This is a genomic window from Coleofasciculus sp. LEGE 07092 (assembly GCF_015207375.1).
Lineage (GTDB): Bacteria > Cyanobacteriota > Cyanobacteriia > Cyanobacteriales > Coleofasciculaceae > LEGE-07092.
The window spans coordinates 1-51006 of record NZ_JADEWY010000031.1 but is presented as its reverse complement, the minus strand read 5'-3'; the positions used below and the strand labels follow the sequence as shown (position 1 = coordinate 51006).

Below are 51006 nucleotides of genomic sequence, written 5' to 3'. Positions count from 1 at the left end.
GGGGGAGACTTCGGCGTGAGCGCTCAGTCGAACGCTGAGGAGCGGGGGAGCGGGGGGGATAGATTATCGAGGATTCACCTTGTTTTAGGATTGCCTGATCGTTGTCACCGCCGCCGTCCGGACTGGGTGCGGGTGGCGACAAATGGACGCTTAGTGCGATCGCCCGAATTGGAGCAAACTGTTTTGGCGGCGATGGCGCGAACGTTGCCCCGCGATCGCTATCCTATCTGTTTCCTGCACCTGCAACTATGCCCGAGTCAAATTGATTGGAACCGCCATCCTGCCAAAGCTGAGATTTACTTACAATCCCTGTCTTACTGGCAGGAGCAGGTAACGCAGGTGATCGAAAAAGCGTTGCGGATTGGTGCTGCCAATTTTTCAGAAGCGTCTCAATCTCAGCGCGTGGGAAAACTACTTAAGGTATCAGAAGAAAAGGGCGGTTACTCCCTCAGTCGCTCACTGCAAGCGACTGAGGGTAATGAACGGAAAACTCCAGACATTGGGTTAATTGAATTGCAAGCAGTGGCTCAGGTTCACAAAATGTACATCCTGGCAGAACACCCAACGGGGATGTGGTTAGTTGAGCAGCATATTGCCCACGAGCGGGTATTGTACGAGCAATTGTGCGATCGCTGGCAGCTCATTCCCTTAGAACCCCCAGCAATTCTCAATCATTTATCCCCTACCCAAATTGAGCAGCTTCAACGGTTAGATTTGGAAGTAGAATCGTTTGGAGAACAGCTTTGGGCAGTCCGTAATGCCCCCGCCCTCCTGCAACAACGAGAAGATTGTGCTGATGCTCTTTTAGAGCTGAGTTTAGGTGGGGATTTGCAAGGGGCTCAAGTGGCAACAGCCTGCCGCAGTGCGATTCGCAATGGTACACCTCTGAGTTTGCCACAAATGCAGACCTTGTTAGACCAATGGAAAGTCACGCGCAATCCCCGCACTTGTCCCCATGGGCGTCCTATTTATTTATCGCTGGAAGAGTCAGCTCTTTCTCGTTTCTTTCGCCGTCACTGGGTTATTGGCAAGAGTCATGGAATTTGATCGACTCTATCGTGGGTTTTCAGCTCAGGTGCATTTAATGGATAACACATAAAAATGAGCGATCGCGATAAATCAAAAGAACAGCTAATTCAGGAATTAGCTTTACTGCGCCGAGAAGTTACGAAACTTAAAACCGCCAAAATTGCATTCGAGGCGCAACATCATCTCCTGAGAACCTTCATCACCACCCTGCAAACAGCGAGGGGAACGCTGATGGTTAGAGCTATGTTGCAACAGATTGTCAATGTAGCTCAAAAGCTGACTGGCGCAGAAGGCACTAGTTTGTTTTTACTAGATATCAACGGCATTGTTACGGAAAGTATTCTAGCTCGCGGTGCGACCCTGCGCGGACAAAAGCAGAGACTCATCGGTCAGGTTCTCGACAAAGGTCTAGCCGGCTGGGTGTTTCGCCACCACCAAGTCGGACTTGTCACCGATACCCAGGACGATCCTCGCTGGTTAACCCTACCCAATCAACCTTACACCGTTCGTTCTGCCCTTGGCATCCCTATTTTGATGGGTAAAGAGATACTGGCAATTCTGACCTTAATGCACTCGCAACCTGACTATTTTAGACCGGATTCTGCCCGTTTAATGCAGATGATGGCTGAACCCATCGCTTTAGTTTTAGACAATGCTCGACTCTATAACGAACTCCAGCAAAAAGAACTAGAGTTACACCCAATCCCAACAGACGGTAAAGTTCCCAACATAGACCCACAACCGTCTGACAACAAAGAACTCTCCCTAATGGGAATGTATATCTTGTTTGGAGAGGGAAATTTTCTCTACGTCAGCCCCAGGTTAGCAGAAATTTTTGGCTATACCTTTGGGGAACTCGTTTCCTTAGAATCCGTACTCGAACTGGTATTTCCCAACAACCGCAAATTCGTCGCCCAGCAACTTAAATCCTGCATTCAGGGTCATAACAAAAACCTTTGCTGTAAGTTTCAAGGGCAGCGGAAAGACCGCAGTCCAATCGGTGTAGAAGTTTATGGTACGAGAACTAAACTTTACGGTAAGTTTGTCATTATCGGGGGATTGAGAGCGATTTAAAGATGGATGAGAACCCTTAAACCCTTATTACCTGAATTTTTCAGAAAAACGCAACGGGTTTAGTCCTAACTCCTCAACCAACCTGATATTTACCCAAAGAGTGATGGCATGGGTGGACTTAGGAATGGACACTGGCTTTTATACAGCCAACAGGACAACACGAGAATGTCGTACAATTGCTCTCTAATCACCCAGTCACAGAGATCGATTCATGGGGATAAAGATTGTCAATCCACATACCTCACTTGTCTCAACCGTTCAACTCCATTAGGACATAGTCCTCAAGGGGCACACAGAAGTTGTGCAAGCTTTCGCTTGAATGGCGCGAGCTGTTACCCTGTTGGCTCTATCACTACATCCAGGGAGTAAACGTGTGCTATGAAACCCGACTTATCCCTGAAACTTACCCAAAAGCGGCGCATCTGGATTCCCTACTTTGTCCTGGGAATCACATTGGTGATCACCTCCCTCGCTACATACTATGCAGCAAAGACCTCTGAAGATAAAGACCAATTGCGCTTCGAGAATGCAGTTCAGCGGACTCAAGATGATATTCAAAATCGTTTAGACACTTACATCGCCATGCTGCGTGCAACCAGTGGGTTATGGGTGGTTAACGAAAGTGTCAGCCGCGAACAGTTCCGTACCTATGTTAACCACCTCGAACTTCCACGCCGCTATCCAGGAATTCGAGGCATCGGTTTCTCAAAACGGGTGATGCCAGAGGAAAAAGAGGCGCTAGTATCGGAAATGCGCCGACAGGGAGTTGAAAACTTTACCCTGCAACCAGAATTTGAGCGCTCCGAGTATCACACAATCATTTACATGGAACCATTAGATAGGCGCAACCAAGCTGCCTTTGGTTTCGATATGTTCACCGAACCCGTGCGCCGTGTAGCAATGGAATCTGCTCGTGACATGGGCGCACCTGCGGCATCCGGTCGAGTTACCTTGGTTCAGGAAATTGATCCCCACAAGCAAGCCGGATTCGTCATCTATGTTCCCGTCTACCGCAATGGCTTAACACCCGATACGGTGTCTGAGCGTCAAGCTACCTTGGAAGGCTTTATCTACAGCCCTTTTCGGGGTGATGATTTGATGAGAGGAATATTTGGTACAGAAAAATATCCCTTTGTCAACTTTGCCATTTATGACGGCACGACTCTCACCCCAGAGAATCTGCTGCATCGTTCTAAGGGTGATAACTCATCTTACCAGCCTCGCTTTCAAGCGATCGCAAAAATTGATGTAGCAGGACGCTCTTGGAGCATCTTATTCAAATCACGACCCGAACTGGATCTGACTTCGGGAAGAAGTCTGGTGCCTTACATTGCCGTAGGTGGGTTACTGGTGAGTTTTGTACTATTTGGCGTGACGCGATCGCAAGCGTGTGCTCGGAATGCCGCAGAACAAGCAGCCGCTGACTTGCGCTCCTCCGAAAAAGCCCTGCGCAAAAGTGAAGAGCGCTTTCAGGCATTCATGAACCACAATCCTGCGGCTGCCTGGATTACCGATAAAAACGGACGTATTCTCTACGTGAATGAAACCTATTTTCACTTATTCAAGCAACTGACTGCTGATGCGATCGGGAAAACCATCTTCGATATTTACCCAACTGAGTTTGCTAGTGTCTTGCTTGAGAGTATCAGAACGGTAGCTAACACCCATCAGGTCAGTGAGGCGATTGAGTCAATACTCCGTTCCGATGGTACGATTGGCGATTTTCTCGTCTATAAGTTCCCGCTTTCCGATACATCAAGACAATCCCTAGTCGCAGGAGTCGCCATTGACATCACCGAGCGCAAGCAAGCTGAACGAGAACGTGAACAACTCCTTATCCGTGAGCAAACCGCACGCGCCCAAGCCGAAGCCGCGAATCGGATCAAGGATGAATTCCTTGCCATCCTTTCCCATGAATTGAGAACTCCCCTCAATCCAATTTTAGGCTGGGTTAAACTGCTGCGAACCCGAAAGTTTGACGAAGGGACAAAAGCAAAAGCCTTAGAAACCATCGAACGCAATGCTAAACTACAAACTCAACTGATTGAAGACCTGCTGGATGTCTCCCGTATCCTCCGAGGTAAACTCAGCCTGAATATCTCGTCGGTGGACTTAGTTTTGGCAATTGAAGCGGCAATTGAAACCGTAAGTTTAGCCGCTCAAGCCAAATCGATTAAGATTCAAACGGCATTTGACCCCACAGTAGGACAAGTGAAGGGAGATTTCAATCGCTTACAACAAGTCGTCTGGAATTTGCTCTCAAATGCGGTTAAATTTACTCCAGCAGGAGGTCGGGTAGAAGTCCGGCTCGAACCCATAGAACCGAGAAATCTTATCAAAACAAGGGGAGTCGTCTCGGAAGCAGGGGAGCTTGACAATTCACATTTATCCTGTGTCCCTGTGCCCCTGTGCCCCTGTGTTCAAATTACCGTCAGCGATACCGGTAAAGGGATTAATCCCGAATTTCTTCCCCATGTATTTGATTACTTCCGTCAAGAGAATAGCTCCACTACCCGAGTCTTTGGCGGGTTAGGACTGGGTTTGGCAATTGTCCACCATCTGGTAGAACTCCATGGTGGAACCGTCGAAGCCGCTAGTGCTGGAGAAGAACAGGGAGCAACGTTTACAGTTACGCTACCCCTGTTTGAAGAAAGCAAGGGTGCGGCGCCGCTGGGGAGTGGCGACAGTGGGGAGAGCGACAGAACCTTGCCTTCTCACAGAAGCCCCCTCACCGGTTTGCGGATATTGGTTGTGGATGATGAGGTAGACACCCGTGAGTTAACGGTTTTTACCCTGGAACAGCACGGAGCAGTCGTAACGGCAGTGGGTTCAGCGATTGAGGCACTAAAAGCATTAGCCTTAGAAAAGCCAGATTTGCTGTTGAGCGATATTGGGATGCCCCAGATGGATGGCTATATGCTGATGCGCCAAATTAGAAGCTTGCCACCCGAACAGGGAGGGCAAATTCCTGCTATTGCATTGACTGCCTATGCCGGAGAGGTTGACTATAAATTAGCAATCAAGGCGGGTTTTCAAAAGCATATTACCAAGCCAGTGGAACCCGTTGAGTTAGTTACAGTAATTATTAACCTCATTAAACCCCAAACCCCGTAGAAAATTTTTGAAGAATGACCCAACCTGAAGTTTTACAGTCCCTGCTAGAAGCCGTTGCTACGGGTCAAATCAGCCCCGATACTGCCCTAGAAAAATTAAAACATTTTGCCTTTGAGCCAGTGGGCGACTTTGCCAAAATCGATCATCACCGCACGTTAAGAACTGGTTTTCCCGAAGTGATTTGGGGACTGGGAAAAACGCCCGACCAAATTATTCAGATTATGGAGGTGATGCGGCAGCGCAATCGTGTCGTCATGGCAACTCGCATCGAACCCGATATCTTTGCTCAGTTAAAAGCCAAGGTTCCAGACGTTCGCTACTATCCTACCGCCCGAATTTGTGCGATCGCTCCCGAAATCATCGAACCCCAGCATACAGGAACCATCAGTCTAATCTGTGCCGGAACCTCAGACTTGCCAGTGGCAGAAGAAGCAGCGGTGACGGCTCAACTGTTTGGCTTTCAGGTACAGCGCCTCTGGGATGTTGGCGTAGCCGGAATCCACCGCTTACTGAGTCATCGACAGATCATTGCTGAGGCAGATGTTTTAGTCGTGGTTGCGGGTATGGAAGGGGCATTGCCAAGTGTCGTTGCGGGTATGGCAGATTGTCCTGTTATTGCTGTCCCCACCAGTATTGGTTACGGTGCCAGTTTTAATGGACTTGCCCCTCTATTGACAATGCTCAATTCTTGTGCTGTAGGAGTGGGGGTGGTGAATATTGATAATGGGTTTGGAGCAGCGATTTTGGCTGGGCAAATTCTCAGGACGGCTGATAAGTTAACGTCAAAATTGTCGAAATCGTAGACGGAGACAATAATAAACCAATTCCCCCTCAATGATTAGACGCTACGCCCACAGATTCCCCATTCCCTACTCCCCAAATTTTGACAATATGTATCACTGACACCTAACCTAAGCGGATGGATACCATCACGTTACTGTTATTTATCACTGGAGTTTTCCTATTGGTAGCCGGAGCGGAGATTCTGGTACGGGGTGCATCCCGATTGGCTGTAACTGCTGGTTTATCACCGCTAGTGGTAGGATTGACCGTGGTTGCCTACGGCACGAGTGCCCCTGAATTAGCCGTATCCGTGCAGTCTAGCTATGCGGGGCAAGCTGATATTGCCACTGGCAATGTCGTTGGTAGCAACATTGCGAATATTTTGCTAATTCTGGGTTCTTCGGCAGCCGTCGCTCCGCTGATTGTCTCGCGGCAGTTGGTGCGGCTAGACGTTCCTTTAATGGCTGGACTATCCTTTCTAGTGTTGTTGATGGGCTTGGATGGTAGGCTGGGTAAATTCGATGGGATCGTCCTGTGTATCGGAGCGATCGCCTACACGTTCTTTACTGTTTACCAAGGTCGCAGAGAAAGCCAGAATAGTACAGAGGAATTGACTCAAGCACAAAGGAATCGTAGATCTCGCCAAGGAATCAAGCAGATAGCACCCCAGTTGGGACTCATTATTATCGGTTTAGGAATGCTGGTACTGGGAGCAAACTGGCTAATCAGTGGGGCGGTTGTTTTAGCGAGAACTTTTGGAGTCAGTGAGTTAATTATCGGGTTAACGATTGTTGCCGTCGGAACGTCGTTGCCAGAAATTGCAACTTCAATCATCGCTGGTATCCGTGGCGAAAGGGATATTGCTGTCGGTAATGCTATTGGCAGCAATATCTTTAACATTCTGTTGGTACTCGGGCTGTCTAGTTTAGTGGCACCTAACGGCGTACCAATTGCAAAACCTGCTTTGAACTTCGACCTCCCGGTAATGATCGCAGTAGCAGTGGCTTGCCTGCCAATTTTTTTTACAGGCTACAGGATCGCTCGCTGGGAAGGATTTCTCTTCTTAGCATATTACGCCGCCTACACGATGTATCTGTTTCTGAACGCGACTGAACACCAAGCTTTAGCTGAGTTTAGCATCATCATGATAGTCTTTGTAATGCCGCTGACTGTAGTCACACTAGCGATTCTGGCAATTCGTGCTGTGCGCAAAACCTAACTAAATATTTCGGTTGCAGGAAAACTTAACCGCGCCAATCTGGAAATTTACCCTGGAGACAGGCGACAACTTCGGAAGCCCATCGCTCTTCTAGAGTCATCAACCACGTCTCAAATTTATCTTCTGTTACCAAACCTAACGTTCGGTACTGGGATTTGAGCAGTACTTTCTGGGATAAAGGCAATCTGGAAACTCGGGATTGAATAAAGTTTGATGACATAACGTGAACCCTTATCTGCTATGCAACCGTTATGTCAATTGTCATCCGCCAAATGGCGGATTGAAAACAGCGTTTTCACTGATTTTAGCAAGAATAGTATTACAATAATTTAAGGATTGGGTTAGGATCACGATAGTTAAGGAATTAAAGGGATCTGTGAGGAAACCCGTTGAACTCAACGTTTACCTTCAAGGAAAAGGTTTTCCCATTCTCTGCTTGCACGGTCATCCAGGATCAGGTCGTTCCTTGTCTGTATTTACCCAGCACCTATCTCAGCGGTTCCAGACTCTAGCTCCGGATTTGCGAGGCTACGGGCGCAGTCGCTCCATTGGGGATTTTCAGATGAGCGAGCATTTGAGCGATCTCGAGGGTGTTCTCAACCGCTTCCAAATTGATCGCTGTTTAGTCCTCGGATGGTCGCTGGGAGGAATTCTGGCAATGGAATTGGCACTGCGGTTCCCGGAACGGGTCAGTGGTTTGATTCTAGTTGCCACAGCCGCTAGACCCAGAGGCAGTCATCCCCCTATAAGCTGGGAGGATAATCTTTACACCGGGATCGCATCGATCTTGAATCGGGTACAACCTGGATGGCAGTGGAATATTGAAACCTTTGGCAAGCGATCGCTTTATCGCTACCTGATCCAACAACATAGCCCCACGGCTTACCATTATCTTGCCCAGGAAGCAATGCCAGCTTACCTGCAAACCTCTAACGCTGCCACCCGCGCCCTCAATACTGCCCTCAGAACTGGATATAATCGACTAGCAGACATAAAGCAGATAAAGTGTCCCTGCCTGGTGCTAGCTGGAGAAGCGGATCGACATATAACAGCCGAATCGAGTCGAGAAACGGCTCAATATCTCCAAGATTGCCAGTGGCACTGCTATCCAAACACTGCTCATCTATTTCCTTGGGAAATTCCCGAACAGGTAATCAGCGACATTGATCGATGGGTTGAACTTAATCCTCAAGTTGTCAATAAACGCTGAAACATAAAGGTTGAGTCTTAATCCCCCGCGCTAAAGGACGGGGGAAGGTTAGTTACTCAGGTGTTTTACCAATTTTTATTGATATTGCCGCTAGGATAGTTGCCCACTAAACGTTGGGATCTGTCGGCTCTCAATCATTTCCCCCACTTCTTCATCGAAAATGGTGAGGTTAGTTGGTTTGCAGCGTTTGACGGTTACGGCAATGCTTTGAGCGCCTTCGTTTTCTAAATCTTCAACATACCCACCCTGGGCAGCTTCAGCATCCTTCTTGCTCAAGAAAGGACCGAAGTAATAGGTGCATTGGGGGGTTTTGGTGGTGATTTCTACCCAAAAAGCCAATCCTAAAAACTGGAGAATCTGGATTAACACTTCTTTCATCCTCTTTACCTAGTAGACGGGATACTATGTGGTCTTGTTAATACCCTACCTTTACAGTTTGTTATACTACTTTACGTTTCTTTTTTTCAAGAATCTTTTCCCCGCTCGTCAAGATACACTAAACTTGACCAACGCTGACGATAGGTTTCGTACAAAGCCATTGCCGCTGCGACTGAGGCATTGAGGCTGGGAGTCTTGCCGTGTAAGGGAATCGAAACTAAAGCGTCACAGCAACGTTGTGTCCGTAGGCTCAGACCATTACCCTCTGAGCCAATAACTAATACTACCGAACCTGAAAAGTCAACAGTGTGTAGTAGTTTACCAGTATCAGAACTCGTGCCGTAAATCCAAAAGCCAGCGGCTTTCAATTCTTCTAGGGCGCGGCTGAGATTGACAACCCTGGCAATCGAAAATGTTTCTAACGCTCCCGCTGCCACTTTCATCACGGTAGAGGTAACGCCTGCCGCGCGGCGCTGGGGAATGACTAAACCCTGAGCACCTATGGCTTCTGCCGTGCGAATAATTGCGCCCAAGTTGTGAGGATCGGTAATGCCGTCGCAAGCGATGATGACTGGCTGATCAGTTGCCAATTTTGCCTTTTCTATCAAATCGCCCAACTCTTTGTAGGAATAAGGAGCAATTTGAGCGGCAACACCTTGATGGTTAGCTCCGTCTGTAATTTGGCTAAGGCGTCGGGGTTCAACTTCATCTACTACCGTGCCGTTGGCTTTTGCCTGTTGCAATAAGGAGTGAAAGCGGGGATCGTAACGAAGCTGGGGAATGATCCAAACTCGGTTGAGCTGGCGCTGATTTTCTAAAGCGGCAAGGACGGGATGACGACCATAAATCAAGTCAACATCTTCTGACTCCGATATGTCAGAAGATGTTGACTCAGTGGGCTTTCGATGAAGAGACAGACGCTGTTGAGGTTTACCGGATGCGGTAATCTCTTTCTCTGACTTCGAGAGGAAAGACTTGCGGAATTTTGGCTTCCCGTTCTGAGGTTTGCTTGCGCGAATGGGCTTCCCTCGCTTTGGTTTGCCGGGAGCATGAGGGCGGCGGTCTTGATTAGCCATATTGTTAAGAGTTGATGACTTTTTCAGTGGGTTCGAGTTCTAAATGCGCCAGTAGTTGGATCAGGCGTTGGGGATCACTCAAGTAGAGATATCCAAGCAATGTTTCTAAGCTAGTTGCCTGTTGATAAAGGGTTCGATCAATACGTCGCGTAGTCCCTGTAGCCGCATTGCGTCCGCGTCGGAGTATTTCGAGTTCGGGATCGGTGAGGTGGGGTTCGAGCGATCGCAGGGTACTGGCTTGACTTTCAGCTCGGACTTCACCCACTACCCGATTGTGATAGTCCGAAAGGCGTCTAGACGGCAGCAAATAGTGAGTGCGAATATAAAGTTCATAAACAGCGTCTCCCAAATATGCCAAAGAAGCCGGTGGAATTTGCTGCATTTGAGATGGAGAATTGGCAACGGTACTAAGTTGTTTAAATCGGACTTCCGCCCAAGAGAGCGCCGACTTGGTTTCCAAGACGCTTGAAATCTCTTCCTCTTGTGATGTCACAACCTTTGTCCGACCTCTACCTCTCAATGATAATGACTTAAGTTACAGTTTCTTCCCCTCCTACCCTAACAGATCGAAGGCGGGTTGAATACCCGCCCCTCAATCTTACCCAAGGGTTTTTTCCGCTATGGTTTCTTGACCTTCTCTAAGGCAACTTCAACTGAGGGTTGAAGCGAGAGAAATTGTTCTAGGCGTACCAGCTTTACCGTCTGAGTCACGCGGGGATTCGTCACAATTTGCAGGCTCCCTTCAGCACTTTGAGCTTTTTTAACTAGCTGCACCAAAGCGCCCAATCCAGAGCTATCGACAAAATCGATTTTAGAAAGATCCAAAACAATGTTTTTGGGTCCGTCATCAACACACTTACTCAGCACTTTCCGAAACGTTGGTTCTGAAAATGCATCTAATAAACCCGTGAGGCGGAAAAGCTGGTAATTTTCCTTGACTTCGCGAGTGCCCCTTAAGCTGACTGTCAGGGTTAGTGGCTCAGGAATAACACCCTCCTAGCTGTACTCAAACGATATCAGAACATTTTTGATTCCCACCGTCAAGGGGTACGACTCCCTAATTAGAGTCTGGGATCAATGGGATAGAATTGGGCAGATACTTAGCCTTCCTATTGGGAAGACAATTGAGTCTGTTACTATTCTATCCGAGCGACTTCCAAGTATATCTTGCGGTGTACTTTGCTGCAAGAGCGCAGTTTTAGTCACACAGCAATAGAATTAAACGTTCCACAGCCGTTATTGGCTTTGGAGTGAATACGGTAGTACACCATCTCGAATAGTATAGCGAGAAGTTTGCCGCTCATCCAAACCTTCACCAATATCTTTGGCGATGGGATTGGTTTTACCGATTCGCTTTGCGCGATCGCATCGACTCAACGAATTGCTCAAACAGGTAATCAGCATCGTGAGGACCGGGACTCGCTTCTGGGTGATACTGCACCGAGAAGAAGGGCAACGACTTGTGACGCAACCCAGCTATAGTGCGGTCATTAAGGTTCAGGTGGGTAATTTCTACATCAGCCCCCAAGGAATCAGCATTGATTGCAAAACCATGGTTCTGACTGGTAATTTCCACCTGCTGCTGTAACCCGGCTGGGTGATTTAAGCCCCGATGACCGAATTTAAGCTTGAAGGTTTCAGCCCCCATCGAAAGACCGAGAATCTGGTGTCCCATACAAATTCCGAATATGGGTTGTTCACCTTTTAACAAGGCTTTAGTGGTTTCGATCCCTTCGCTGACAGCAGCAGGGTCTCCTGGACCGTTTGATAGAAAAATTCCATCGGGGTTATGCTTAAGAATGTCCTCTGGGGGTGTATTGGCAGGAACGACAATAACCCGACAGCCATAGCTAGCCAGACGTCTTAAGATGTTGCGCTTGATGCCAAAATCGATCGCTACAACGGTTAGGGCTTCTCCCTTAAATTTTTCGAGGGCTGGACAGAATTCCCAATTGATATCGGTGGGATCAGACCATTCGTAAACATCTTTAGTGGTAACTTCTCGCACCAGATTTAATCCCGCCATACTGGGGGAGGCTTGCACTCGTTCGAGTAACGTGCCCGGGTCGAGGATTTCCGTGGAAATACCGCCGTTCATGGCTCCAACTGAACGCAGCTTGCGAGTGAGTGCTCTCGTATCGATCCCGTAAATTCCGGGAATGTTGTGTTCTTTGAGATAATCCGGCAAGGACTGGGTTGCTCGCCAGTTGCTCGGACGCCAGCAGATGTTACGAGCGATCGCACCCCGAATTTGAGGATGGGCAGATTCTTCATCCTCCGGATTAATCCCAGTGTTTCCGAGTTCGGGATAAGTGAAGGTGACAATCTGACCGCAGTAGCTGGGATCGGTTGCTACCTCCTGATAACCTGTCATGGCGGTGTTAAACACCACTTCTCCAATCGCAGTACCAGAAGCACCGAAAGACAAGCCTTGGTAAGATGTCCCATCTGCCAGTACGAGCAGAGCAGGTGTAGCCGAAGAAGTAGGCATAAGCAATTATTTGGGGTTTGTTGTTAGTGGAAAAGAACAACTCATAGCTGACAGGATATTATCGCATGGCACAAAAAAGTCTGGGAGATTGGGTTTTGGGAATTGCCAGAAATATTTTGCTTCAGTTATTTCTAGGTAATTTGATAGGATTCTCTTTGCGCTTTAGCTGCGAAGCTGCACCGAAAGCACCCATTGCTAACAATCCCAAGGCTGAAATCGGTTCGGGAACGGTAGCAGCAACAACTTGACCCCGAATTAGGCAGAGATAATCGAAAAGCAGCCCTAGCTGGCGTGCTTGTTATTGATTGAAGCAATCCGAAAGCTGTACCCACCGTGGCAACTGCAAAGAAATGTTTCATAAAGTTCTCCTTTAATCGCAGGCGCTACCTTCAGCAACCCTAATTACTACTATCTATCAAGCGATCGTTTTTTGCACAAGTTGTCTGAACACGGCTAACGTCGTATAACTGAAAAACCGCTGTAACTCTTGAGATTTTGGCTATAACAGCAGACAAACAAAAACCCCCGACTTAAAAAGCCTGGGGGGAGTGGAGCTATGAGGAAAGCCGAATATAATAGCCGTGTTTTTTTGTGGAGAAGCTGATAATCGAGCCTCTGAAGCTAAACTGGAAAAGATATCACTAACTTAGAATCGCTGATTGGGCTGCCCGAAACAAGATCAGTTTTAGCGTAGACAGTGTAGAAAGGATTGATCTTGACAATTCCTATTCGATGTGTACAAACTTCAACTAGGGCGACCCAAGGGGAACACTTACCAGTACCAAAATCGGGGGAGTCTGAAAGATAGGTCATCCGCCATTCATGCTCATGCCTTCTTGCGATCGCACATTCATCTTATTACTTTTAGGTGTTCTCGCTGTAATGAATGGGGCTTGCAGCCGCATCAACGCTGTATGGCGTTCCCACGAACCCTCACAACCCATTGCCACGTCTCCAGATCCAAGCCCTGTCTCAATATCACCCGCTAATCCCGAACCAGCCGCAACACCAACCGGCCAACCCAAACTGAGCGACAAGGAAGCCTATCAGCAGGCTCTTGATGCGGCATACAGTGCCGCTACTATTGGTCAATCTGCCCAGTCTGCCGATGATTGGCAGCTTGCAATTAGTCGCTGGCAAGAAGCGATCAAGCTGTTAAAAGCAGTACCCTCCTCCAGTCCGTATCACGCGATCGCTCAACCGAAAATTACCGAATACCAGCGCAGTCTCACTATTGCCCAACAACAAGCCTCCCGTCCTCCTTCCCCCGATCCGGCACCTATAACTGTAGCAACTCAAACGGTTAAAACATCTCCCACTCCCTCCCCCACTGATACCAAAAATCCAACTTTACCCGAAAAAACCTTAAAGCCGAATAGGGATAAGCCCACGATTTTTAAAGCCCCCATCAAGCGTCGTGTTGGTCGGACACCTGTGATTGAGGTGACGTTTAATGGGGAGCAGACTTTTGAGATGGTGGTTGATACGGGTGCAAGTGGGACAGTCGTCACCCAGGCAATGGCTCAAAGCCTCGGTATTGTCCCAGAGGGTGAAGTTGTAGCCGATACTGCCAGTGCCAAGGGAGTCAAGTTTCCTATTGGTAAGGTAAAATCCATTGGAGTTGAGGGAGCCGTACAAAACGATTTTCCAGTAGCGATCGCGGGTTCTGATCTAGAACTGGGGCTTCTCGGTCAAGATTTTTACAGTCATTATGATGTTGTAATTCGGCAAGATGTGGTTGAATTTCAGACACCCTGAATTTTAAGGTAGAAATCTTAAACCGTAACTTATTTTTTCTTTAAGTTCTTAGTTATTCTTTTCCTCTTCTGCCTGCTGCTCTTGAGCATCAACTAGGGTATCTTTTGAGTGGTCTACGATTCCTTTGCGCGAATAGGTTCGTTTTCCAAGAACGGTTTCTAGTCCTGCTTTTCCAGATTCTTCCTCAAAATGAATTTGGATTTTTGGACCCGAACTCGCCAAACGAATGATCATTCCATCTATAACTGGCATTTGGGTAATGCGTTTCCCATCAATATAGGTTCCATTTGCACCCAAACTAACAATTTGCCAACCCGAACCATTGCGCCGCAGCTCAACATGGTGGCGGGAGACTACGGCACTATAGAGAATAACATCATTATCTGTAGACCGTCCGATCCGAATTACAGATTCAGATTCAAAGGGCCAACTTTGAACAGGTACAGACTGGAGCGGATGCAGCAGGGTTAGAGTAATCACCGGTGTTACATCGTTCAAAAACTTTTGCCGTCTAGCCCGAGATTCCGGAAACGTCCTATGCCGAACAACCTGAGATTTCTGTTTCAAGTAGCTAGAACCTTGGCAAGAATCAAGCACTGCTCGGACAGCCCTTGCTCCCGTTTCAGGAACTCGCTCAATCGGCAAGTGGTTTAGGGAATGAGGACTGCACCAACACCCAGCATCTCCACTCTTGTCTCGACAGAGCTATAGAATGGAAACCTAAGTATTAATCTGGCAGTCTTCATATAAATAAATTATCCAATCCGTCAGAGGGCACTGTTAGGTAAATATTGGCTTGAGTTGCCGATATTCCATCACTAACAGTCGTTACTTTTGGCTCTGTCGTGACCGCAGGCTTCGTAGTAGGTAAATACTAGACCAGCAAAAATTGACAATTTAATTTATAGAAGTGCCATCCTACTGGCTATTCAATATTAAGGCTACCATTAATAAACCGGGTCGGCAATTTGTTTGAGTCCCTCATTCCCCATGGCTTTACCTATAACGGTTGTAATGATTGTAAAGCCGCTCAGGAACTGTGGAATATAAATGTTACCAGATCACCTTTACCCAAACCAATGCGATCACCCGTGCGTAAGCGATGGCGGTTGCCTGGAGGTAAGGGCGTGTGATTGATATAAGTTCCATTAGCACTGCTGACATCTTCGATGTAGAAAGCATCTCCCTCAACGCGGATATCGGCATGAATTCGAGAAACGATGTCTGAGTTTGGAAAACCCGAAACATCAATGTCTGGCGGAATCCGGTCATTGGGCTTGCCCATATGAATCACCGACAGGTGCGACGACAACTCAATTTTCCTATCCATTTGCAGGTGCAGCAGGTAAGCCGACTGAACTTGTAACTGAGTTTTGGCACTGCCCGTAGTGGCGGCTGGTGGCGGCGCTGATGGGCTACTTGTCGCTTCCGGGACGGCTGTTACTGGAGTGGGATCGGGAGGAGTTGGGTTTTCAGCCTCCGGCGGGTCCCCCGGTTGATTCACGACGGTAGCCGGAAGCGAAGACGCTGGGTCAGGAGTTGGTAATTCGGTTGAATTGGTTTCGGGTTCAGGCATTGAAGATTGAGAACTATAAGAGATGGGTTCAGCTTCGATGAGTGGGTCAGGGTTCACCAAGTCTGGCACATCCGGCAATGGGTTGGGAGAGGGCATTGCCTCGGCTGCCGTTGCTGTAGTGACTTTTAAGTTAAAACCGCACTGACCGCAGAAGCTTGCATCTGTCTGAACACTTGTCCCACAGTTAGGGCAACTGGTGGTTGAGGGTAGTGGAGTGTAGCAGGCTTCGCATTGGGTAGCACCATCCGGATTTTGGTGATTGCAGTTAGGGCAGACAATCATAAAACCTCCTTGTAGCTATTAGCTTTCCTCCTCGATCAAAGCACAGCAGACCGTCAGTTTTTAATAAATCGTTACATTGGCAGGAATTCACAATATTTCACTTTAAGTATGGCACACACAGACTGTCGCTTGTAGTAGAGGGAGTCTAGCAGAAAATAACAAAACCCTAACTATTAACTAGAATGTAAGTGCTGCATGAATTTAGTGAAAAAAGTTCCTAGTCCCTAGCCACTTTCCTAGAAAGTGAGATTAAGACTTCATATCCTGCCCTGCTTCCCCATCCAAGAGCCACCACAGTTCTCCCTGAGGCTGGATAAACCGAGCTGGATAAACCAGCGGGTCGGCTTCGGATGCAAATATCTGAGCCAAAGCCGAGCGCTTACTGGCACCTGCGACGAGAAAGAGGACGCAGCCAGCTTGGTTGATGAGGGGAACGGTCAAGGTAATTCGGGGCTGACCGTCCTTGTTTCCGACTGTCACCAGACGGTCTCGGACGGAGAGAGCCTCTGTTTGAGGAAACAACGAGGCGGTATGGGCGTCATCGCCGATGCCCAGTAAAATTACATCAAACTGAGGGAACTCTCCCGCATCGGTTCCGAAAAACTCCCGCAACTGAGCTTCATGCTTGACAGCATCAGCCTCTGGACTGGAACCGTCTGTGGGCATCGGATGAATATTAGCAGGCGGAATAGCAACCTTATCCAACCAAGCGCGACGAGCCATTCTTTGATTGCTATCGGGGTCATCAGGGGGGACGTATCGCTCATCTCCCCAAAAAATATGAATTTTTTCCCACGGGAGATCGTGAGTGGCGATCGCTTCATATAATGGCTTTGGTGTACCGCCACCCGCTAGGGCAATCGTGCAGCGATCACTTTCCTGGATGGCTGCTTGCATCTTAGAGAGAACAATATCGAGCGATCGCTCAATAAGTGCTGATTTATCGGGTAAAATTTCAACCATTTTGTTCATAACGCCTTTAACCTCATTTGGAGTTTGATACTATCTAAATTGATGAATTTTAGGATGAAAATTTAACTTGAAGACCTAGATTTAGATTTTAAGTCTCACAGGCACATCTTACTCAGTGAGTTAATATGGGCAAGTCCCATTAAACGAGCTATCTTTTTGCAAAACTTTACCGGGTAGGCGCACTTCTATGGCACCAATAGTTGTTAAATTTGGATTAGCTTTCTCTTATCTCCTAGTAAGGTTCAGTAACGTTAAAAGTAGCTCATTACAGTTTTTTCTCAAGAAAAAGCGATGAAAAGTAGTTCTATCTATTCCTCCTTCACCGGTCTAGCGCTCAAGATTGTCGGGCTGATCATGATTTTGTCAGCCCTGATAGATTACATCATTCTGGTCATTCCTTCACCGGGAGTAAACCCCCTCCAAAGCGAATGGCAACTCAACTTGACCACCCAACTGGTTGACCGGGGCGTTATCCCCATGGTCGGAATCGCATTTTTGATTGCTGGGTACTGGATTAGCAATGCTGGCAGTGCCGCGCCCAGTGAGCCAAAGTCTTCTGTGAGTGACTTGCGATTTTGGGTATTTTTGATCTCAAGCCTGTTGGGATTAATTTTTCTGTTGCTAGTGCCACTGCACTTCAATAATGTTCGCCTGCAAAGCAATCAGGCTCTCGAACAAATTACTCAAAGAGCGGAGCAAGCCGAAACTCAACTAGAAGCCCAAACTCAGCAAATTGATGTCCTGCTCAAAGACCCGCAGAGGTTACAGGAGCTAGAACAAGCGATTGAGAGTGGTCAAGTGCAAGGAGAGCAGCTAGCGCGGCTGCAAGCACTCCGAGAGCAATTGCAGACGCTCAAGCAAGACCCTGAAGCTCTCACTCAAAGGGTCGAGCAAGCTCAAACTCAAATTCGCAGCGGCAAACAAGAAGCGGAGGAGAGAGCCAGAGCCCAAGCTTGGAAAACTGGCATTAGAACAGGAATCAGTAGCTTGCTCTTAGCCATTGGCTACAGTGTCATTGGTTGGATGGGCTTGCGCAGCTTGGCAGGTTAGCTAGCCAATTCTGAAAGGATTGTAAAGTTTGGTAAAATTTCTGCCAAACTGCCAGGCTGTCGGTTGTCATTACCTCAGAATTACCTGCATCAGTTCTGCTGATGGAGGTTTCTTTATTTCGATACCTCATTGGCTACCTGTCACAGAAGTTAAGAGACTTCTCACACCTGACCGCTGACCGCTCCCCAACGCTGTAATTCCTCTCTGATAAAATGTAAGGTGTGATACCAGTTTTTTCGGGAACGTACAGACTTGTTGGGGTGTCGGGCTAGCAGTAGCGAGCAAGATCCCAAGGGCTTGGTGTCTTAAAACAGAACAAACTTTAGAGGAAGCTAACCTTAAATATATATGTCGCTACTTGCAACAATTCTTTACAAGCTTTACAAATAAAGTATAGAACCCTCTACCACCAGTACTGCTTCTTCAAGAGCAGCTCAGTGTAATTGGACGGAAACTTGCTCTGACCGCTTGCTAGTTTCCCGACTCCTATCACTAGTTTCATCTGGTCAAGGATTTTGCTCCTGTAGTTTGTTCTTTTCTCATCCAAGTGATTGAGAATAGCAACGACAGAAGTTAAAGAGCTATTGTAAGGAGATTCAGCGCTCTGTGATCCAACGCTTTAAACAAGATTTAAAAAATGACCTAATTGCCGGACTCCTGGTAGTGATTCCCCTTGCTACCACCATTTGGCTAACAATTACGATCGCCACTTGGGTCATCAATTTTCTCACCCGCATCCCCAAGCAACTAAACCCCTATAATAACCTTCATCCCATTCTGGTCAATTTCCTAAATTTACTAGTAGGGCTGACTGTGCCGTTGCTTTGTATCCTGCTAATCGGCTTAATGGCACGCAATATAGTCGGGCGGTGGTTGCTGGATCTGGGGGAGCGAGTTTTGCAAGCGATTCCGCTGGCTGGCTCGGTTTACAAAACCCTTAAGCAGCTATTGGAAACTCTGCTAAGGGACTCTAGCAATAAGTTTCGCCGAGTAATCTTGGTAGAATATCCTCGGCGAGGGATGTGGTCGTTGGCGTTTGTCACAGGCACCGCCAGCCAAGAGATTAAATCTCATCTGACTGGCTCAATGTTGAGCATTTTCATTCCGACAACTCCCAACCCGACAACAGGCTGGTACGCGATCGTTCCCGAAGACGATGTTATCAATCTCTCAATGTCTATAGAGGATGCCTTCAAAGTGGTAATATCGGGCGGAATTGTTATTCCCACTGAATCTGCCCTTTCATTACCCCTTCAGAAGCCCTACGGTAAGACACCATTGGAACAACCTCTGCCGGAAATGCGACAGCAGATGTTACCGACAGAAGAAAGCACGTAGTTATTCGTTATTAGTCATTGGTTGATAACAGGACTACTCACACAGGACAAAACAATACATGCAACCCCGTCGAATTGCCCGCGAATTGGCTCTGTTGAGTCTCTCTCAAATGCCTCACGCATCCGAAAAGCTTGATGCCCAGCACCTTAGCAATTTGATATTGGCATCAGTCCGCACTCTGATCGGTGAAACTCAAGAAACATTAGAAACAGCAGCCGCCGAACTCAAACGGGGAAGCGATCGCCTCCTCGGTAGCGAAATCCGCACCACCGACGTGCGCAGTGCTAGAGCTATGGTGTTTGAAGCGATTGAACTTACACAAAAAGCAATCAACCGTATTGGCGGATCTGTAGAAATCCCTGAACTGATTCAGCTCTCTAACCAGCAAGAAGTCCGCGCTTACGCCATAGAAATTCTCAAAACGATTAAACACAGACAAGAGGACATCGATAAAAGTTTGACTCAATCCCTCCAGGATTGGCAGCTCAATCGCTTACCGCGAATTGACCGAGATATTTTGCGGATTGCCGTGGCAGAAATGACCTTTTTAGGCATTCCCGATCGAGTTGCCATTAACGAAGCCGTAGAACTTGCCAAACGCTACAGCGATGACGAAGGACATCGCTTTATTAATGGTGTTTTGCGCCGCGTCACTAACCTCATGAAAGCTGAAACTCCGCCTACAGTAGAAAATTTATTATGACCCTCTAGACACTCCTTATAATGAACTACCTAGGAAAACACTTGCGCAGCACTATCTGACCGACTAAGCCGTTTTCCTTCGGTGATGCGAAATGTACCACCTCAATGACACTAAAGCAGGGTCCAATACTGTGTAGCTTGCCCTCTGCGAAGGAGATCAATTCTCCGCAACAGGGGAGTCGGGATAGTTCCACTCGCTCTCCATTTAAGTCTTCTAGTTCTGGCGAGTAATCTTTGTGCGATGTTCTAGGGGCATTCTCGAACATCATTTGTACTTTAACGAGTTGCATGGATAGCGCTCTCCTGATTCAATAGCATCGGTCAACCCCATCCATCAGATTACCATCGTTCCCGGCTCAGACGAGAATTAGAGGGGTGGGGAGGAGTGGGCAAGCTGCATAAAAAAGCCAGAGACAAGGGGAAGGTGAGGAAGATGGGGGGTATTTTAATAACATTCAGTCTGAAAATTTTCTCCCCTATCTCCCCTATTTCCCCTATCTCTGCAACTAGGCAACGACTTACAAATCCCCCACGTAGGTGCCGAGAGCCTTTGCAGTTTCCACCAACGGATGATGGATATCGACTAATACCGGACTCTTGCTGGTGACTTCATCAATTGGAACGCTCACTACCCGTCCGTTTTGCCACGCGACCATTTTTTGATACTCTCCATTAGCAACCAAATCCACGGCATTTTTGCCGAAGTTGGTTGCTAAGAGTCGGTCTTGGGCAGATGGAGCACCACCTCGCTGGACGTGACCGAGAATTGTGACTCGTGCCTCTATGATTTTGCCACTACAACAAGAAACTTGGTCAGCGACGTACTCGCCAATACCCCGCAGCCGTACTTCACCGAGGGCAAGAGCATCAACAATGGTGTTAACGGCGGTATCGAATCCTACCGCTAGATTTGTGCAGGCAACGTCATTATCAATAGTTTTGGGTACGCCAACCAAATTTATGCTGCCTTTTTTGGCGAGTTGGTTCATAATTGCCAGACTGCCATCGCCGCCAATTACAATTAGCGCATCCAGACCTAAATTTCGATACCCTGCAATCACTTCATCGGCTCTGGCTTCGGTATCCCCCTTGTTAATCGACCCCAGGATAGTGCCGCCAGTACTGAGCACGGGATCGATACCCCGAAGATCGAGTCCGTGAACATTAAGTACTACAGATTTGCGTTCTAACAACCCTTCCGTGCCCTAGGGAATTCCCAGAACTTCCCAACCATAAGTCAGGGTGGCGTGTCTGACAACAGCACGAATGACGGCGTTGAGTCCGGGACAGTCACCACCGCTGGTAAGCAAGCCAATCCGTTTGTAAGTTTCCATAGTCGAACTCTGTTGTGTATTTGCGTTTTACAAATGGTGCTTTCTTTAGTCGTGTTCGTGCTATTCCTCCCAATCCCAACCTGCCGCTGAGTAACGATTGCTTTGGGCAACAATTGATGGCTGCAACATTTCTCAAATCGGGTAGTAGGATTTCCATCATGCTCTGGAGATCGGCTTCAGTAAAGAAAGCTTAATTATTCAGGCAGCAAGACATTAAGAATTATCAGAATTATTTGGAATTTACCATCCTAATTCAGACAAACTCTCAAAAACAACTTTGATACTGATGGGTGAACTTATAATCCAAGATCGTCAATTTATTCCTAACTTAGCGTATCAATTACTACTGCGGTGTCAAGGATTTTCTTTTTATAGGAAGTAGGGACGTGCGAGAATCGTTTTAACTGGAACTCTGTAGTGCTCCCCTCTTTTTAATTATCCTATGAATTCCCTCGAATTCAACCCTATAATGTATTATTTATTTCTATGAACGAAAACCAGGATTTATTACAAAATATGTAACATTTACTGAGATTTGATAAACCCAGAGGCAACAAAGGTTTTTTTCATGAATGAGCTTCGCGACAAACAGGCATTTATCTGTGACATGGACGGCGTGATTTACCATGGCAATCGACTGCTGCCGGGAGTGGGGGAATTCCTCGACTGGCTTAAGCAGTCGGGTAAGAAATTTCTGTTCCTGACGAACAGTAGTGAGCGATCGCCGAGGGAACTGCGAGAAAAGCTGCGTCGGTTGGGAGTGGAAGTAGCGGAGGAGCATTTCTACACCAGTGCGCTGGCAACGGCTGAGTTTCTAGCCCAGCAATGCCCGGAGGGTAGCGCCTTTGTGATCGGTGAAGCGGGTTTGATTAACGCTCTTTACGATGCAGGCTTTTCGATGAACGATAGTAACCCTGATTATGTGGTGGTAGGGGATACGCGAGGCTACAATTACGAGAAATTGGAACACGCGGCTCAGTTGATTCTCAAAGGGGCAAAATTAATTGGTACGAACCCAGATGTGACGGGACCGAGTGAGAAGGGTATTATTCCGGCTACAGGGGCGCTGATTGCACCCCTAGAACTGACAACGGGTGCAAAAGCTTATTTTGTGGGTAAGCCTAACCCGTTGATGATGCGCCACGCGCTCAAAAAATTGGGGTGTCGTCGGGAGGAGACGGCGATTGTTGGCGATCGCATGGATACGGATATTATTGCGGGGATTGAGTCGGAAATTGAGACGGTGCTGGTGCTGTCTGGAGTGACGCGCCGGGAAGATTTGGTGAGTTTTGCTTACCGCCCTCACTATATTTTGGATGGGGTTGAGGATTTGGTGCCATGAGGGTGGCAAAGAGCGATCGCTTTCACTCTGCTTCCCAATCCTTAATCTACAACCCCTCAACCTTGGGGAGAGGGAACAACAAGATGGATCAGCTCCCCTAGCCCTCTAGTTGAGCATTTGATGGTTGAGCAGAGTCGAAACCAGCATTTTCATAATGTGAATCATTCTGGCACTCCGCCAAAATATGAAGCTGATCCCAGTTACTCTCCATCAGAGCAATTTTTTTCCTTCGACTCCAACCCTGAACCTGCTTTTCACGATAAAAAGCATCTGCTACATGATCAAAATACTCTGCATAGACCAATTTTACAGGCAGTCGTTTTTGCGTATGATTAGCCCCCAGCCCATTTTGATGCTGCCACAAACGACGTGGCAAATCCTTTGTACTTCCCGTGTAGAAGGAGCCATCAGCACATTCCAGAATATACATATAGGGCATGGTTAACTGTCTCTGGTTTCCTAAAGATCGGGCTTCGACTTCGCTCAGCCCTCATCTGTAGCTGGTTAGCCCTCATCTGTAGCTGGTTAGCCCTCATCTGTAGCTGGTTAGCCCTCATCTGTAGCTGGTTAGCCCTCATCTGTAGCTGGTTAGCCCTCATCTGTAGCTGGTTAGCCCTCATCTGTAGCTGGTTGAGCGGAGTCGAAACCAGCTATAGCATTCCCTCAATTCCAGCCAAAATCTCCGTACTCTCTGCATTCAAAGTCGCAATTTCATCGAAGATTTCCTGCGGTTCCCGTAACGCCGAACCGCAAGCCCTAAATATGATCGCCGAGATCGAGATGATATTAATTTGTTAACGACGACATCAAAGTGTTACTCAACAACACAAATGGAGAATACCGGATTCGAACCGGTGACCTCTGCGGTGCGATCGCAGCGCTCTACCAACTGAGCTAATTCCCCAAACTACGCTCGATTGACTATTCTAGCATTCAGCTCTGCCAATTCTCCAAAGAAAACCTGGTTGGTATTCTCACCCAACAAGCCAACCTAGCTAGCTTTTGAGGATGCCCGAATATAAACCTGCTGCACCCGATCAAGTTCAAGTTCATGTAGATAATCCACCGTCCAGTTCGCCTGACGCTGGAGCATATGAAACGGGTAAGTATTCGCCACTCCCACTACCTGCATCCCCGCTCGTTTTGCCGCTTCAATTCCGGCTGGGGTATCTTCAATCGCCAGACAATCAGAGGAGCGGGCGTTAAGTTCAAGATAATGTTGATTAAGGCGCTCCACTGCCAAAAGATACCCATCCGGTTCAGGTTTGCTCACTGTAATATCGTCACCTGCGACAATTACTGGAAAGTGCTGCAAGAGCTGAGAGCGATTTAGTACCAGTTCAATCTCAGAACGGAGTGCGCCACTGACAACCCCCATGGGTAATTGGGCAATCCGAATTTTGAAAATCAAATCTTCCAAACCGGGATAAATTGGTAACTTGGGTAATGCTTCTAATTGACGGCAGTAGGCTTCGGCTTTGCGAGTGATTAGACGAGTCAAGTAGTTGTCATCAACCACCCGCCCCCGACTTTGGAGTAACTCTCTCAGACAGATGCGATCGCTTCTGCCCAAGCAAATCTCCCGGTAATCCTGAGAAGAGGGACGTAAGTTCTCCTCAATCAGAATTTCCTCAACGAGTTGCTGGTGAAGAGCCTCATCGTTGATAATAACGCCGTTGAAATCGAACAGAACTGCCTTTAATGTCATACCCACTGCTAAAAAGCTGGAGCTGGAAAGCCCTCGGAGTCGAAATCGTCTATTGTACTGCTTCGGGTTGCCTGATGCAGTGCCCCTGTCACCGGCATCGGTTTCATCCCCTGAGTGACTTGATGCACTAACCACCAATCCTGAGTTTGCACGGCTTCAAAGCCTGCTGCCCCCAGCCAAGCCTCCACACTATCGGCAGCATACGCTTTAATGTAAGGTTCCTCAAACACCTCACTAAGCCACGTCGTTTGGCGCAAGGTTTTCTGATTGCCGTCCAGAATCAAAACTTGCCCTCCCGCCTTCAGCAATCGGAAACATTCTTGCAGAATCGATTTGGCGATGGTTGGGGGTGTTTCGTGAAACAATAGGGAGGCAGTCACTAGATCAAATGATGCATCTGGGAAGCCTGTCTCTTCCGCCTTGCCATGACACCACTGAATCGTTAACCCCTCGGTTTTAGCTTTGTAGTCAGCCATTACCAGCATATAGGGCGACAAGTCTAAACCAATGACTTCAGCTTGAGGAAATGCTTGCTTTAGCATCAAAGTTGTAGAACCCGTACCGCAACCCAAATCTAGAATCCGTCCCGGCGTTCCTTGAATGGCATCTATCAAACCCTGGCGCACCCATATTTCGTTCGGGGGTAAAACGTATCGGGTGACAGGATCATAGGTTGTCGCGGCACCCTGGTTAAGGTAGCCGCCTTCAACACCGTGGAAGTTTTGAGTAATGTAATAGTCTGGATAGGTTAAGTCAGGATGTCGGAAGCGATCGCTCTCGGTTTCCCAATCAATACTTTGCTCAAGCTGCCGCAGTTCTTCCTCGTCAATCAGCAATCCAACGACTGGCTTGAGGAAACGTTCCCAGAGTGTATCTTGACTACCTGCCATAGAACTCGTGAATACTTAACTTACTTCGCACTTGGGAATGGCTTAATTAGCGCCCCACTTTACAAATTGTAACGAAATTTTCTACAGCAGATCCCTGATTTAAGAAGTTAGGGATTTAACTGTAAACAATTCCAGGTGCCAACCCTGTCCTTCCACAGCCAGTGCTGCCACATAATCCGGTGCTGGATTTAACGGATAAATCAACCAACGACAAGCTGCCTGCGAGTTTCCTGAAATGCTCACTAACCTCGCAGGTTCTCCGGGAAGTAAGGAGACTTCCACCTCTTCGAGTCCAGTTAATCCATCACCGGTTGCTTTGAGATAAGCTTCTTTGCGCGTCCAGCCGTTGAAAAATGCTGCTTGCTGTTCCTCAGGAGGAAGGGATGCGATCGCACTATATTCCCGCTCTGAAAAGAATCGCTTTGCCAGTTTCTCAGCATCGGGCATAGGACGCATATATTCTAAGTCAATTCCTAGCCGAGGTGCTGGTGATATTGCATACAGCGCTAACTCGTGGGAATGAGAAACGTTAAACGAGAGCCTTTTATTCGTGTTGGTTAGTGCTGGTTTGCCACGGGAACTGTAAGCAAACTGAATCTGACTTGGCTCTAAACTTAAATAGCGACTTAGGATATCCCGCAGGATACCGCGACCTGCAATAAAATGAGTTCTATCTCGCTCAAAGTAAAATCTATCAGCCCTTTGCTGCTCGTCTGGGGAGAGGGTTTGTGTCAGCTTCTCGAGCTGCCCTATCGGTAAGTTGAGGTTTGCTTGCCAGACGTGGACATCATTTGCCGAGAGTACTAAATCAGTAGGTGGAGGGTGCCAGCGAGCATCCGGTGCCATCATCTATTCTATTATTTACATATAGAGGAGTTCCTTCTCAAACCCGGTATATTTTATCCCACCGAGAACCGCTACAGGTTACTTTCATTCCGGTTGACATTGAGAACTCTCATCAGCTAAGGATTCGTTAGGCGGACTTGTTGGTAATTCTAGCGGAGCAATAACCGTTAATCCCTTAGGAATACATTCAATTTCTACAGGTGTCGTACCGATAATCTCACCATCAACCACAACCTTTTGCGCTGGGTTAGTTGTCACGTTAATTTGGGAAGCTCGCAGGCAGATTGTATCTTCTCGACGCACCGCTGTTTTCATCAGAGCTGCCCCTAACAGATCAACAACGGCATCAATGGCTTCGATTTTGGTATTTTGGGTAGCAATTGTCACCTCCAGTAAACCATCATTGGGAACTACATTTCCCATTCCCTGAGCTAAAACAGAGGTGGCTGGTGCAGCATTGGCAATAGTGATAGCTGCTGCCTGAAAATTATTTACGACGCCCTCAATTTCAATGTTTGCCTCAAAAACTGCGTGTTCGTTCAGTTGCTGCATCCCCGCTAAAATATAAGCTAAGGCTCCTAAACGTTTTTTAGTCTCCCGGTCAGCGCGTTCGACCGTTTCTGCCTCAAAACCGATGCCAGCTAGTAAAATCATAGGGGATTGATTGCAGCGAGCGGCATCAACCACGCGGGTTGTACCGATTAAAATTAACTCGCAGGCTCCGCGAATAGTGGTGGGAATTCCCAGCGCCACACTAAAGGCATTGGCAGTACCCCTGGCAATCACACCGAGGGGAATTCCCGTACCGATAACTGCCCCAGCGACGGCTGAAACTGTGCCATCCCCCCCGGAGGCGATAATTAAATCAGCCCCAGCCGCGATCGCATTTTCGGCTAACTGCACTGCACCAATATCCGGGGTTGTCAGGTGAATCTCTAAATGAATTTGGGGTTTTAAAAGCTGTTGAATTAATGATAAATCTTGTTCCGGGTTGCCCTGACCTGAAATCGGGTTGAAAATCAGATAAGCAAAACGATTTTTGGCTAAATTGCGAAGAATTGCTTCAGCAGTGGCAAGATTAGTAGCAAGAGGGACATTGTGGATAGTGCAAATCCGCAACAATAACTGAATGTCCGGTTCCTGGGGTTGAGCGTGGAGAGGATCGACTAAAAAGATAACTGCGATCGCATTCCCTGTGGCAATGTCTGCTGCAATCTGGGCATCTCCTCCCTGTGAACCAGGAAGCATCGCTTCGACTTGCAACTTCGTTCGTTGTTGAAGGCGCTGCCCGGTTGTACCTGTGGCGATGAGTCTGTACCGCGAGAGGACGGATGCATATTGCTTGGCGAGGTTAACAATATCATCTTTTTTGCGGTCGTGGGCAATGAGGGCGATCGTCGGGGACATGATTGACCTAGAACTGATTCTCAGCTTAGTTTAACGTTGGAGAGTGACGGTTTCTGTCTTCATTGAGTTTGACAAGTCGGTAGAGAGGTTTCAAAATTTCCAACTGGGTGAAGCGATAAGTTAAACGTTCAGGTCATTCGGGTTGTACTTTGGCAGTCGTTATTAATTCGTTCTTTTCAGAACAACTATACTTTAATTTTTGTTAAAGAGTGCAATCAACGAGAGAGTGTTATGCTAACTAAAATTTTAGGAGATACAGGCGATCAGTATGGGGTATACTATACCGTCTATGGGTCACTAGCGGGCGACGAGCAAGTAGTTAAATCTTATTTATGGTCTGGACCTTATACCGACTTAAAAACAGCAATGCGCAAAGCTGAGGAGCTTAAAGAATCTCATCAGGGCGATACGTCATTTGTTGTCAAAAAGTACAGTTTGTAGTGAGTAGTTTAGCGCTCATTCAGGAGACGATTGAATACCTTAAGCCTTAATGGGCTTACTACAAACTAAGCGATCGCACTTCTTGACTAAAAAACTTAACTCTAGGAATTATTAAGTGCTACAGGGATTGTCCCTACTGCCAATCAGTGCGACACTAATGCAATACAGAGGAGTGAACGATTATGCAATCAAGTGGTGCCAAACCCATTTCCTGGCTACTCACTCTCACAGCTTCTATTCTTGTCAGTAGTGGGTTATCCGCTCAAGCTCAAAGTTATTACGGTTATGTCACCGCCGATTCCCCAGAACCTGAGAGTTTAGAAACAACGGCAACACCAAACCCTTCTGATTCCGTTGCATCCTCTGCTCCAGTCGGGAATGCTCTCGGTAAAGCGATGCTAAAATCCCTTAATCTCCCCCAGAGTTCCTCTCCCGCTCCTGTTGAACCAACAGCCCCAGCAGTAGCACAACAGCCTGCTGTTAACTCCCTCGGTATCCTTCGACGCAGCTATGTTGGAATGGGCGGGAATATTGGTTTAAGTGGTGAAGAAACAGAACCGACTGAACCAACAGCCCCAGCAGTGGCACAGCTTCCTGGTGTTAATCCCCTCGGTATCCTTCGACGCAGCTATATCGGAGTGGGTGGAAATATTGGTTTAAGTGGCGAAGAAACCCAATTGAGCGAAGAGGCTGCTGTTATTTTCAGTAAACTTGGCTTCACTGAGAATTTCTCCTTGCGCAATTCCGTCTCGTTTGGTGATGAAACCGTCACGACAGTTGCCCTCACCGCCGATTTTCCCATCGGCAATCCCCTCACCGGGCAAGCTGTTGTTATTCCCTTTGCTGGAGGTGGTGTACTACTTAAGCCAGATAACGACTGGGAAGCTGATCCGTTGGTGTCTGGCGGCGTAGATATTCCAATACCCCCCAAGTTTACAGGTACAGCCCGTGTAAATGTTGTGTTTGCCGATGATGATGAGGTGGATGTAGGGCTTGTACTAGGAGTGGGTTATAACTTTAAACTGTTCTAAGCTATGTTGAAGGAAAGAACGCTTGTACAGTAAAGTTTTTAACCGTTTTCAACTGAATAGTTATCGGCGCTGCGCTGTAGTCAACCCAATCCAGAAATTTTCCCTTGCCTTCGGGTTGGGAATCCTGGCTCTGTTGAGCGCAATTCCGGCTCTGGGAGCCGAGCGGATTAAATTCTTTTATCCTCCCTTTGGGGAGTTCAGTATTTCCGTTGAAGACTTGGAACTCTTTGCTGAGGAAGGCACAATTACCGACGAATTCGCGTTTTATGCCAACCGTGCTACCCCCGAACAATTAGCAGAACTGCGAGAAGTATTGCAGCAGCGCTTTCAGGTGAGTCCCATCACCATCTCTCGGTTTACGAAGACGCCCATTGGAGAAACGGTTTTAGAGCGTTTAGGTCGGGTTATCAAGGCAGATATCAACCAAAATGGATTTTATCCCCTGCGGGGTGCTTTAATTCTGGCAGCAGCAGACCCAGAAGGCTTAACGATTATAAACATTCTGCGCGAGTTTCCCCTAGAAACAATTTGGCTCGATTTACCCCTAAGTCTTCAGGCAATTCAGGAAGTATCCAGGCTATTTGGAGAGAGGGATGCCGTCATTGACGCCATTCAACAGCAAGCGGCTGAGGTAACACCGAATCTACCCTTAGATTTCTCGACACAGCCAGATTTAGAGCGCTCTGGTTCGATACGGTGGCGTCAAGAAACGCTCACCTTTATTAACCCTAACCGAGAAGAACCCGTTCCTGCCGATATTTACCTGCCTATTTTTCCGAACCAGACACAGGAATCAGTCCCAGTTATCGTCATCTCCCACGGTGTGGCATCCAACCGCACTACCTTTGCCTATCTCGCCCAACATCTAGCATCCTACGGCTTTGCCGTCGCTGTCTTGGAGCATCCCGACACCAGTGCAGAGAAATTTGAGCGCTTCTTGGCGGGTTTTGATCGCCCACCAGAACCGACTACTTTTATTAACCGTCCCCTGGATATAAAATATCTACTCGACGAACTTCAGAAACAACCTCAGTTTGACCCCGTTTGGCAAGGTCGCCTAAATTTACAACAAGTCGGCGTCATCGGTCAATCTCTCGGTGGCTATACCGTGCTTGCCGCAGGCGGTGCCGAACTCAATTTAGAACAGCTTCGTCAAGATTGCGCCGAAGCTGCCGCCGATACTTTATCCTTTAACTTATCGCTCTTGGTTCAATGCCGCGCCACCGATTTGCCACCTGCGACGTATAATCTGCAAGATGAACGGATAAAAGCTGTTCTTGCCATTAATCCCCTCAGTAGTAGTATTTTCGGAGAGGAAGGATTAAGTCAAATTGAAGTTCCTTTGATGATTGTGGCAAGTGGTGACGATGTATTTGCCCCCCCTGTATCAGAGCAGATTTATCCCTTCACTTGGCTTACTAATTCAGAAAAGTATCTGGTAGTTCTAGAAGAAGGCACCCACTTTTCCTTCTTGGGTGGTAAAGGTGAGGGCGTATTTCCCATTCCTCCAGAATTGATTGGTCCAGATCCCAGTCTAGCTCGTCCCCTACTCAGTGCTTTGAGTACGGCATTCTTTAAAACCTATCTTACTAATCAACTCCGATACCTTCCCTATCTGAGTCAGTCCTATGTCAGAACAATTAGTGGAGATTCATTCAACCTGACTTTGGTGGAGTCTCTGACAGAAACTGAGATCGAGCAGGCGATGGAACAAGAATAGGGAGTAGGCTTCGCCGTGAGCGTCAGCCGAACGGGAGTAGGGAAGAAAACTAAATGTACCTCACGATGCAAGGAAATGCTGTATCTCTCTTGAGTGGGATCGCGAGCGAATCGGTTTAATTCTCAAGGGGGATGTAAGCTACTCCCTGAATCTTTATATTGGAACGTGGAATAGATAGCAATTTTTGGAAATTATTTATGAGTCAGTCAAATCAAAATCAACCCATTCCTTCCGATAGACAAGCTACGACAAAAGAGCAAGTTGACTTCGGAAATTACGATAGAAATATAATGCCTGCTGAAACGGCAGCCCGTCACGACAGAGAAGGAAGCAACTTTAAGTCCATTCCTACAGAAGAGCAAACTGATCCAAACCAAATTAATACCACGGCGGGTTACACCGTAGATAACGAGGGTTTAGTGAATAACTTTGCTGTTGAACCCGAAATGTATGTTGACGAACCCGGTGATTTAAGAGAAAAAGGGGAACGGGGAGAAGCTGAACGCACCCGTGAACTTAAACAGCTCCAAAAGGATAGCCAAGGTGAGTTGACAATGGAAGAAGACAAGCGTGGCAAGGGACAAGGTGTTATCTAGAATTGGTTCGTTAACTGATTTAAGGGCGGAGTTTTACTAGACAAATGTAGGGCATACGATTGCCATTTGCCTGTAGGTTCTTCGCCTTTACTTTATTAAAAATATTTCTGTTTTATTGTTTTTCCATACCCTACACTCTTCCTTCATCTGTTACCTTGATTGATGTTGAGGCACTCATTACCGTTGGCACTTTGTCAGGCTAGGGTAGAAATAAGCGGCGGAGGTGAAGATGAAGGTTTGGCAAGCTGACTTTTACAGGCGTCCCCTGCGGAATACAGAAGGGCAGGTGCTGTGGGAGTTGTTTATTTGCGACGCAGCAGGGGAGTTTACTTACAATGCCCTCTGTCCCCAGTCGTCTGTGAATAGGGATTGGTTGCTGTCTCAATTGCAACAAGTCGTGACAAAGACACAACCACCGACTATCATTCAAGTGTTTCGACCTGAGTCGCTGAATTTATTGGCAGATGTAGGGCGGCAATTAGGGATTAAAGTGGAAGGGACTCGACACACCCCAGTTTTAAAGCAAAAGTTGCAAGAGAGGGTGTCATGGTATAAGCAAAATGATTATTACACAGGTGAAGCTTACAACCCCACCGCCCTCGATAAACCGCCACCCGTACCCCTGCCGGAGAATCTTTGGGGCGATCGCTGGCGATTTGCTACGATTGCGGCGGGAGAACTTGAGGAGGTGTTTGCAGAACGTCCGATTCCCATTTTGCAGATGCCCGATGAACTCTTACCACTAAATCTAGGTTTGCCCTCAATGGTAGCCGTACCGGGGGTAGTCATTGATGGGGGACGTAAATCCATGCTCCTTGCCCGTTGGCTTCAAGACGCTCAACCTGTTGCCCTCAACTTTATTGCAGGTGCGCCGGATGGGTTAATTTTAGAAGCAGGGTTGGTTGAGCGCTGGGTGGTTGCCACCTTTGAGGATAAAGAGGTAGCGGCAGCAGGGCGGATGTACGAACAGCGCAAGCAGATGAGTGGTGGGTTGCATTTTCTGTTGGTGCAACCGGATGAATTGGGGATGACGTATACAGGATTTTGGTTGTTAAAAATAGAGTGATATTATATTCAGCAGGACTGAGTGCCCTGACTCAAAATCAACTGAATACCTTAGCAGTTCAGGCACAAACTCAGATTCAAGGTCAGCTACCCAATTATATCCCTCTACTGGCTCAAGCCAATCGGGATTGGTTTGCTGTGCAAGTCCGGGATAATAGCAGTCGGATTCTTTCAGTCGGTGATGTTACTCTATCATTTCCGCTGATGAGTGCGATTAAGCCGTTTGTTCTGTTATGTTTGCTAGAGCAGTTAGGAGCAGAGGTGGTATTTTCCGGCGTTGGTATGGAGCCTTCTGATGAGCCTTACCATTCTCTCAAGCAACTACAAGCAGACAGGGGCAAGCCGCGTAACCCGATGCTTAACAGTGGCGCGATCGCTCTAGCGTCTCTGCTTCCCGGTAAAGATGCTCTTTCTCGCTGTGAAACCCTTTGTCAGTGGCTCAATCAGCGAGGGAAATGCCATTTATTTTTAGATGAAGCAATGCTGAGTTCCGTGCGTTCTTTACCGAACGAACGGAATTGGGCGATCGCTAACCTACTAGCTGAGTCGGGTTATCTAGATAATGTAGAAACGGCTCTAGACACCTACAATTACATTTGCTGCCTCTCTGGAACTGTTAGGGATTTAGCTTGTTTGGCTCAACTTCTGGTGCAGAATAGTAGCAGTACATTACCAGAAAACCGTCGCACAGTCAATGCCCTAATGATGACCTGCGGCTTGTACCAAGCTTCTAGCCGCTTTGCTGTAGAAGTAGGAGTACCGACGAAATCAGGGGTGAGCGGTGTTGTGGTGTCGGTGATACCATCTCAGGGAGCGATCGCCTGTTACAGTCCGGTTTTAGATGGGGCGGGGAACTCGAAGGCGGGTTTGTTTTTGGTGCAGCAACTGGCACGGGCTTTCGATTTGAGTGTGTTTCGGTAAACGAGTGAATCAAAATTTGGCGTTGCTGCATTAAGGTATGAAACGATAACGATAAGGAACTGGAACATCCCCAAATCGCAGATAGTGAATCAGACAACCATGAATACGTCTCTTATTCCCCCAACCATAAGAGATAATAATGTATAGCAACTGCCAAGACGGTTAGGACATATATGAATTTAGTAGAGACGTTCCGGCGGAACGTCTCTACCAGAGTTTGTCCTTCATGAAAGCTTCATAAAAGGGGGCAAAATTTGCCACCCTTTTCCCAGTTGACAAGTATCCCAGATCTTTACTCCTTCCCTCTTCTCTGACTTCTGCCAGAAATCAATTACACTCATTCCTTTTTTTTGTCAATCTGGCAGTACGGCGCGATCGCCATTTCTCAGGCGTCTGATCAGCCAATCAAATCGGGCTTGGGCAAGAGGCACGTTATCAATAATTTCGGGCGCTAGATCCTCGGGGTTCGTATCTTCTTTTAACAGCTCGCCCTTGGCATAACCGAGATACCTAACTGTACCCCGCAATCGGGTCGATAGGAAAATAGCGATCGCCCGATAAAATCGAGAGGCAAATCCTTCATCCTTTTTCAGTTTTTCCTCTAAGGCAATTCTGGGAACGGATAGCACTAAGGAGTCTTCTACTGCCTGAACCGTTGCAGAAGGGGGACGCGCATCAGCAAATGACATCTCGCCAACCACAGCACCGCTTGTTAAACGAGCAATTGTCTTCCCTTGCAAGGCAGAGACAGAAACTGATAGGGTTCCCTCTAAGAGAATGTGCAGCTTATCAATGGGCTGACCTTCCTGAATGAGGACAGTACCAGCAACAACTTCCTCTCGGTTCCCCGTTGCGACCATCCAATCGATATCATCGTCATCCAGCTCACCGAGTAAAAAAAATACTTTTTTCATAAGTGCTATTAGTCTCTATTATTGTAGTATTGTGATTCGCTTTACTATCTACTGCTACACCCAAGTTTGAAAAGTTTCCCGATTCTAGATTTGAAGCCGCTACTGTAGCACAGCCTTGTACTAGTCCAGACTTGGAGAATCACTTAGCAAGTTCCTAGAAACGTGCAGAGATTAGCTTGGCAGCTCTCTCCAGGCAAAACCCATGATTTAATGATGACAATGATCATGCAAAGAAAGCAATCTCTGTTCAAGTTGAGATCGATTGCTGAGTTATAGAATGATTAGTGGTATAATGGTGCGATTTAGTCAGTAGATGTCAGTAGAGCTTGAAGTCATCGACCCAAGCGATCGCATCCTTCGGTTCTAGGTGAATCAAATTCCAAACTGCTATATTACCGATAGAATTGCATAACCTCTTGGCATTCGGAGATAGGTGAAGGTGTACGAAAGCCAAGTCTAGGCGCGATCTCGCTTAAGTCCATGAAAAAGCGCCCTATTGTTGCTTTTTTCTAGGCTGTCGTGTGGCACTGTTTCAGCCATATTTGTCGGGCACGTTCTAGCGGTTTTTCAACCTAAAACCAAACTCATTCTACCAGAAAGCCGTCCTGGAAGGACGGGGCTTTATACCCAATTTTTTCGGCAAACCTGGAGAGCTAGCCCTAATTTTCCGAGTTCATTGATTGTTCAAAACCAGAAAAAAGGTTATCAAATCACGAGTATAGCGGCTACTGAATATCGATGGTTAGTGGTAATTTTAACGTGTAAATAATAGGTCAATAATTGAATCATGTCTAAAATCAAACGTCGTCATTTCTTGCAATTTGCAGGATCAGCTCTAGCCAGCATTGGGTTGAGCCAACTGGATATTATCCGCCAAGGCGATCGCTATGCAAAAGTGCTTGCCCAAAGTACTCCCCGCAAACTCGCTTTGTTGGTAGGTGTTAATAATTATCCTTCCCCTATTCCCTCATTGCAGGGGTGTCTAACGGATGTTGAATTGCAGTACGAACTGTTAGTTCGACGCTTTGGCTTCAATCCCAATGATATTCTCAAAGTAACCGATGAAACTCAAATAAAACCCACGCGACAAGGGATTATTGAGGCGTTTGAAAATCATTTAATTAAACAGGCAAAACCCGGTGATGTGGTGGTGTTTCACTACTCTGGACACGGTTCTAGAGTCATTGACCCCAACCCCCTTGATCCTGATAGCTTGAACGGTACGATCGTACCCTATAACCGCCAGATAGAGAGTGGTTCAGATACGAACAAGGTGCGGGATATTATGGGGCGGACGCTATTTCTCTGGATGCAAGCCCTACAAACAGAAGATGTAACAGTGGTGTTGGATAGCTGCCATTCGGGGGGTGGATTGCGCGGTAATTATTTGTTACGAGCTGTTCCTGTACGGCAGGGGGGTGGAGAGGATGAAGCAAGTCAGGCAGAATTTGATTACCAACAGCAGTGGCTCTCAACGTTAAACCTCTCTCCTGAAGAGTTTCAGGAAATGCGAAAGCGGGGGGTTGCTAAAGGTGTGGCGATTGGTTCAGCGCACCGCAACCAATTGGCAACGGATGCTCCCTTCGATGATTTTCATGCGGGAGCGTTTACCTATTTGCTAACCCGCTATCTCTGGCAGCAGCCTAGCAGCCTGCCACTTTCCAGTGTCTTTGTTAATTTGGCTCGCACAACGAAAGACGTGGCGGAGTCGTCTGGTATCGTTCAAGAACCCCTTTATGAGATTAAGCCAGGAAGCAATCGCGATCAGGAACCGATCTACTTTCTAGAAACATCTGCCCCAGCAGCAGAAGCGGCAGTACGGAGCGTTAATGGGAACAACATTGAGTTTTGGTTGGGTGGAGTATCGGCTCAAAGCTTAGAAGCATTCAAGGAGGGAGCGATTTTCACCTTGATTAATGACAACGGACAACCCCAGGGGCAAGTGGAGCAAACCTCTCGCTCTGGCTTGATTGGATACGGTACGATCCGTCCGGGAACACGCGCTATTGTTCAAGATGGTACTCTTTTGCGGGAGCAGGTGCGGGGTGTTCCCCTAAATATCAAGTTGCGGGTGGGAGTAGACTCGTCCCTAGGAAATGACGCCCAAGCAGCAAGTACAGCACTTCAGTCAATTAGTCGGGTGGAAGTGGTGCCGATGAACCAACAATCCGTCGTGGATTATTTGTTTGGGCGCATGAGTGAGGATTATTTAACGTTGGCACAACAGCAAGGGTTAACAAACTTGCCGCCCGTGGGAAGTTTGGGGTTGTTTACGGCTGGGTTGACTCCAGTTCCAGATTCCTTTGGTAACGTTGGAGAGTCAGTCACAGAGGCAGTCAAGCGAGTTCCCTCTCGGCTGAAAGTGTTGCTGGCAGGTCGGATTTTGCGACTCGTACTTAACAGTGACACCTCTGATTTAAACGTGACGATGAATGTTAAGCCTGTAGGAAGTAGGGGATTGCCTATTAGCACAGGCAGTCGGGCAGCCGAACAAGCGGGAATTGTACCTAAAACAGTTTCCAAAACTACGCTGACGCCGGGAACAGAGATTAAAGTTGAGGTACAGAACAATGAACAGGAGGATATTTATATTGGTGTGTTGGTGATTGGCAGTAATGGTGATATTGCCGTACTCTATCCTGTCAACTGGGATGCTCCTGAAGAAGCAGCACGAGTGGCAGCCGGAAAAACTCTGACTGTGCCACCATCAAGTGATAATCCAGAAAATGATTTCCACTTGATTGTACAAGGACCATCGGGTTTCATGGAGCTGTTGGTGGTAGCCAGTAAGCAGTCTCTACGGGATGCGTTGAAGGGATTGCAACAAATTGCTGGCAGCCGAGGAACGCGATCGGGCGACCCCTTGCCCCTAGAGGCGGATGAACCCGTAAAAGTGATCGATGATTTGTTAGGCGATTTGGATCGCAATACCCGTGATGCCCGTAGCACCATTGCATTGACTAGAGGTGTGCGGGCGGTGGATACGAAGCAGCTTGCAGCACTTTCCACCATTATTGAGGTGGTTGAGTAGTTGTACCCTTGATCGAGGTTCGAGCTTTAAAGACATGAAAGACATGGGTGAAGCTGACGTGGCGTTTATTTGGTGGCAAAAAATAGTTCAGTTCTGCCAGGAAATGAAATTCTGCTCTTGCCATGATTTCTGTATCCATTCAGAGAAGGTGGGGAACAGGGAATAGGGGATTTCACCACTCATGTAGACTGGCGATCATTACTTCATTGCCTCGAATAAGGCGGATATAGCGCGGTTTTCGTGAGAGTTGACACGCCGATCCATCCAAGCAATACTGACAGCAAACGGCAGAGCAATTGCTGCCAGATCGGGGTCGATTCCCTCCACTAATCGGTCGAGGGACTGAGGCACCTTTAATGCCGCTCGAATACCCAAAATCATTGGCTCATCCAGCTCTAACGCCTGTAGTTGCGGATAAAGTGTCTCCCAATCTACAAGGTTATCTGGGGTTCCAACTTGAATAATATAAGCCAATAGCCGTTGTAGCTTGCTCCGCTGCTGAGAGGTGATTTCCAAATAGGTTGGTAAGCCATTTTGAGTTTTAGAAGAGTCCTGTTGAAGATGGCTGATAATTTGCTGCCAGTCTGTAGCATCACAGGAGTCGGGCTTGCCCACCGTCAGAGAAACCTGAATTTCGTCAGACTCAGCACTCAGGTGGGTAACAACAGCCTGGACTCCCAAGTAACCTAGCCAACGGGCAATGGTGGCAATTAGGGTTGAGCGTGTTGCCCGAGTGTTGGCGAGTAAACGAATTTGGGTGTGTACTAACGGGCGTACAATTTGTGAAAGCATAAAACAACTTGGGTTAGAGAAATTCTACACAAGGTTCAACTACCCCACCCTACTTGGTTGAGGATAAGGATTGTAAAAGGTAAAGCTTACACGAAGAGTTGAATAGCCCACAAGCGTCTGATTGTTACGCAAGAGTGCATAGACAGTGGGCTTTGTCTGGCTGGCGCTAAGTAGGTAGCCGGGGATAAACGAACAATGTTGTATGCACGTCAAGATGCCGAAAACCCTTACCCGTTAAGTTCAATGTGCCAACTGAAGATCTTACACCCTTCTCAAAAACCAGATTTTAGGTAGGGTGGGCAAGATTTATAAAGCTTGAAATTCTTATGCTATCGTTATATTGGCTGAAAGTCATTGCTGTACTAATGACATCTGCTATACCTGTTGATGAAAAATCCGAGATTCCCTACTCCCCATTCCCTACTTTCAACTCCTGTTCCAGTTTTTTTAATTTTTCGAGTATCTCCTGATATTGAGCCGTTTTTCCTTGCTTCATATAGAGCTCTGCGGCTTTTTTATAATCCTCCACTGCACTTTGCTTATCCCCTAGTTTTAAGTGGAGGTTGGCGCGATTCTTATAAGCAACGACCGAGTTATTATCGAGCAATATTGTGCGAGTATAATCATCAATTGCCCCTTCTGTATCCCCTAACTTAGAACGGACATCACCTCGATTATTATAAGCTCCAGCATAGTTCGGATCGAGCTGTAGGGCTTGATCATAATCTTTAATTGCCCCTTCTTTATCTCCAGCTTTAAGACGAACATCACCTCGATTTTTGTAGGCTTCTACATTTTTAGGATCAATGCGAATCGCTTCATTAAAATCTTCAATAGCTGCGTATAAATCACCAACTTGAGCGTGAGCTTTACCTAAATTATTATAGGGAGCAGGATTTTGAGGCTCAAGCCATGCAGCTTGCTTGAAGTCTTCAATTGCGGCTGGTGTGTCGTTTAAGTATTGTCGAGCTTGACCCCGCAAGTTGTAAGCTTCAGCATGGTCTGGATCAATTTCTAGCCCTTGATTGAATTCTTCGATAGCTCCAGCGTAGTCACCCTTTTGATATTTATCTTTACCCGGCTGAAAAAATTTTAGAGCGGCATTTTTGGAAAAAATTGTTTCGCTTGGGATCAACAAAGGGTCGCTGTTCTCTTCTAGCAACTTATTTTCATCAAGGCTAGAAACGAGCTGGCTGCTAATTTCTAAAATACGGCTTTGGATTGTAAGCGAAATTAGCTTTTCAGGGGACTTTCCGAAGCCTTTGATTTCTACCGATCCAACTAATCCCAAAAAGATAATGGCTCCGCCAATGAGTAAGGTTTTGTCCGTATTCGACAACCCTGGTTTAATCGGAGTGTGAGAGAAGCGAGTCATGAAGGCAGGAATTCGGGATACAACCGACCGACAGGTCAGAACAATCAAGTCCTTCAAGCCAATGTCCAAATCAGGCGATCGCTCGGCTAGGGAGGCGTGAAATTGTGTAGGACTGCTAGGACTGATAGCTGTTGGTGGAGGTGCAAAAGACGACAGGGAAAAAGGAGTCGCATCTAAAGCATCTAACATCTCTCGCGCTGTAGTGTAGCGATCGCGATGATGCCCTTGGGTTGCCTTGTCTATAACAGCGGCAAACTCATCACTTACCCTAGAAGCGTGAGAACGCCAGAACATCTCGCCCGTGCGGGAGTCTGTTTCAATATCTTGAAAGGATTTTCCCGTTAGCAGGCGAATGGCTGTCATTCCCAAACTGTAGAGGTCGCTGGCATAAACGGGTCTTCCCGTTGCTTGTTCGGAGGACATATATCCTAGCGTACCAGCAACAATGGAGCGAGTGATTTCACCTTGGGAGTTCTCCAGCGTACCCATGGCTTCTTTCACAGCTCCGAAATCGATTAAAATGGGTTTACCATCTTTCTGTCGCAGAATAACATTGTCAGGTTTAATATCCCGATGAATAATTTTTTGGGTATGAACGTAATCTAAAATAGGTAAAATGTCAATTAATATTTTCCTGACTGCACCTTCGCTCAACCGTCCTTCTACTTGCAATTTATCGGCTAAAGTTTGTCCTTCAATCCACTCCTGAACGAGGTAAAAAAGTCCGTTTTCTTCAAAGTAGGCATACAAACTGGGAATCTGGTCGTTAGACTCGCCGAGTGCTTCTAAGACAGCAGCTTCTCGTTGGAATCGTTCTTGAACCGATCTGTAATACTCAATGTCATCGGCAATGGGTTTTAATAGCTTGAGTACACACAGACGTTTGGACGGCATATAGGTATCTTCTACCAGGAACGTCTGACCGAAGCCGCCGCTACCAAGAACCCGAACTACTTGATAACGATTGTTCAAAATCATTGGCTTGCACCTAGTCATATTTTGATGCCCTTTACCATTACGCAGATCTACTGTTAATTACTTACTTAAATGCCATCTATCCGGACTTGGCAGACGTTTTCGCCGAGGTGGTTTGAACTCTATTCTGGTGCTTTAGTTATGGGTAAAGACGTGCCGCAGCACGCCTCTACACTAATCATTCGTCCTAAGAATTTTAAACCTGTACACGTTTAGTCGTGATCTGAGCTTAATAAACAAGAAAGTTTACCCTATCAAGCCGAGGCTTTGCATTTGATCAGGGCTTCTGCCGCTGCCTGTAAAGAACGATAGTTAACGTCAGGCTTGCCGTTGAGGTAGAACAGCCCTTCTTGCGATTCACAGATTATTCCGGCTACCGTCCCATTTGGATAGCGAACCTCTAAGATCTGCTCAATTTGTTCAGATTGAAATCCTTGAATAATTTTATGCCATTTATTTCTACTTACAAAGTTAATTCTAATTGTTTCGTCCATAAGAAAAAACCTTAATCTGTCATCCATTTAATGATAATTTCAATAGCAATAACTCTGTGTAAATTAGGTATGAAGATTTCTGGAAAAATTGAAATAAGTATTTACGGTATCCTCATAGAAAATCTTCCCCGTTTGAGCGTGGGAACATTTTGAAGCATTTTGAGTCATAAACATTCATAGTGCGTATCCTCAAGAGAGTATAGTTTCCATGGTGATATCCAATCGCTGGCAGTCTAGAACAGCTTTACTCCTAGCACTGGGAATGACAGCAACGACAGCTATCCCAATTCTGCTGGCGACTCCAGCAACGGCAACTTTGCAACCCCACCTCTTGGCGCAACTCTTTCCCCAACAACCCACACAGGTTACACCGCAATCAACAAGAGTCAGGGTTTCATCTGGAACGGTGATTCCCATTCGCTCCGACGAGGCGGAGAAAATAGTCGTCACACCCAATGAAACTTTACCCGTGACGCTAACTGTAGCCAAGAACATTCGCTCCTCGGCGGGAACCATCCTCATTCCAGTGGGCAGTCAAGTTGAAGGGGAACTAAAACCCGTAGAGGGGGGTACTCAGTTTATTGCCAAAGAACTGATACTCAAAAATAGCAATCGGCGACTCCCAATCGAGGCCACATCTGAGATCATTACCGAAACCGAAACCATTGATGAAGGTACAGATGTCGGTAACATTTTCAAGAATGCGGCGATTGGTGCTGCCGCTGCTGCCGTGCTATCGGAGATATTTGGTGATCTTGATTTTATTGAAGTCTTGGCGGGTGCCGGATTAGGAGCGCTGGGGGGATGGATTTTGGGCGGACGCAAGGCGGCAGAAGTCGTGGTTGTTTACCCGGAGACAGATTTGGATTTGATCTTAGAGTCTGATTTATTACTCAACTAAGGCTTTCCTTTTCCCGTTTTAAAGAATCTTGCAAAACTTGAATCAGTTCTTGGGCAGCGCGGACGGTACAGGCAACCCGTTGGGCATTTTCGGGAGTCAGGGCGTAGTCACCGGAATGCATGACGGCATGGCGCAACCATTCCACATCTTGGAGTTGCTTTCTGGCAGTAGTCTTGCGGGCAAAGGCACCCAGTTTCAGGGCAGCCTCTCGCTTATCGCCAAATTCGCTAATGCTGATTTTGTCGATTGCCGTGTTGTTCCTTCTCGAATCAATCCATCGCTGCTCAATCAGAGTTGAACGTTCTGCTGATAAGGTTGCCATCCAATCTTTGTCATCGGGATAGTACTGTCGCAACCAATCGGCTAAAAGGAGTTCGACGCCAGTAATTAAGGTAAACAGCACTGGACGCACTGCTAATTTCTGCAAATCGCTAATCGTCACAATTCCAATGATGCGGTGTCCGTGGAGTACTAAGCGAAAGGGTGTCTTATCGGCTTCTTCGATAAAGGATATCAAACTGGCACTAGCGGAGATTAAGATTGACTCGTGAAGGGGTTGCATCGCTTTGCCCATGGAAATTCCACCTAAGACTTCCTTGGTCAGGGAAAATTGGGGACGCTGCCAAACTCCTACGATATTATCTTGGTCGCGTACAGGAATATAGTCAAAGGGTTGAAAGTCAGGATGTGTGAGAATGTCCTTAACGGTGTCCTTTGCGTCGCAGGTTTTGAGATCAAAGGTGGTAATTAAGGAAATAGATATTCCCCGTTGTAGGGCACAAAGGGTTCGATTGACTCCACCTTCTAAGGGGTGACTCGCCCACGGTGTTGTATTCATGTCGGTTTCTAGCGATCGCGAAATTGAAGTTTGACCGGGTTTGGGTGAATCTTCTGTATTTTAGTAGTTCGTGTGTTTTTTCTGGGTAGTTGATAAAATCAACGGGATGTTGGGACGGAGCGATCGGTGATGGATAACAATTCTATTCCTAGCTATGGTGTCGTACTGGTAACGGCTTCTTCTGAGAATGAGGGAGAAGCGATCGCTAAAGCGTTAGTTGAATCACGAATGGCGGCTTGTGTCAACCTAAAGCCTGTCCGATCAATTTACACCTGGGAGGGTAAGGTGAATTTGGCGCAAGAGTGGCAACTGATCATTAAAACAGACTTAGCGCAATTGGAGGCGTTGGCGGCGAAGATTCGGGAGTTGCATTCTTACGAAGTCCCCGAAATTATTGCGCTGCCTATTGTGGCGGGTTCTGAGTCTTATTTGCAGTGGATTTCGGATAACGTATCGTCCTAATAGCGATCGCACTTTGGAGAGGTAAGTGAGATGAGGTGCGATCTGCTTTCCCCAAGTACGGATAATGGGAGTAAATCTGGCAAAGGAGAATGAATAGCTATGGTGAGTGCGATCGCTGCCTCAAATGAATCTAAAATTAACTCTAAAGTTTTCTCTGTAGACGACTATTTACTTAATCCCCCTGAACATATGGAATGGGTGGATGGGCAATTGGTGGAGAAACAGGGAATGACAGCCAAACATAGTCGGATTCAAGCCAAACTAGCTGCTTATTGGATAAATTACAAGACTTCCAGCGGTCAGGGAGGAGATGTTTACACTGAAGCCTCTTGTTGGACGGGGGAACGGGGGCGTCGTCCTGATGTTTCTTATCTGACACCAGAATTGGTTGAACAATTTGGCGATTTTACGGTTTTATCCCAAAGTTTTCTCTTAATTGCTGAGGTTATTTCGCCAACTGATGGGGCGGAAGAGGTTTTTACTAAGGTTAAAGAGTATTTGCAATCGGGTTGTCAGGAAGTTTGGTTACTGTTTCCTGAGAGTCAGTGGGTTTTGGTTATTACTGAACAGCGGCAAATTTTGTTTAATCGGGGTGATGTTGTTAGGAGTCAGAGGGTTTTAGAGGGGTTTAGTGTGGCGGTTGATGATTTGTTGGCGTGATTAGCGATCGCACTTTTGAGGGGTGGTTCAGATCCCCGACTTCTTAAACAAGTCGGGGATCTTGCCTTGACGTATTCTAGTTCCTCTGTGGTTAAAGAGAAGGGAGATACCTGATAACGTCCTAGTAGCATCAGGAATTCTACTCGTGAGATTCCGGCTAATTGAGCAGCACGTCCTGATGAAAGTTTTCCGAGTTCAAAGAGTTTAACGGCGGCTAAGATTTGGAGTTCTCTGGCAATAGTTTCGGGTGTTTCTTTGAGGCTGATTAATATTTCTTCTGGAATATCGAGTTGAATGGTACTCATGGTTGATAGTTCAGGCGAGATAATAATGGAAACTGGGGGTGGGTCAACTTACCAACTTGGAACACGTAAACTCAGATCGTAACGTGGAGTTGTAGAGATGCCTGGGTTTTGTATGCGGTCAAGGTACTTGCCACTATAACCAATTCGCCACAACAAAACTTCGTCAATCCACTGGATAGCTTGGTTAATCAACTTCTTGCGTTGCTCAAGTGTCATGGTGCCTACTATTGGATGAACTGCATCGTTTCGCACCTCAAGAAAAGAAGGAACATCATCTATATCGTTGTAACCTCTACTCTGAGTTAAGCCTATGTGTTCAAGTAACAATCTGAGACGTTTACCAGTTATACTAATATTTTCCTGACCTGGTTTTTTACCGAGATTCCAGCGTTGTATAGCTGCTGATTTTTGTGTTATATCAAAAATTAATTTACAATCAGCTTTGATCGTAGAATTAGTTTCCTCTTCAACAAGAATGGTGTAACTTAATCGTTCAAGGGCAGCACCAGCAGCACTTGCTATAACTTGCCATATTGTCCTGGGGCGTGTTGCCTGAAAATACTGAGCAAGTGTAAAATCAAAAGTCTCTTGCCATGATGGGTTTTGCATCATTCGCTCGAAGCAAGGTAAGTAGTTTATGTAAACTCTAAGGTCGCTTTCTCCAGTCACCCATGAAGAACACAGTTGTTCGAGTGGAGTAGTTTCAAATGCTAGAGAAACCGCACAAGAAGTTTGTCTTAATGGCTCCTTCGCATATTCGTATCCCTCAATGTAAAGAGGGCCAATATAGCCTCCGTTGGCGTAAGACAAAAATCGGCTAAGGTGTTTAAGGCGCTCTAAAGCATTCTTGAGTGTCATAGTCTGAAGCTCAGAAAAAGTTTCAGGCTCTTTCACCTTGTATTTGGGTTGGTAAAGCCTTCCTACGGTAGTGATGAGCGTACCTGTATTGCGATTCTTTCGGTCTAGCCAAGCTAGTGCATCAGCACGGATATCTAAGCGAATACTCCAAATATCATCTAAATGTGATTCTATATACCGTCCTCCTTCCTCTGATGCTACTTCTCTATCACTGTTCGTTTCTCTTGAACTTTTTCTTATTCTCTCTTGGAAGACACTTGTGGACTGAAAGCGAGTGTTAGGTAGATAGAAAGTAAATACGTGTGCTTCTGCTTCTATGTCACCGTAAACCGCCTCAGCAGTTGATCCTCTTATGGCTTCTCGTGGTCCCAGACTGGAAGAAGAACCACTGCACACTGGCTTCTTTATGGAAAATAAGTGTCCAATTAGGGAGTCTAATGGCTCTATTCCCCAACCAGCACCATAAGGAAAATTGCATTGAATCTCACCGAGGATTTCAAATTCCCAAACAATACGCGGTGTGGGATAAACTTCAAGTTCTGCTAGTAAACGTCCCTCGCAGTCGTTAAGCTTGGCGATATTGTTGTAGAGTTTGACTTTTTCTTTGAGGAGTAGGTCTTTATGTTGAGGAAGCATTGTTAAGATCAACCAATCTGTATTATGATTGTATTATAGTATAGCGCGATCGCTCCAAACTCCAAAAGTGCCAAAAACATTCATTCCTTACCAATTGCTCTCCGATTGTGATCGCAGCTATGTTTCCTTATCGGGAACACCCGTTACATCAATGCCTATCGCACTACAGACAGTCTGAAGCGAAACACCTAACTCACGCGCCAGAGCCACTGCTCTATCAATTCGTGGCAGCTTAATCCCATTTTCCCAGTCATAAATTTGGCGTTCAGATACTCCAATACGCCTTCCCAGTTCAGCTCGAGTCAGTTCAGCCGCTTCTCTGAGGAGTCTTAATTCAGATTTTCTTTCGTTTGAGTCTGCCATTATAGAACTTAAATTCCGGAACTTTTGCTCTTGACAGTCAGAGTCAACAGCAGCTAAAGTTCATGTTGGTACACAGCATAAAAGACCAGCCGACTGAAACAGTTCCGTCTAGATACGGCGTGGCTGACTGGTCTTTCCTTTTCAGTGTCTCATCTTAATCAAATATCTATGAAAAAATCCAAAGCGATCGAAGCTCATCGCGTCGCAACAGACATGGCTGTCCAAAAAAAACAACCCATAACCCAGAACATCTTATGACCTACAAAGACCAACTCAAGCCCTGGTGCATCATTCATCCCCTTGCTAACAAACAAACCGCCATCATCCTTCGCTGTCGCCGCCGCAGTGACGCAGAAGCCTATCTGCAAATCTTCCGAGCCAATAATCCCAGCATTCGCTACCAAATCATGTTAGACACTGCCCCAGAAGCCATTCCCAACCCATCCAACTAAGCTGAAGGGGTGACAAGCTAATCAAAAGCTTGATGGAGAGAAATTGACAATCAATGGCTCTTCAAACGTTTGGTAAATACTTGACAAAACCAGCTCCATATACTCATTCAAATACTCGTGCTGCTGACGATTGGGGCGCAATCTCCCACCCTCGATAGAAAAAAGTTCAGCAGCAGCGATGCGAGAGTAATGCAGATTTTCCTGCGATGCATGAGATAGTAGACTCCCATACTCAACCGTTGGGATCAAACCGGGAGGTAAATGACCTTCTAAAAGTCTGACAAGACGTTCGTAACAAGGGCTAGTATTGAGACCTCGCCGCTCTAACCGCTGTAGGATATCCCCAATACTATAGGTATGCAGTGAAAACTCAACGCCGCTGTTCGTAAAAGCTCGTAAGAGTTCCAACAGTAGGAAATAATCACTGTATTGCTGCTGATGATAATTTAAAACCTGGGGATAAAGAGGTACAGTTGCCAGTCCAGCCGCAACCCAACACTCTTCAGGTAAATCGACAGTTTCAATGAAAATGGCATTGGGAAATTTTTGCTGTAGCCAGTGCTGTACCTGGGGGAAAGTCATACTCCCGCCTCTACAGACAAGTTGAACGATTCCTTGTGCCAATAATCCAGCTTTAGCCAGCAGCGTGTTGAGCTGTTGGTTGAGCTGCTCGAGAAACGGGAAAATAACCTTTGTCTCTAAATCCCGACGCTTCACCGTCCAGCGATCGCGTCCCAGCTCTAAAGTAAATTCCTCTTTGTGTTGTAAAATTAGCTTCAAATAGCCACAAGCTTTGAGCAGTGCCTCTCCAAAATCCGAACTCTGCAACAAGAAAGCAGCGCGATTGCGTTTTAGCTCGTCAGAGTGACCGGGTTCCGGAACTTCTAAATCAGGTTCAAGGGACAACTTCTGACGTTGCGTCTCAGACAATTGGGGATACAACAACTGCCAGAAAATATCCTGATCGATAGCCTGACCTCCATAAGACCAGCCATGTAACGTAAAGTTGTTGTAGGTCAAACCTTGAAGGTTATGGGGCAAATTCACGACACCTAGTTCTGTAGTCGTTGCTCCGGCATTAATTGCCAAAGTACTGCCACGCTGAGGATACCAAGGTGAAGGTCGGTTGCCAGTCTCTGGGTTTTCTATTCTGCCAGTGTCTTGTCCCTTAAACCTGGGTAATCCTGCCAAAATAGTGGCAATCGCATCTTCAACGAAAACAATTTGTTTAATTTCCGGCACCAACTTAGCGGCAATAACCGCTTCCCGGAGGTTGAGCTGATAAGTATCACTCCCATCGACCGGACAATTTAAAATCACTCCCGCCAGTTGCCCTAAGGCACTACCCAGGGTTTCCGAATCTAGACCTACCCCTGCCACTGCGATCGCTACATCTGGTAAGGTACTCTCTGGTGTGAGAGTCGCTAAAATAGCCTGAATAGACCACCTTACCCAGTACAGAGAAACAAGTTGCTGACCTGGCAACTGCAAGGTAGGTTCCCACTCATGACGCTGGGGACAGTAGTAGGGAATTCCAACCTGCAAATAGGGTTTGAAATTCTGTAAGTAGATTCCCGGTTCTTTTGCCAAGAGAGATGCCAGGGAACCAATCGCCACGGATGCCCCTGGGGGTTCAACAAAAAGCCGTTTTACCCCAAGACCTGAATAAGTTATAGCCGGTAAGCGAAACAGAGTCTCCCCAAAACGAGGTTTTGCGAAGGAGTCGTTCACCCTTTGCAAGTTATTCTGCCAGTAAATCGGGTACTGCTGACCCGTAACTTGATTCAGAAGGACAGCCGAAACACCAGTCGTTCCGAAATCGATTCCCAAATACCAGAGGGCGTTACTGGTATCTGCCTCTGGTCGAGCAGATTGTGGAGGCATTGAGGTAAAGGTGGTAATGAGAATTTTTTATTCTACACCTGTGATGTTCTCATTCTGACCCTCGTTTTGCTCACGATTCGATAAATTATCATCCCCCCGTGGACTGATGGCATCTATTTCACCAGTATCCTCAACTTCATTTTCTGGCTCCTCATCTGCTACCAATGCTGACTCAACGGGTTCAGGTGCTGGCAGAGCTGTTTCTTCTTCCTCATTGGCAACATCATCGAAATTGTTAACGGATAACTCATCAATTGCGACCTTCTCCCAGCTAGAAAAGGGTAAATCCTCGTCTGAGAAATCGTGGAGTGCAAATTCTTCCCAATCTTCTGCCAGTAACTCTTCTGACATGGGAAATAGTGGTGGAGGTACTAAATCCGGCTTGGGTATTGGTGCAGGGGTTACAGGGTTACTCTCGCGTTTTGGCTGTTGCTCTTGAGGAGAAACTTCCTCATGCTCAAATTCTTCAAAGCTGTAGAGGTCTTTGCTGAGTTGCTGTAGGGTATCTCGATTGAGCTGAATTTCCCGGTCGGCATAACTGGTAAATTCATCATCCTGTGCCAGCAAATCTTCATCAGGTGAAGCGGGAATGTAGCGCTCGTCCACCCTATCAAGGTGGGGGTCTATCTCAGGTATTTCCTCTCCCGACCATTCCTCTTCTCTAGGCATAGGAGTTACGGAAGTTGCTGTTTCCAGTAGAGAGTAACTCAACCCCATCTCGTCTAACAAATCGGTTAAGGTAGCGATCGTGTCAACGTTGTCTGAAGTCTCTGCATGGGTCGGTGGGGAGATTGCCTCTGACACCTGACCTTCTGCCACATCTGTCTCCTGAGAAGTACGAGCTACGGCATCTTCAAACAATAGATTCTCCCATGACATGGGCAAATGTCCTTCCGTTTGGATGCTCGATTCTGCCTCAGCCGGTTCGGTAGCTGGATCGACCAATCCTTCAAAAAGATTCTCTTCTACAAGGACTAAAGGCGTCGAGTCGCTACAAGTCGGTTGGTTTTCCCTTGGGGGTTGAACATCAGTAACCCCTGTTGGTGGTTCTGAGGTTGGCGCAGCCGCCTCACCTGGGACACTCAATTCATCTGCCTTGACTGCATCAAAGGACAAATCTGTACCGAAAAGACTTTGATATAAATCTTCAATGTCTTGGCGGTAGCTTTGAGTGTTCAACTGCTGTTCTGTGACTGCCTCCGATTCTGCCAATCTGTTGGATTCAGAGGTGTTTATCGGTTCTGCTGAAGAGGGTGGGGCTTCAATTGATGTCTCATTGTCCAAATCTTCTAGGAAATCAAATTCTTGACTTTCTTCAATATTTGTTGTATATAAATCTTCAGGCTCTGGGAGTGATTTTAAAGTATCAACATCTAGCTGGATGAAGGTATCAATGCGATCGCTTTCCTTGAAGGGTTCTGTATCAAGTCCTTCAATCGCTTCCCAATCTTGGGACTCAGTAGTTTCCCCAAAACTCTCGTTAAGGGCTGCCTCGGCACTAGTATGCAGGGTTCCTGTGACATTGCCAATTCCGGCTGTATTTACCGAGAAGGGGGGCTGTAGCAGTCCTTGTTGCTCGGATAAGGGGTTTAGCTGCGGCGTCAGATTGAGCGACACCACGCTCGATACATCGGCGACTGGATAAGATGTTGGCTCTGTTTCTGTCCAACCTTCACCGAGTAGCTGATTTGGGGGTGAGGGTTGACTCGTCGTTTGGGGGGAGTGAAGCACCACTTCAGACAATGGGGTTGAAGATTGCAACCGCGTTGAAGTTTCTCGTCCCAACTGTTGGGCTAGACGATTCACTAGGGCTGTAAACAGCATCTCCCCTTGCAGGCTCAACCGATGCATCGTTTCTAGTCCCTGAGACAACGATTCCTCATAGCTGTAAAGGTTGCGCTGGAGTGTCTCAAAGATCGCCCGTTGATTGGCATCAAGAGTGGTTAGCATATGATCAGACTCCCTTTGCAACTGCCGGAATTGTTCCAACCGCTCTTGGGGGGGCAGGATTTCAGAAATAGTAGTGGATTTTGCTGCCGTTGGGGATTTACCACTTAATAGTTGGGCTTCCAAATTCACCAAAACTTGAGTAAGCTGCTGGGTTAAGCTTTCGGTGGAATTGTTAATTAATTCTGAAATTTTTTGGGTTTGTGCCGCTTCTTGCTGGGCAAGGGTATCCTGTAGTTGCCGTCTCCTGCCCTCTAGTTGCTCGATTTCTCGAATCAAAGACTCTTGCTGCTGGCGCAACCCTGCCAGTTCTGTCTGTAAGGGTTCCTTTAAATCAGCGCGTAGAGCCTCGATTTCGTGAGAAACGCCTTGCACAATTTGCTCGATGGCTGACTGCTGAGTTGGCAGGGCAGGGGGCGATTTCTGCTGCTGAGACGTTATATAGCTGCGAATTCGCTCCAGAATTTGGCGCTCTTGCGCCCCATCACTTGACTTAGAGAAAGGCAGGCGAGAGCCAATCTTGGCGACGATGTGATCGATATCAGCAATCAGAGATTGAAGATCCTTGTGAGAAGTCACGGCGGAATCCTTGGATAATAACGTAGAGTGGCGCAGGAGTAAATTCGATTCCCCTGCCTCTAATGTTAAATCGCCAATGCCGTTAAGCGATGTGTCATTAGCCATTTGTCCTTTGTTGTATTGAGTTCACTAGCGGATTTACGCTGTCAATTAGCTTTCGAGCGCACATCACTGCTCTCCCAGCTCC

50 protein-coding genes, 1 tRNA gene and 2 pseudogenes are annotated in these 51006 nt (G+C 47.0%); 23 read left to right on the top strand and 30 right to left on the bottom strand.

Translation table 11 applies throughout. From position 1 onward, the window contains the following. The 5 genes from mutL to IQ257_RS10065 all read left to right on the top strand — a co-directional run. A partial coding sequence (mutL, locus tag IQ257_RS10085) for a DNA mismatch repair endonuclease MutL (RefSeq protein ID WP_193933017.1) occupies positions 1 to 1047 on the top strand: 1047 nt, incomplete at its 5' end. Positions 1048 to 1101: 54 nt separating this feature from the next. Next, positions 1102 to 2103, top strand: a complete 1002-nt coding sequence (locus IQ257_RS10080; protein ID WP_193873302.1) for a GAF domain-containing protein — start codon at positions 1102 to 1104, stop codon at positions 2101 to 2103. 378 nt (positions 2104 to 2481) lie between these two features. Then, the gene (locus IQ257_RS31155; RefSeq protein ID WP_193873301.1) at positions 2482 to 5217 is read left to right on the top strand and encodes a CHASE domain-containing protein; all 2736 of its coding nucleotides are present in this window, start codon (positions 2482 to 2484) and stop codon (positions 5215 to 5217) included. A gap of 14 nt (positions 5218 to 5231) precedes the next feature. After that, positions 5232 to 6020 carry a nickel pincer cofactor biosynthesis protein LarB gene (gene larB / locus IQ257_RS10070; protein ID WP_193873300.1) on the top strand — a complete coding sequence of 263 codons (789 nt, stop codon included), beginning with the start codon at positions 5232 to 5234 and terminating at the stop codon, positions 6018 to 6020. A gap of 116 nt (positions 6021 to 6136) precedes the next feature. Continuing rightward, entirely contained in the window at positions 6137 to 7219 is a 1083-nt protein-coding gene (locus tag IQ257_RS10065; protein WP_193873299.1) for a calcium/sodium antiporter, read from the top strand. A gap of 25 nt (positions 7220 to 7244) precedes the next feature. On the opposite strand, the gene IQ257_RS10060 is transcribed toward IQ257_RS10065, so the two are convergent. Next, positions 7245 to 7439 carry a hypothetical protein gene (locus tag IQ257_RS10060; RefSeq protein WP_193873298.1) on the bottom strand — a complete coding sequence of 65 codons (195 nt, stop codon included), beginning with the start codon at positions 7437 to 7439 and terminating at the stop codon, positions 7245 to 7247. 156 nt (positions 7440 to 7595) lie between these two features. On the opposite strand from IQ257_RS10060, the gene IQ257_RS10055 reads away from it, so the two are divergent. Continuing rightward, complete coding sequence (locus IQ257_RS10055) at positions 7596 to 8429, top strand: alpha/beta hydrolase (RefSeq protein WP_322744271.1); 834 nt, start codon at positions 7596 to 7598, stop codon at positions 8427 to 8429. Between the two features lie 90 nt (positions 8430 to 8519). Here the strand turns inward: IQ257_RS10055 and IQ257_RS10050 are convergent, their stop codons facing one another. From IQ257_RS10050 to IQ257_RS31480, 6 genes are all read right to left on the bottom strand, one after another. Further along, positions 8520 to 8807, bottom strand: coding sequence for a DUF1816 domain-containing protein (locus tag IQ257_RS10050; RefSeq protein ID WP_193873297.1), 288 nt, complete (start codon positions 8805 to 8807; stop codon positions 8520 to 8522). Between the two features lie 86 nt (positions 8808 to 8893). After that, positions 8894 to 9883: a 23S rRNA (guanosine(2251)-2'-O)-methyltransferase RlmB gene (rlmB, locus tag IQ257_RS10045; RefSeq protein WP_193873296.1), complete on the bottom strand. Its 990-nt coding sequence runs from the start codon at positions 9881 to 9883 to the stop codon at positions 8894 to 8896. A gap of 4 nt (positions 9884 to 9887) precedes the next feature. After that, complete coding sequence (locus IQ257_RS10040; protein ID WP_322744270.1) at positions 9888 to 10376, bottom strand: Mini-ribonuclease 3; 489 nt, start codon at positions 10374 to 10376, stop codon at positions 9888 to 9890. Between the two features lie 125 nt (positions 10377 to 10501). After that, positions 10502 to 10870, bottom strand: coding sequence for an STAS domain-containing protein (locus IQ257_RS10035; RefSeq protein WP_193873306.1), 369 nt, complete (start codon positions 10868 to 10870; stop codon positions 10502 to 10504). Positions 10871 to 11225: 355 nt separating this feature from the next. Beyond that, a complete protein-coding gene (gene carA / locus IQ257_RS10030) occupies positions 11226 to 12374 on the bottom strand; it encodes a glutamine-hydrolyzing carbamoyl-phosphate synthase small subunit (RefSeq protein WP_193873295.1) in 1149 nt (382 codons plus the stop codon). A 121-nt stretch (positions 12375 to 12495) separates the two neighbouring features. Next, on the bottom strand, positions 12496 to 12576 hold the full coding sequence (locus IQ257_RS31480; protein WP_369076425.1) for a hypothetical protein: 81 nt from the start codon (positions 12574 to 12576) through the stop codon (positions 12496 to 12498). Positions 12577 to 13196: 620 nt separating this feature from the next. On the opposite strand from IQ257_RS31480, the gene IQ257_RS10020 reads away from it, so the two are divergent. Then, positions 13197 to 14132 (top strand): retropepsin-like aspartic protease family protein, encoded by a 936-nt coding sequence (locus IQ257_RS10020; RefSeq protein WP_193873294.1) that lies wholly within the window; start codon positions 13197 to 13199, stop codon positions 14130 to 14132. A 48-nt stretch (positions 14133 to 14180) separates the two neighbouring features. On the opposite strand, the gene IQ257_RS10015 is transcribed toward IQ257_RS10020, so the two are convergent. From IQ257_RS10015 to pgl, 3 genes are all read right to left on the bottom strand, one after another. Beyond that, positions 14181 to 14612, bottom strand: a complete 432-nt coding sequence (locus IQ257_RS10015) for an FHA domain-containing protein (RefSeq protein WP_193873293.1) — start codon at positions 14610 to 14612, stop codon at positions 14181 to 14183. A 550-nt stretch (positions 14613 to 15162) separates the two neighbouring features. Continuing rightward, positions 15163 to 15990 carry an FHA domain-containing protein gene (locus IQ257_RS10010; protein ID WP_193873292.1) on the bottom strand — a complete coding sequence of 276 codons (828 nt, stop codon included), beginning with the start codon at positions 15988 to 15990 and terminating at the stop codon, positions 15163 to 15165. A 249-nt stretch (positions 15991 to 16239) separates the two neighbouring features. After that, positions 16240 to 16962: a 6-phosphogluconolactonase gene (gene pgl, locus IQ257_RS10005; protein ID WP_193873291.1), complete on the bottom strand. Its 723-nt coding sequence runs from the start codon at positions 16960 to 16962 to the stop codon at positions 16240 to 16242. Positions 16963 to 17253: 291 nt separating this feature from the next. On the opposite strand from pgl, the gene IQ257_RS10000 reads away from it, so the two are divergent. The 3 genes from IQ257_RS10000 (at position 17254) to nusB (ending at position 20053) form a co-directional block, all read left to right on the top strand. Further along, positions 17254 to 18012 carry an HpsJ family protein gene (locus IQ257_RS10000; RefSeq protein WP_193873290.1) on the top strand — a complete coding sequence of 253 codons (759 nt, stop codon included), beginning with the start codon at positions 17254 to 17256 and terminating at the stop codon, positions 18010 to 18012. A gap of 606 nt (positions 18013 to 18618) precedes the next feature. Beyond that, positions 18619 to 19350: a DUF502 domain-containing protein gene (locus IQ257_RS09995; RefSeq protein WP_193873289.1), complete on the top strand. Its 732-nt coding sequence runs from the start codon at positions 18619 to 18621 to the stop codon at positions 19348 to 19350. 58 nt (positions 19351 to 19408) lie between these two features. Next, positions 19409 to 20053, top strand: coding sequence for a transcription antitermination factor NusB (nusB, locus tag IQ257_RS09990; protein WP_193873288.1), 645 nt, complete (start codon positions 19409 to 19411; stop codon positions 20051 to 20053). Positions 20054 to 20078: 25 nt separating this feature from the next. Here nusB and IQ257_RS09985 read toward each other — a convergent pair whose 3' ends face one another. Beyond that, positions 20079 to 20342 carry a hypothetical protein gene (locus IQ257_RS09985; RefSeq protein ID WP_193873287.1) on the bottom strand — a complete coding sequence of 88 codons (264 nt, stop codon included), beginning with the start codon at positions 20340 to 20342 and terminating at the stop codon, positions 20079 to 20081. 228 nt (positions 20343 to 20570) lie between these two features. Continuing rightward, positions 20571 to 21386 (bottom strand): annotated as a pseudogene (locus IQ257_RS31475) (6-phosphofructokinase). A gap of 568 nt (positions 21387 to 21954) precedes the next feature. On the opposite strand from IQ257_RS31475, the gene IQ257_RS09975 reads away from it, so the two are divergent. Next, positions 21955 to 22728 (top strand): HAD-IIA family hydrolase, encoded by a 774-nt coding sequence (locus IQ257_RS09975; protein WP_193873286.1) that lies wholly within the window; start codon positions 21955 to 21957, stop codon positions 22726 to 22728. 97 nt (positions 22729 to 22825) lie between these two features. Here IQ257_RS09975 and IQ257_RS09970 read toward each other — a convergent pair whose 3' ends face one another. From IQ257_RS09970 to mgsA, 7 genes are all read right to left on the bottom strand, one after another. After that, complete coding sequence (locus IQ257_RS09970) at positions 22826 to 23167, bottom strand: GIY-YIG nuclease family protein (RefSeq protein WP_193873285.1); 342 nt, start codon at positions 23165 to 23167, stop codon at positions 22826 to 22828. Further along, positions 23136 to 23348 carry an alanine-zipper protein gene (locus tag IQ257_RS31470; RefSeq protein ID WP_193933015.1) on the bottom strand — a complete coding sequence of 71 codons (213 nt, stop codon included), beginning with the start codon at positions 23346 to 23348 and terminating at the stop codon, positions 23136 to 23138. The genes IQ257_RS09970 and IQ257_RS31470 overlap by 32 nt, the downstream gene beginning before the upstream one ends. Positions 23349 to 23559: 211 nt before the next feature. After that, a tRNA-Ala gene (locus tag IQ257_RS09960) sits at positions 23560 to 23632 on the bottom strand. 87 nt (positions 23633 to 23719) lie between these two features. After that, positions 23720 to 24436 carry an HAD family hydrolase gene (locus tag IQ257_RS09955; RefSeq protein ID WP_193873284.1) on the bottom strand — a complete coding sequence of 239 codons (717 nt, stop codon included), beginning with the start codon at positions 24434 to 24436 and terminating at the stop codon, positions 23720 to 23722. An 8-nt stretch (positions 24437 to 24444) separates the two neighbouring features. Beyond that, positions 24445 to 25326 (bottom strand): class I SAM-dependent methyltransferase, encoded by an 882-nt coding sequence (locus IQ257_RS09950; protein WP_193873283.1) that lies wholly within the window; start codon positions 25324 to 25326, stop codon positions 24445 to 24447. A gap of 99 nt (positions 25327 to 25425) precedes the next feature. Further along, on the bottom strand, positions 25426 to 26175 hold the full coding sequence (locus IQ257_RS09945; RefSeq protein WP_193873282.1) for a 4'-phosphopantetheinyl transferase family protein: 750 nt from the start codon (positions 26173 to 26175) through the stop codon (positions 25426 to 25428). Positions 26176 to 26256: 81 nt separating this feature from the next. Continuing rightward, on the bottom strand, positions 26257 to 27579 hold the full coding sequence (gene mgsA, locus IQ257_RS09940; protein WP_193873281.1) for a methylglyoxal synthase: 1323 nt from the start codon (positions 27577 to 27579) through the stop codon (positions 26257 to 26259). A 231-nt stretch (positions 27580 to 27810) separates the two neighbouring features. Between mgsA and IQ257_RS09935 the strand changes: the two genes are divergently transcribed. The 6 genes from IQ257_RS09935 (at position 27811) to IQ257_RS09910 (ending at position 33353) form a co-directional block, all read left to right on the top strand. Then, positions 27811 to 28020 carry a hypothetical protein gene (locus IQ257_RS09935; RefSeq protein ID WP_193873280.1) on the top strand — a complete coding sequence of 70 codons (210 nt, stop codon included), beginning with the start codon at positions 27811 to 27813 and terminating at the stop codon, positions 28018 to 28020. A gap of 182 nt (positions 28021 to 28202) precedes the next feature. Then, entirely contained in the window at positions 28203 to 29051 is an 849-nt protein-coding gene (locus IQ257_RS09930; RefSeq protein ID WP_193873279.1) for a hypothetical protein, read from the top strand. A 22-nt stretch (positions 29052 to 29073) separates the two neighbouring features. Further along, complete coding sequence (locus IQ257_RS09925) at positions 29074 to 30771, top strand: alpha/beta hydrolase (RefSeq protein ID WP_228060582.1); 1698 nt, start codon at positions 29074 to 29076, stop codon at positions 30769 to 30771. Between the two features lie 197 nt (positions 30772 to 30968). Next, a complete protein-coding gene (locus IQ257_RS09920; RefSeq protein WP_193873278.1) occupies positions 30969 to 31367 on the top strand; it encodes a hypothetical protein in 399 nt (132 codons plus the stop codon). Positions 31368 to 31596: 229 nt separating this feature from the next. Further along, positions 31597 to 32433 carry a Tab2/Atab2 family RNA-binding protein gene (locus IQ257_RS09915; RefSeq protein WP_193873277.1) on the top strand — a complete coding sequence of 279 codons (837 nt, stop codon included), beginning with the start codon at positions 31597 to 31599 and terminating at the stop codon, positions 32431 to 32433. Then, a complete protein-coding gene (locus IQ257_RS09910) occupies positions 32430 to 33353 on the top strand; it encodes a glutaminase (RefSeq protein ID WP_193873276.1) in 924 nt (307 codons plus the stop codon). Before IQ257_RS09915 ends, IQ257_RS09910 begins: the two co-directional genes overlap by 4 nt. Positions 33354 to 33706: 353 nt before the next feature. On the opposite strand, the gene IQ257_RS09905 is transcribed toward IQ257_RS09910, so the two are convergent. Next, positions 33707 to 34267, bottom strand: coding sequence for a cyclic nucleotide-binding domain-containing protein (locus IQ257_RS09905; protein ID WP_193873275.1), 561 nt, complete (start codon positions 34265 to 34267; stop codon positions 33707 to 33709). Between the two features lie 787 nt (positions 34268 to 35054). Here IQ257_RS09905 and IQ257_RS09900 point away from each other — a divergent pair. Then, entirely contained in the window at positions 35055 to 37298 is a 2244-nt protein-coding gene (locus IQ257_RS09900; RefSeq protein WP_193873274.1) for a caspase family protein, read from the top strand. On the opposite strand, the gene IQ257_RS09895 is transcribed toward IQ257_RS09900, so the two are convergent. The 3 genes from IQ257_RS09895 to IQ257_RS09885 all read right to left on the bottom strand — a co-directional run bounded on the left by IQ257_RS09895 (position 37279) and on the right by IQ257_RS09885 (position 40443). Further along, positions 37279 to 37437, bottom strand: a complete 159-nt coding sequence (locus IQ257_RS09895) for a hypothetical protein (RefSeq protein WP_193933013.1) — start codon at positions 37435 to 37437, stop codon at positions 37279 to 37281. The genes IQ257_RS09900 and IQ257_RS09895 overlap by 20 nt on opposite strands. Before the next feature lie 59 nt (positions 37438 to 37496). After that, the gene (locus IQ257_RS09890; RefSeq protein WP_193873273.1) at positions 37497 to 38090 is read right to left on the bottom strand and encodes a hypothetical protein; all 594 of its coding nucleotides are present in this window, start codon (positions 38088 to 38090) and stop codon (positions 37497 to 37499) included. Positions 38091 to 38496: 406 nt separating this feature from the next. After that, entirely contained in the window at positions 38497 to 40443 is a 1947-nt protein-coding gene (locus IQ257_RS09885; RefSeq protein WP_193933011.1) for a tetratricopeptide repeat protein, read from the bottom strand. Positions 40444 to 40512: 69 nt separating this feature from the next. On the opposite strand from IQ257_RS09885, the gene IQ257_RS09880 reads away from it, so the two are divergent. Further along, positions 40513 to 40656: a hypothetical protein gene (locus tag IQ257_RS09880; RefSeq protein WP_193873271.1), complete on the top strand. Its 144-nt coding sequence runs from the start codon at positions 40513 to 40515 to the stop codon at positions 40654 to 40656. Between the two features lie 38 nt (positions 40657 to 40694). Here IQ257_RS09880 and IQ257_RS09875 read toward each other — a convergent pair whose 3' ends face one another. Beyond that, positions 40695 to 40934 carry a hypothetical protein gene (locus IQ257_RS09875; RefSeq protein ID WP_193873270.1) on the bottom strand — a complete coding sequence of 80 codons (240 nt, stop codon included), beginning with the start codon at positions 40932 to 40934 and terminating at the stop codon, positions 40695 to 40697. A gap of 208 nt (positions 40935 to 41142) precedes the next feature. Between IQ257_RS09875 and IQ257_RS09870 the strand changes: the two genes are divergently transcribed. Next, a complete protein-coding gene (locus IQ257_RS09870; protein WP_193873269.1) occupies positions 41143 to 41835 on the top strand; it encodes a hypothetical protein in 693 nt (230 codons plus the stop codon). Here IQ257_RS09870 and IQ257_RS09865 read toward each other — a convergent pair. Next, complete coding sequence (locus IQ257_RS09865) at positions 41828 to 42673, bottom strand: hypothetical protein (protein ID WP_193873268.1); 846 nt, start codon at positions 42671 to 42673, stop codon at positions 41828 to 41830. The genes IQ257_RS09870 and IQ257_RS09865 overlap by 8 nt on opposite strands. A gap of 129 nt (positions 42674 to 42802) precedes the next feature. Between IQ257_RS09865 and cutA the strand changes: the two genes are divergently transcribed. After that, complete coding sequence (gene cutA, locus IQ257_RS09860) at positions 42803 to 43135, top strand: divalent-cation tolerance protein CutA (RefSeq protein ID WP_193873267.1); 333 nt, start codon at positions 42803 to 42805, stop codon at positions 43133 to 43135. Positions 43136 to 43234: 99 nt separating this feature from the next. Further along, positions 43235 to 43795 carry a Uma2 family endonuclease gene (locus tag IQ257_RS09855; protein ID WP_193873266.1) on the top strand — a complete coding sequence of 187 codons (561 nt, stop codon included), beginning with the start codon at positions 43235 to 43237 and terminating at the stop codon, positions 43793 to 43795. Between the two features lie 74 nt (positions 43796 to 43869). Here IQ257_RS09855 and IQ257_RS31465 read toward each other — a convergent pair. From IQ257_RS31465 to IQ257_RS09840, 3 genes and pseudogenes are all read right to left on the bottom strand, one after another. Then, positions 43870 to 44100, bottom strand: a pseudogene (locus tag IQ257_RS31465) (UPF0175 family protein); the annotation flags it as partial. A 48-nt stretch (positions 44101 to 44148) separates the two neighbouring features. Continuing rightward, complete coding sequence (locus IQ257_RS09845; protein ID WP_193873265.1) at positions 44149 to 45594, bottom strand: hypothetical protein; 1446 nt, start codon at positions 45592 to 45594, stop codon at positions 44149 to 44151. Positions 45595 to 45711: 117 nt separating this feature from the next. Next, positions 45712 to 45957: a helix-turn-helix transcriptional regulator gene (locus IQ257_RS09840; protein WP_193873264.1), complete on the bottom strand. Its 246-nt coding sequence runs from the start codon at positions 45955 to 45957 to the stop codon at positions 45712 to 45714. A gap of 254 nt (positions 45958 to 46211) precedes the next feature. Here IQ257_RS09840 and IQ257_RS09835 point away from each other — a divergent pair, with 254 nt between their 5' ends. Beyond that, complete coding sequence (locus IQ257_RS09835) at positions 46212 to 46409, top strand: hypothetical protein (protein WP_193873263.1); 198 nt, start codon at positions 46212 to 46214, stop codon at positions 46407 to 46409. Positions 46410 to 46430: 21 nt separating this feature from the next. Here IQ257_RS09835 and IQ257_RS09830 read toward each other — a convergent pair whose 3' ends face one another. Next, positions 46431 to 48293 carry a hypothetical protein gene (locus IQ257_RS09830; RefSeq protein WP_193873262.1) on the bottom strand — a complete coding sequence of 621 codons (1863 nt, stop codon included), beginning with the start codon at positions 48291 to 48293 and terminating at the stop codon, positions 46431 to 46433. Between the two features lie 27 nt (positions 48294 to 48320). Further along, the gene (locus IQ257_RS09825; protein ID WP_193873261.1) at positions 48321 to 50924 is read right to left on the bottom strand and encodes a hypothetical protein; all 2604 of its coding nucleotides are present in this window, start codon (positions 50922 to 50924) and stop codon (positions 48321 to 48323) included. Between the last annotated feature and the right edge of the window lie 82 nt (positions 50925 to 51006).

What these genes read in the sequence shown, in the direction of transcription:
- IQ257_RS10080 (WP_193873302.1), top strand. Translation starts at nt 1,102, where the DNA reads ATGAGCGATCGCGATAAATCAAAAGAACAGCTAATTCAGGAATTAGCT.
- IQ257_RS31155 (WP_193873301.1), top strand. Translation starts at nt 2,482, where the DNA reads ATGAAACCCGACTTATCCCTGAAACTTACCCAAAAGCGGCGCATCTGG.
- larB (WP_193873300.1), top strand. Translation starts at nt 5,232, where the DNA reads ATGACCCAACCTGAAGTTTTACAGTCCCTGCTAGAAGCCGTTGCTACG.
- IQ257_RS10065 (WP_193873299.1), top strand. Translation starts at nt 6,137, where the DNA reads ATGGATACCATCACGTTACTGTTATTTATCACTGGAGTTTTCCTATTG.
- IQ257_RS10060 (WP_193873298.1), bottom strand. Translation starts at nt 7,439, where the DNA reads ATGTCATCAAACTTTATTCAATCCCGAGTTTCCAGATTGCCTTTATCC.
- IQ257_RS10050 (WP_193873297.1), bottom strand. Translation starts at nt 8,807, where the DNA reads ATGAAAGAAGTGTTAATCCAGATTCTCCAGTTTTTAGGATTGGCTTTT.
- rlmB (WP_193873296.1), bottom strand. Translation starts at nt 9,883, where the DNA reads ATGGCTAATCAAGACCGCCGCCCTCATGCTCCCGGCAAACCAAAGCGA.
- carA (WP_193873295.1), bottom strand. Translation starts at nt 12,374, where the DNA reads ATGCCTACTTCTTCGGCTACACCTGCTCTGCTCGTACTGGCAGATGGG.
- IQ257_RS10020 (WP_193873294.1), top strand. Translation starts at nt 13,197, where the DNA reads ATGCTCATGCCTTCTTGCGATCGCACATTCATCTTATTACTTTTAGGT.
- IQ257_RS10010 (WP_193873292.1), bottom strand. Translation starts at nt 15,990, where the DNA reads ATGATTGTCTGCCCTAACTGCAATCACCAAAATCCGGATGGTGCTACC.
- pgl (WP_193873291.1), bottom strand. Translation starts at nt 16,962, where the DNA reads ATGAACAAAATGGTTGAAATTTTACCCGATAAATCAGCACTTATTGAG.
- IQ257_RS10000 (WP_193873290.1), top strand. Translation starts at nt 17,254, where the DNA reads ATGAAAAGTAGTTCTATCTATTCCTCCTTCACCGGTCTAGCGCTCAAG.
- nusB (WP_193873288.1), top strand. Translation starts at nt 19,409, where the DNA reads ATGCAACCCCGTCGAATTGCCCGCGAATTGGCTCTGTTGAGTCTCTCT.
- IQ257_RS09985 (WP_193873287.1), bottom strand. Translation starts at nt 20,342, where the DNA reads ATGCAACTCGTTAAAGTACAAATGATGTTCGAGAATGCCCCTAGAACA.
- IQ257_RS09975 (WP_193873286.1), top strand. Translation starts at nt 21,955, where the DNA reads ATGAATGAGCTTCGCGACAAACAGGCATTTATCTGTGACATGGACGGC.
- IQ257_RS09970 (WP_193873285.1), bottom strand. Translation starts at nt 23,167, where the DNA reads ATGCCCTATATGTATATTCTGGAATGTGCTGATGGCTCCTTCTACACG.
- IQ257_RS31470 (WP_193933015.1), bottom strand. Translation starts at nt 23,348, where the DNA reads ATGAGGGCTAACCAGCTACAGATGAGGGCTAACCAGCTACAGATGAGG.
- IQ257_RS09955 (WP_193873284.1), bottom strand. Translation starts at nt 24,436, where the DNA reads ATGACATTAAAGGCAGTTCTGTTCGATTTCAACGGCGTTATTATCAAC.
- IQ257_RS09950 (WP_193873283.1), bottom strand. Translation starts at nt 25,326, where the DNA reads ATGGCAGGTAGTCAAGATACACTCTGGGAACGTTTCCTCAAGCCAGTC.
- IQ257_RS09945 (WP_193873282.1), bottom strand. Translation starts at nt 26,175, where the DNA reads ATGATGGCACCGGATGCTCGCTGGCACCCTCCACCTACTGATTTAGTA.
- mgsA (WP_193873281.1), bottom strand. Translation starts at nt 27,579, where the DNA reads ATGTCCCCGACGATCGCCCTCATTGCCCACGACCGCAAAAAAGATGAT.
- IQ257_RS09935 (WP_193873280.1), top strand. Translation starts at nt 27,811, where the DNA reads ATGCTAACTAAAATTTTAGGAGATACAGGCGATCAGTATGGGGTATAC.
- IQ257_RS09930 (WP_193873279.1), top strand. Translation starts at nt 28,203, where the DNA reads ATGCAATCAAGTGGTGCCAAACCCATTTCCTGGCTACTCACTCTCACA.
- IQ257_RS09920 (WP_193873278.1), top strand. Translation starts at nt 30,969, where the DNA reads ATGAGTCAGTCAAATCAAAATCAACCCATTCCTTCCGATAGACAAGCT.
- IQ257_RS09915 (WP_193873277.1), top strand. Translation starts at nt 31,597, where the DNA reads ATGAAGGTTTGGCAAGCTGACTTTTACAGGCGTCCCCTGCGGAATACA.
- IQ257_RS09905 (WP_193873275.1), bottom strand. Translation starts at nt 34,267, where the DNA reads ATGAAAAAAGTATTTTTTTTACTCGGTGAGCTGGATGACGATGATATC.
- IQ257_RS09900 (WP_193873274.1), top strand. Translation starts at nt 35,055, where the DNA reads ATGTCTAAAATCAAACGTCGTCATTTCTTGCAATTTGCAGGATCAGCT.
- IQ257_RS09895 (WP_193933013.1), bottom strand. Translation starts at nt 37,437, where the DNA reads ATGGATACAGAAATCATGGCAAGAGCAGAATTTCATTTCCTGGCAGAA.
- IQ257_RS09890 (WP_193873273.1), bottom strand. Translation starts at nt 38,090, where the DNA reads ATGCTTTCACAAATTGTACGCCCGTTAGTACACACCCAAATTCGTTTA.
- IQ257_RS09885 (WP_193933011.1), bottom strand. Translation starts at nt 40,443, where the DNA reads ATGATTTTGAACAATCGTTATCAAGTAGTTCGGGTTCTTGGTAGCGGC.
- IQ257_RS09880 (WP_193873271.1), top strand. Translation starts at nt 40,513, where the DNA reads ATGCCATCTATCCGGACTTGGCAGACGTTTTCGCCGAGGTGGTTTGAA.
- IQ257_RS09875 (WP_193873270.1), bottom strand. Translation starts at nt 40,934, where the DNA reads ATGGACGAAACAATTAGAATTAACTTTGTAAGTAGAAATAAATGGCAT.
- IQ257_RS09870 (WP_193873269.1), top strand. Translation starts at nt 41,143, where the DNA reads ATGGTGATATCCAATCGCTGGCAGTCTAGAACAGCTTTACTCCTAGCA.
- IQ257_RS09865 (WP_193873268.1), bottom strand. Translation starts at nt 42,673, where the DNA reads ATGAATACAACACCGTGGGCGAGTCACCCCTTAGAAGGTGGAGTCAAT.
- cutA (WP_193873267.1), top strand. Translation starts at nt 42,803, where the DNA reads ATGGATAACAATTCTATTCCTAGCTATGGTGTCGTACTGGTAACGGCT.
- IQ257_RS09855 (WP_193873266.1), top strand. Translation starts at nt 43,235, where the DNA reads ATGGTGAGTGCGATCGCTGCCTCAAATGAATCTAAAATTAACTCTAAA.
- IQ257_RS09845 (WP_193873265.1), bottom strand. Translation starts at nt 45,594, where the DNA reads ATGCTTCCTCAACATAAAGACCTACTCCTCAAAGAAAAAGTCAAACTC.
- IQ257_RS09840 (WP_193873264.1), bottom strand. Translation starts at nt 45,957, where the DNA reads ATGGCAGACTCAAACGAAAGAAAATCTGAATTAAGACTCCTCAGAGAA.
- IQ257_RS09835 (WP_193873263.1), top strand. Translation starts at nt 46,212, where the DNA reads ATGACCTACAAAGACCAACTCAAGCCCTGGTGCATCATTCATCCCCTT.
- IQ257_RS09830 (WP_193873262.1), bottom strand. Translation starts at nt 48,293, where the DNA reads ATGCCTCCACAATCTGCTCGACCAGAGGCAGATACCAGTAACGCCCTC.
- IQ257_RS09825 (WP_193873261.1), bottom strand. Translation starts at nt 50,924, where the DNA reads ATGGCTAATGACACATCGCTTAACGGCATTGGCGATTTAACATTAGAG.